The sequence below is a fragment of the Clostridium bornimense genome (assembly GCF_000577895.1).
In the GTDB taxonomy this organism is placed as follows: Bacteria; Bacillota; Clostridia; order Clostridiales; family Clostridiaceae; genus Clostridium_AN; species Clostridium_AN bornimense.
The window spans coordinates 1-57,671 of the sequence record NZ_HG917869.1 but is presented as its reverse complement, the minus strand read 5'-3'; the positions used below and the strand labels follow the sequence as shown (position 1 = coordinate 57,671).

Here is a 57,671-nt window from a genome sequence, read left to right as displayed (position 1 = left end):
ACTAACGGTATATTTACTATTGATAAGTAATATCCTAATGTAGCTATTTTCACATCACTATCAATTACAACTAAATTTTTAACTGCAAGTGTATCTATAATATTAGATAAATTTTGTATCGCTGCTATTAATACAAATGGTATCGTAGTTACCAATAACTTTTTTAAAATCTCATTATTATATGATTTCTTATATTTCTTTTTATATTCTGGATATCTTCTATTTAATGCATATTTAAGATATACTATTGCTCCAACTGCTCCTACCGTTGTACCAATAGTACCTCCTGCACTTCCAAAGGAAATAGATATTTTTATTAATATAGAAGCACAAATCAAACTAAAAATCACATTCAACACTTGTTCAATAATATTTGATATGCTAAGTTCATTTATATCATTATCTCCTTGAAAAAAGCCTCTATATGTAGTTAATATAGCTGCAAATAAAATTGCCGGCGCTAAAAAAATAATAACAATCATAACTTCTTTGCTTTTTGCAATGATAGAAAGTGGCTTCGAAAGTAAAACAAATAATATACTAACTATACCACCTAATATCATCAAAAACCTCTTTGACTCATTCAGCACTTCAAAAGTTCTACCTGATTTATTTGCCTTCTCCTCCACAACAAGCTTCGTGATTACAGGCTGAAACCCTAAACTAGTTATTGCAAATAAAAAAACAAAATAATTGTATCCAATATTGTATACTGCCACCCCTTTATCTTTTAGAATTAACGACAATATTGGCATATATATTGATGATAATAATTTCAATATAATACTTGATATAGAAAGAACTATTATTCCTCGTCCTATAGACTTTTCATTCATGGGATCCTCCATTTATCTTCATACTTTTTTATAATACATGATTATTTCCCGAGAAATAATTGCAGATATTTATATTTTTTACCTTCAATCTACATATCCCTGCGGAAAATAGACCTTTTTATCATAGAACCATCATCTATTTTATCTTCTCGATTTCTTTTAACAATTGAATTAGCAATGATATATATCATAATAAAGTAGAACAAAAATTTTATCGCTATAAATATAAAAACTTTCTTGTATAGATATGGCTTACCTTCTTCTGAATATTTATGAAACAGCTGATTTATTTCTTCTGTTACAGAAACTGATATCATTCTATTGAAATCTCTTTTATCATAAATAGTAGCACCTAAGTAGTATTTATCTACATAAGAACTTATAAACTTGTCTCCTGCTTGCGTAAAATCTCTATCTATATCTACACAATCTAATGCAATCATTGTCTCAACTGGTAATAGTGAATAATGTATATACCTATCACCTGCTTCTTCCTGTTGGTGCTCTTCTTTATATTTAAAATAATCTTTATAATCCCTGTATATCGAATCACGAATAGCATTAGGATTATCTTTGAAGTTAATATCAGATACAACACAATAAGAAACAGGTATCATAATTATTAATGTTATAATTAGAACTATCATGTTTTTTATATTAATAACTCTCCTCATAAATCTCTCCTTATATTCATAATATTAATATACTACCATTCGATACATATATTTACAACAAGTTAGTGAAATTGTTACTGCTTATAAGCTATATATCAAATTTTATCTGAACATTTCTCTTAGTATCTTCCAAGGTTCTCATATATTTAAAAACTTCATTTACACCACATATTATTTTATTTTTATAACAAGTTTCTCTTATAATCTTCATCAAATAATCACTATTTTTGCTTATTATCTCATATCTGTTACCATATTCTCTTATGTACCTTTCCTTTAATCCTTTGAAATGCAAATCCAACATTTTATAAAAATATTGGCGATTGCCATCCCTTAAGGTAAGACCAATATTAAAGACAATAATTCCCTTTACTTTAGCTTCTATACAATAGTCTAATATTCCCCTTATATTTTCTTCTGTATCATTAATATATGGTAAAATAGGTGCTAACCAAACTACTGTCGGTATCCCATTATCCCTCATTACTTTTAATACTTCAAATCGTTCCTTTGTAGTTGAAACATTAGGTTCAATAACCTTGCACAATCCTTCATCATATGTGGTTAATGTCATTTGCACAACACATTTACTTTTTTCATTAATTCTTTTTAGCAAATCTAAATCTCTTAGTATTCTATTGGACTTAGTGTGGATAGCTACTCCAAAACCGTACCTTTCAATGATCTCTAAACATCTTCGTGTATTTTTAATTCTTTCTTCTAAATGAATATATGGATCAGTCATTGCTCCAGTACCAATGATACATTTATTTCTCTTTCTTTTTAAACTAGCTTCTAATAACTCTGGCGCATTTACTTTCACTTCAATATCTTCAAATTTATGATTCATGCCATAACAATGACTTCTCGAGTCACAATATATACATCCGTGACTACACCCCCTATATACATTCATTCCATTATTACTAGAGAGAATCCCCTTTGCTATAACCTCATGCATATACTATAATTCCTTTCTAATCACATATTTATAAGGTTATTATATTAGAGTGAATATGACCGGTGTATGTCATGTTTACTAAAAAAATCTTTTTTAGTTCATATCTTATATAGATATTCTCTTACAAATTTTAAAAGGTATTGGAATATTTCCTTCCAATACCTTTCTAGATATTTTTCTAACTACCATCGATAATAGTAACTTTTATTCTTATCTCACCTAATTCATCTTCCAGTTCCCAGATTCAGCCTGTAACATAACCATATTTCTATATATTCCATCCTCATTTATAAGCTTATCTGGTGTTCCTTGTTGTGCTACCACACCATCTTTAAGTACTACTATTTTATCTGCTGCTGCTACTGTACGCATACGATGTGCAATAATCATCACAGTTTTATCCTTGATCAACTTTGAAATTGATTCCTGAATCAATGTTTCATTGTCCACATCAAGAGACGCTGTAGCTTCATCCAAAAGAATAATAGGCGCATTTTTAAGAAATGCTCTAGCAATAGAAATCCTTTGACGCTCTCCCCCTGAAAGTTCTGAACCATTTTCACCAATCATCGTATTATATCTTTGTGGTAATTTCTCTACAAACTCATCACAATGAGCATATCTTGCAGCTTCCAACACTTCCTTATCTGTAGCATCCTTACGTCCAATACGAATATTTTCCATAACTGTATTGTTAAAAAGTGTAACATCCTGAAAAACAATTGAATAAAGAGATAACAATGTTTCCGGATCAATCTTGGAAATATCCATCCCTCCAACAGTAATTTTTCCTTTAGTAATATCCCAAAATCTCGTTGCAAGTCGAGATACAGTTGTTTTACCACCTCCAGATGGACCAATCAGTGCAGTTACTTCACCTTGCTTTGCAGTAAATGAAACATCAGAAAGTACTGTTTCCCTATCATCATAAGAAAAACCTACATTTTTAAATGTAATATCACATCCATTATTACAAAGTGACATAGCTCCTGATTGAACTGGATGCTCCAAAATCTCATTCATACGTTCACACTGAACCTTCGTTGAAATGATAGCTGCTAAATTTTGTAGAGACATTTGCATTGGATCATAAATCCTTGATACTACTAACAGAAACATAAAGAAAGTCAGTATATTAAGTGTTCCATTTTGCAGCAAAATTCCGCCTACAAGAGTAGTTGTAACAATTCCTAGCTTTAAAATCATCTGTGCAGAAGCTACAAAAACAGCGGTACCTAGTTCATTTACTATTGAATGTTTTTCCACTGCCTTGATTTTTCTATCAAGTCCATCAAGATATTCCTTTTCTGCATTGTTGGATTTTAAATCTCTTATCGTTTCAAGACATTCCTGAATACCATCAGCACAATCCATTTTTAATTTCATATGTCTTTTTCCAAGATTATATTGTACTTTTGATGATAATAACACGATAGCAACAGAAATTGGAAGTACCCAAAGAGAAGCAAGTGCCATTCTCCAGTCAAAAAAGAATAAACTAATGGCTATAATCACTGTTGAAATCAGAGATCCTATAAGTTCTGGAATCCAGTGTGATGAAGCTGTCTCCATAGTTGAACAATCTGCCATAATAGTACTAGTCAAATCAGAAAGATCCTTCTTACCAAAGAAAGACAATGGAAGTTTACGTAACTTTTCTGCAAGACTTATTCTTCGTACACCACTTTCTACATAAGTTGCAAGAAATGTTGCATTATATTGAAGATAAGTTGTGACTGCTATTAATAATAAACAAAGAATAGAACCAATAATATAAAAAGTAAATCGTCCTGATAAAGTTCCTTCATTCATAATGTCAGAAACAAGATTATATAACAAACCTACCGGAAACATCAGTGCAAGATTCGATATAACACAGCAACAAAATGCCTTTACCATATCCTTGGCACCTTTTTCCGAAAGTGCATATCTATGTTGTAATTTTTTAAGCATTTTTTTCACCTACTTTCCACTGTGCTACATGGTTATACTCATGCCACATATGCGCATACAAGCCTTTTCTTGAGACCAATTCATTATGCGTACCACTTTCAAATATACATCCATCCTTTAGTACATAAATACAATCTGCCGATGTGACTGTGGACAATCTATGTGCAATCATAATAACTGTCTTTCCCTTAGAAAGTTCTGCAAATGCCGCCTGAACTTTTACCTCATTGTCTGGATCCGCAAATGCCGTAGCTTCATCAAGAATCAAAATCGGTGCATTTTTCAGCATTGCTCTAGCAATGGAGATTCTCTGACACTCACCGCCAGAAAGGTAGGTTCCCCCTGTACCAATTACAGTATCTACACCATTTGGAAGTTTACTTAGGATATCATCACACTGTGCCTTATGAAGTGCTTCTAATACTTCTAGCCGTGAAGCATCCTTTTTTGCCATTCTTACATTTTCCAAAATAGAGTCCTTGATAAGTCTGCTATCCTGAAAAACAAAAGATACCGTATCCATCAGTTCTTCTTTCATAATTTCTCTTACATCGACACCACCAATACTGATACTTCCACTGTTAATATCAAAAAAACGTGTAATAACACTAGCTATAGTGGACTTTCCACTTCCTGATGGTCCTACCAATGCAATATGTTGGCCAGACTTAATTTTCATAGAAATATGATCTAGTGCATTTTTATCTGAATTAGGATAGCGGAATGTTACATCTTTCAAAGATACTGAATTATCAGTAGGATGCTTTATATAATCAGACTGCGCTAATGGTTTCATTTCCATCACACTATCAATACGTTTTAAAGCATCAGATACAATCATCTTATTTTCACTTGAATACATAATTTTATTCAATGTTATAGTAATGATTGGTGTAATAATAATATAAAAAAGTAGATTTAATAGAAATTCATCTGTAATTCCTCCCCTTGTAGTAATAACAAGTGAAACGGCAATTAATACTGTAAATACTGCATTTATTGCTGTCGTATAAAGTACCATTGGTATCCTAAGATTCTTTGTGTAGGCAATTGTCCATGTTTCATAGTTATCAATACTAGCCTTAAAGCGTTTAAAGGAAAATACAGATTGTCCAAATGTCTTTACTACAGGGATACCACGCACATATTCAACTGCCTCACTAGACATTTGAGCCAATGCATTCTGATACTCAGTCATTTTCTGCTGCATTTCTTTTCCTGTCATCATCGACATAATTACAAATGCAATAACTACTGGTATTAACGATAGTAATCCCAGGTGCCAATCGAATATCATAAGCAATGCAAGAAGTCCTATCGGTGTTACAATGGCACCTGCCTTGTCTGGCAACTGATGTGCGAGATAGGTTTCCGTATTGGCACTGCACTCATTAATGATTTTTCTTAACTCCCCACTTCCAATATCATCCATAAACCCAAGTGGCAATGTTACAATATGATGCATTGCACGAGAACGGATTTGTGCCTGTACATGAAATGCCGCAATATGTGAACACATTAATGCACCAATATAAATCGACATGGATACAATAGCAAATAATACTGCCATCCACCCATTATGAGACAGGCTCTGTGCCTTATTAAAGTCAGGATCAACCTGCAGAACCTCCCTAATAATCTTCCAAATATATATAAATGGAGCAAGTGCTAAAAGAGCACTAATTCCGGATAAAATCCAGGAAGTAATAGTAAGATATTTATATCTTCCTGCATATCCCAATAACTTTGACATATTTGATTGTCTTTTCAAGATTAATTCCTCCTCTGCCATAAATTAAGATAAATAATATATTATTTCCTTCTGTAACTATACTGTAATATATTATTTTCTTAGCTTCTACTCCACTAAATCAAACTTAGGCTCCATTTGGACACTGATATATCTGATTCTATCAACAAATACTTTTCCACTAGATTTACGTTCTAATCCACACAGACATTTTGAAAAAATAGTTTTACCGACTCCATAACTGCATTCTCACCCTTCATTTCGATACTGCTTCGGTGATACACCCATTACATCTCGAAATGCCTTAGCAAATTTACTGGCATTATGATATCCATATTGAGATGCAATATCCAAAATCGTTCTTTCTGTCGTTTTCAACAAAATAGCTGCCGTCTGCATTTTTTGTGTTCTTATATATGCATAGATAGATACTCCATAGACTCCCTTGAAGCAATTTTTAAGCTGTGTTTTAGAAACATGGAAAATATCAGATAAATATTCAATTGTAATGTGCTTTTCCATGTGAGTGGACAAAAATTCACATACCTGCTTTGCCAATGTTACTTGCGCCTGCGAATACATTTCCCTCCTTACTCCCATTTGCTTAAATTCAGTTCCTCCAAGAAATAAGAGAATCTCTAATACCTTTATCTTAAAATATCCTTTTCTAATTTTCTGTGGAAGACCATATAGTTCATGGAAAATATGCTCTAAATGTTTATTATTTCTTATAATAAAAGACTCAGACTCTCCACAAAACTTTTGAATAATCGAAGCAGGTTGTACATTAACATCATCAAGAATGCATGAAAGGCAATGTGGCGCTAAATCCGGATCTACAAGAACTGATACCCCATGATAATGACTAGTAGGAAAATACGAATCATTTCCTGTGTTTTTCTTTCGGTTAATAGACATATCTCCTGGAGTCAGATAAAAAAATTCGCCACCGACCTCACATTCAATTCTACCTTCACGACAATGATTGATTTCAAAAATATTACCCCCTATATGTTCTGACTCCATTCTGACAGAACATTTCTTTATATGCACATCATTATATATGATCTGAATCCCCGGAAAAACTTGATAACTTGTCATAATTACTTCCCCAGTTTCATTTGAAATCTGGTATACAACACAATCATCCTCCCGTGATAAAACTTGAATAACATCTATTTCAAGACATTCTTCTACTTTTGTCGAATTCATTTCAACCCTCTCTTTCTTAAATCATATAAATACCAAATAACAATTTTTTATCTTTTAAGAACTTTAATTTTTTATATTAGCTTATTAGTTAGTTATATAAAATTTAAATTAGTTTTAACTAACCTATATGGTAACATATTTTATTATTTTTTTAAATATTTTACTTTTACCTATATTATGGAAAAACTTAAAGATTTTAAAGAAATGTTTTTTCATTGGATTAATTACTTCTTTATCAATAGAAGTATTGCAACTTATAGAAAATATATTATTTTTAGGATTCAGATCAGTAGATATAGACGATGTGATTTTCAATGTCATCGGAATTATAATAGGATATTGTCTATTTGAAATTATTTGCAAATCTAAATTTAATTTTTTAATTAATAAATTTCAAATTAACAAAAAATGATTAAAGATAAAGGCATGGGATTTTTACGCCACTGCCTTTTCTTTTAAAACTAATTACATTAAATTTATATAATCACATTATAATAATCTTCATTTAGTACTTCTATAGCCTTTTTTATATTTTCATCTTTTATAAGAATATAGTCTGTCTCATATGTAGAAATAGCGAATATACTTATATCATTCTTAGCCATTAATCCACTTATCTTGGATAAAATCCCTACAAGGGAAAAATCTAATGGTCCTTCTACCTTTAATATTCTCCAGTTCCTTTCACATTTTATTTTCTCAGAAATATTTTCCTCTAAACATACAATAGATAACTCATCTTCTGTCTTCGTTATAGAAAAAAATTCTCCTTTAAATGCCCAGGATGGCACTGCTTCATCAGTGCTTAATCTACAAACTCCATATTTACCATCTAATAACTTCATGTTAAGTTTTTTGTTTTTCATTTTATCCCTCTTTTCCACCGCTTTGAAATTTGCTTTTATAAAAAATTATGTCATGTACATCTCAACTTCTTATATATTGAAAAATATCCTTTGCCCTTTTTACCTCTATAACTTTATTTTTATATGGTTCTAGAAAATCAATTATTTTAGGCAGTGTATTCTTTTTATAACTATCAGTCCATTTTATTAACTCAATTAAAGATTTTATTGTTTCTTTTTTACCTTTTTCAATACCCACCTTCCTTTTTAAAAATCTTAAGATAATTCTATACTTATATACAAATGATGAGACATTTAAAATAAATATATAATCTGCATCTCTAAAACTTTCCTTAAGCCAACTATAATATACACCCTCAATAATCCAATCTTCTTCTTCAAGAATATTTTCAAGTAGCTTTGTTCTTTTATCAATAGGCATCTTTACCCCATAATAATCTGAATTATTATCCCAAAAGATATTATCCAAATCAAAATGAAGAATATTGAACTCATTTGATAACATATCTGAAATATATGACTTTCCTGTACCACTTCCTCCAATAATATGTATCTTCATAAATTAACAACTCCTATAAGCATCGTATATCAATTATATTACATTTTTGTTGTATTATTAAATATAATGTGTTTTTTATAAAACCTTTTTATTGTTTCTTACGTTATATAAGTGAAAGGAGTTGAATCGATGGGACAATCAGATAATGAACTTATTAAAGAAATTATCTATGGAAACCAAGCTGCCATGGAACTATTAGTAAAAAGGCATTACTCTATGGTACATAGCTTTGTATATAGGCTTACTGGAGATTACAACCTATCCTATGATCTTACACAAGAAATATTTATTAAAATGATGAAAAGCCTAAATAGATATGATTGTAAAAAAGGTAATTTTAAATCATGGATATTAAAAATCTCCAGTAATCATTGCAGGGATTATTTTAGGACATCAATTTATAAACAAAGAAATGAATTTTCTGATATCAATGAAGTGGAAATAAAATCTGATGAAAATATTATTGATCTATTAGAAATAAAAGAAGATCGTATTCTTGTCAAATCTGCCATTGATAACTTACCTACATTGCAGAGAGAAGCAATTATACTTAAGTATTACCATGATCTTAAGATAAAAGAAATTAGTAATATTACTGGTGATATGGAAAACACCATCAAATCTAGACTATTTAGTGGAATAAAAAATTTAAAAAAGTATCTTGGAGGTGGAATTCATGAAAAAAATAGACATGCTAGATGATGATTATTTTGACAATGAAATATCAGAATTTTTAAATTCATATACTACTGAAAAAGTTCCCGAAGAAATGATTGATAGTACTATAGATTCACTAAGAAAATATATGCCTCCTAAGAAAACAAAAAGTGTAATGATAACCTTAATAAAAAATGAAGTAACCTATATTAATAAATCTTACTTTATTGCAGCTACAATATTTGTTGCTATATCATTAGCATTTTCCATGCAATACAATCTAAATCTATATAATACTTTAATGATTATATCCCCAGTACCAATGATTTTGGGAATGTTTCAAATAGTGAAAAGCACCCAGAATAATATGTGGGAGTTAGAAAAAAGTTTTAAATTCTCTTACAGCAATATCATTTTAGCACGACTTACTATAATTACATCTTTTTCAGCAATAATTAATATAGCATTATTTATTATATGCGGATATGGTACATCGGGATATATACTATGTAAAATGTTATTTTCAATAATAGTACCTATTTCTATAGTATCTTCTATAAATCTGTTACTATTAACAAAGCTAAATAATAATAGTTCAATTATAACTTCATTAATAGTATGGATTACTATAATTGGCTCTAGTAAAACTTTTATTATTCCTTACTTAGAAGCAGCAAAAGTTGTTTCATTGACAATTACAATAATAATATCACTGATGATATTTTCTTATTCACTTTACAAATTTTATTGTACAACTATTACTTTTGAAGGAGAGGAAATGTTATGGAATTAAGAATTGATTCAATTACAAAAGAATTTAAAGATAAAACTGCTGTAAATAACTTTACTACTACATTAGAAAATGGAATATATGGATTACTGGGTCCTAATGGTTCTGGAAAAACTACATTAATGAGAATGTTAGCTGATGTAGTAAAACCTACAAAAGGTGCTATCTATGTAGATGGTAAAGATAAAAATATATTAGATGATGACTATAGAGATTTAGTTGGATATCTCCCACAAGATATCGGTTTTTATAAAAACTTTACTGCTAAAAAATATTTAGATTATATCGCTGCATTAAAAGGTATTGATAAAAGAATTGCTAAAGAGAAAATTAATGAATTATTATCTTTCGTAAATTTGGAATCTGATAAAAATAGGAAAGTAGGGGGCTTCTCTGGTGGAATGTTACAAAGGCTTGGAATTGCTCAAGCATTACTAAATGATCCTAAAATTTTAATATTAGATGAGCCCACAGCAGGCTTAGACCCCAATGAAAGAATAAGATTTAAAAACCTTATAGCTAATATTTCTAAGGATAAAATTATAATTCTTTCCACTCATATCGTTTCAGATATTGAATTTATAGCTAATGAGATATTAATAATGAAAAATGGACAACTTATTGATAAAGAAAAGCCTTCTGATTTATTAGCAAAAATTAAAGGAAAAGTGTGGACAGCAAAAATCAATGATGAATTACTTTATGAAATAAACAACAAATATAAAATAGCTAGTATGATAAGAGAAGGTTCAGATATATTAGTAAGAATAGTTGGAGATGACAAGCCTTCTATCAATTGTAATATTGAAGAACCAAATCTAGAAGATGTATTCTTATACTACTTTAAGGAAGGAGCAAGTGATTATGATAGAATTAATTAAATTTGAACTTAGTAAAATTTTTCACAAAAAAATATTATATCTACTTGCTATACTTGTAGCAGTGTTTATAGTTTTGCCACAAATGATAACATATAATCAAATAAGAAAAGACTTTGGTGGAAAAGAAAATATGAAAACCTTAGCTTCTCAATTTGAAGGCGATAAATATACCGTATCACAATTTCAAAATGAAGTTAAAACTATAGAAAAAAAGAAAAAAAATAATGAGGAATTAACCAAAAGAGAAAATTTTATTGACTACTATATGCAATATAATTACCCAACAGAAAATGAACCTACTTATTTAGTAATGAATAAATACTATACCCATTCTGAAATCAAAGAAGAACTTTCAAAATTAGATAAAAATTCATATGAATACAATGCATTTGAAAAAGCCGATGAAATGATAAGTAAATTACCTAAATCTCAATATAAATATACAGGGGTTTGGTATCTTCTTCTCGATTTCAATGTTGCTGGTACTATGAAACTAATGCTATTAGTGCTTGGTCTTGCTGGAATTTTTTCTTCTGAATATTCTAGTAATATAGCTCCATTATTACTAAGTACTAAGAACGGCAAAAGAAAATTAACTATGTCAAAAATCTTAGCTGGAGTTATATATGCTACTGTAGTATTTATTTTTGTATCTTTACTCTACTTTATTCCATCGTTAACAATAGGATTAAAAAATGGTAACTTACCTTTAAATACTTTAGAAAAATTTTCAAGCACTCCATATGATATTACAATAATAGAATATTACTTATCTACTCTTGCAATAAGTTTTGTTGCTACAATTATATTTGCTCTTGCAATTATGCTCGTTTCTTTATTAATAAAAAGTAATATGATAAGTTTTGCAGTAAGCCTTGGACTTTATTTTGTACCTGCTCTTTTAGCAGGATTACCATTGCCAGAAATGATATTAAACATTATATGTGGATTAAGTTTTGCAGAACTAATAAGAGCTGCCTCTATTTTCGGAAAATTTATTACTTTCAACATATTTGGTAATGCAATGATTTATCCTTATATAGCTATAGTTGCCATGACTGTTTTACTTATAATATTGCCAATAGTAATATATAAATTGGGAAAGAGGCAAAGGTTATGTTAGATTTAATCAAATTTGAATTATACAAAATAATATCAAAACCGATAATAAAAGTTACAACAATAATTTTAATATTATATCTAATACTATTGCCAACAACAACTTATATCTCTAATAAAATTCACTACGGTAGCAACAATAACTTAAAGAAAATAGCTTTAAAATATGAAAACCCTAACTATACTGAAAAAGATTTATCAATTGATCTTGAAAGAATAGAATATAAAGAAAGTACTGACCTTACAAAAGAAGAGTATTTTCTAAATAATATTCTAAGAATTGATTATCCAGTACAAAGTAATATATATTACTCTATATCTAATGAAAGATATAGCTATGATGAAATTGTATCTAAAATTAAGTCACTAGAATCTGCTGGTGATACAAACACTTACAAATATAAAGATCTAAAAAAGGCTGAAAATATGCTAAGTAAATTAGATACACCCTCTTATAAATATATGGGGTCATGGAACTCTATTTGCTCAAATCTTCTAATGGGTGTAACGACATTAATAATGTTAATTTTAGGGCTATCCACAATTTTCAGTGAAGACTTTGAAAAAGATTGTGCACCAGTTCTATTAAGTACAAAGCTAAGCCGCTCAAAGTTTCCTAAAGCTAAAATAATAGCAGGGCTTATTTATAGTTTAATTGTATATATTGCAACAGTATTTCTCCTATTATTAAATGGAATAATTAATGGATTTGAAGGTGGTACACTAGCATTAAATCACTTATATAAATACTCACCATATGATATGACAGTAATAGAGATGTACTTAATTTCATTAGTATTACTTTTATTAGGTGTGATTATATTTAGTATAGTTATTATGATGTTATCGTTAATTACTAAAAATAGTATGATAACTCTTGCATTAAGTGTGCTGATCTACTCCATCCCAAAGCTATTAATATTAATAAATAGTTCCAATGAAATACTACGATTTATACGTTATATCAATGTTACAAATTTATTAGAATCACCTAACCTTTTCAAATTCTATGATACTATTAATTTCTTTGGCGAACCAATATTGGTTCCTATAATACTAGTACCTATAGCTATTATTATAGGAATTGGATGTACATTAATAATAAATTGGACAAGTAAAAAACAACATATTTAAGAATACGAAAGGTACTTCTTCATATTAATACCTATGAAGAAATACCTTTTACATTTTTCTAAGGAAATTTTCAAGCCTCACTCCATAATTTCTTCTACCATTCTTCTAAAACAGATAGTGGCAATAAACTTCTTTGCCTATTATTGAAGATGTCCCCAATATAATTTATTCGCTTTCTAGCCCTGCTTCCTTTGCAATCTTTATTGCTGTAGGTGTTACAGCTAATCCTCCAAGAGCTGTTTCTTTTAATGATGCATCCATTTTATCTCCAACTTCTCCCATGGCATCAATAACTTCATCTGGTGGTATCTTACTTTCAACTCCCGCTATTGCCATATCTGTACATGAAACAGCGTTGACTGTTCCAATAACATTTCTTTTTACACATGGAATTTCTACTAAACCAGCAACGGGATCACATACAAGACCTAATAATCCTTTAAGTGCTAATGCTGCAGCATTACAAATTTGTTTTGCATCTCCACCTTGAAGAAAAGTTAATGCTCCTGCAGCCATAGCTGATGCTGAGCCTATTTCAGCTTGACATCCGCCCTGAGCCCCACTAATAGAAGCTCTATCTGCTATAACTTGCCCAATAGCACCAGATACAAAAAGTGCCTTTACTATATCCTCTTTAGATGCTAACTTAGCTTCATAATATGGTATTAATACCGCTGGAATTACTCCACAAGATCCAGCTGTAGGTGCTGCTACAATTCTTCTCATGCAAGCATTAGATTCAGCCATTTTTAATGCTATTACCATAGCATCAGCCATAAAACTTCCACATAATGCTGGCTTTTTACCTTGCTTATTTAAATTTTCTTCTGATTCATTTTGATACTTTTCTAAAATACCTCCATCTGATCCTACTAATCCACTAGCTGACATACGCTCAATCTTGTAAGTATTAATAGTATGACACATAGCATCAAAAGTGTCTTCCATCTTATGGAAAGATTCCTCCATTGTTATTCCACGTTCTCTCATATCATCATAAAGCATATATTGCCAAAATTCTTTTCCTTCTTCTTCACACCAAATTAATATGTCGTTTAAAGATAGTGCCATATTATTACCTCCTCTTGTCTAATCCTATATATGAAAATATTTTTATCTTTACATACCATTAAAATAAGTTACTTTAATAATCCCATCGACATTTTCTAAAAATTCAACCACCTTATCTGGAATAGGTTGATCTGTTTCTAAAACCATAACAGCGTTTGCACCACGACGTTCACGATAAAGTTGCATAGTTGCTATATTTACAGAATACCGTGATAATGTAGAAGCCACCACCGCTACATGACCTGGTTCATCTAAATTATGAACAATTAATGTGTGAGTTTCCCCATTAAAATTTACATCAATACCATCTATCTTATTAACCATAATGCTACCACCGCCAACAGAAGATGATTGCACCTCTATCTCACGACCATTAGCACCCCTCAACTTAATCAATACTGTATTGGGATGAGCATTCTTTATTGTAGTTGTACCTATTGAAAATGAAAAACCTTGCTCTTTAGCTATTTCATAACTATCAGGTATACGTACATCATCTGGTTTCATACCAAGAAGACCCGCTACTATAGCTTTATTGGTTCCATGCCCTTCACCAGTCTTTGCAAATGAACCATGAAGAAGAATTTCTCCACAAACAGGTTCTTCTTTTAATAATGTCCTCGCCATTAAACCAATTCTCACTGCACCGGCAGTATGAGAACTACTTGGTCCTACCATAATTGGACCAATAATATTATATAAAGCCATTTTAAATACCTCCTACCACTTCAATATTATGTCTTTATTTTCTTTATTTCTCCAATTAATGATAATATTCCTTCTTGATTTATCAATTTTTATTATTTTACCCAATAAAAATGGTTTTTTGATAAATAAAACGATTACTTTTTGTTATTATCATCACCTTATAACTTATATATTAATAAATCGTTAATTTTAATGTTCCCCGCTTAAACACACCATATATTCATCATAATCATGAATATGTTCTTTAGAAATTCTATCAGTAAAACATGTCCAAAATGCCATTTGACTTCCATCCTTTGCAGTATAATAATACCCTTCAATATCTTCAGTGTTCTGCTGATTTTCTAAGACCTTATTAATATTTTTTCTATAATAAAGAAAGAAACTATATGCTATAAATTTGAATTTAAGATATAAAAATTGAGCTATCGCATACAAATTTCTATTCGTTAATGCGACAGCCCTTTTGAATACTATGTATCTCTTATCTTCTAGGATTTTCAAAAGAAGGTGGTGTTGGATTAGGAGCTTCATGAGATGGACCTGGAGTTGATAAATCGAAATATAGCTTAGAATCTTCAGTGACTCCAAAATCCTTATTTGATCCACTCTTTTGCACTTTATTTAGTGCTTCCCTAAATAAAGCATTATGAGCTTCTTCTCTATTAAGTAAAAAGTCAATAGTTGCTCTTACTTCTTTATCATCTATTTGTCTATAAAGATATTCATAAACAACCTTTGCCCTTTGTTCTGATGCAATATTAGATAATAAATCAGCAACTAAGTCTCCTGTAACAGTTACATAATCTGCTGTCCATGGTGCACCAGATGAATTTATTAAAACAGGAGATAGCCCACATTGAACATGTGTTTGAATTTCTCCATTATCTACCTTTTCATTATTTACATCATGACCATTTAATAAATTAATAGTTTGAGCCACCATTTCCATATGGCTTAATTCTTCTGCTCCAATATCTAAAAATAAGTCTTTTATTTCTGGATCTTTTATTCTAAAACTTTGAGAAATATACTGCATAGCAGCTTTAAGTTCACCATTTCCTCCCCCTAATTGCTCTTGCATTAATACAGCATATTGAGGATTTGGTCTTTCAACTTTAACCTCATGTAACAATTGTTTCTTGTGTTCAAACATCTCTATTTCCTCCTAATAATATATTTTCATCCAATATATTATTAGTATTTTATAAGTCTACTATTCATTAGTATATTACTTAAGCAATTCTATAGCAGATTATATCATTGACCTACACACGCATTTCATCTACATAATCTAGCAATATATAATTTAAGAAATAATACAACTTTATTTAAATATCGCATATATTAAATTAAAGATTTTTTTTGGGGGAGTCATTTGTCTGATACTACAGATTATATTGACCAATTCATAAAAAACATAGGTTTAAATTTAGCTGGCTTCGAGAAACTAGGTGCCGCACTATTATCACTAGGGTACCTTTATTACGTCAATTCTGCCCAAGTCGATACCTTAGAAGTATTAGGTATATCTAACGGAAACGAAACTCCTGAACAAATTATTGTTAATGGTCAAAGGCTTGTATTATTGGGGTATATAACACTCTACATTGTTTCAGTAAAAAGACTTGAAGAAAAGGAATTTCTAAATTCAGTAAGAGAATCAAATATTAATATAACCCCTTATGAAGCGGTTTCAATTTCATATTTGATAAGTGTTTTTGCAAATCTTCTTAGACTTGATGCCTTTATCCAAATTCAAAATGCAGAAAATGAGGAACAATAAAAAAATAATCTTAATCATTTTAATTATTGATTAAGATTATTTTTATAGTTCACTTTATACCTTTAATAACTTTATTTATAAAAGTTTATCTCAACTTTTTTATTACATCTATACTTAATCCTGTTTTAGTTGCAATTGTTTCATCATCTAGTATATCTAAAAGATTCTTTGCGATTTCTATGCTTTTTTGTTGAATTCCTTGCTGAATTCCTTTTTCTACCCCTTTTCTTTCAGCTTCATTTAGTGCACTTACCTTATCTTTTAGTATCTTAGCTCTCATTTCATATATTTCTCGCTGTTTTTCATCATTGCTCATGCGAACAAGTTCATCCTTTGCTTCTCTTATCTCTTCTATACTCATCTCAAGACTTCTAACTTTTTCACTTTCAGGATCTCTTAAAAATTCTGTCCATGCCATGAGCATGTCTTTTTCATCAGATTCATTTGAAAGCTTTGGAATCTCAATAAAGTGCATTTCTATTATATCTGTAAGTTCTTCATTAGTTTCTATTTCTTTAAGTCTATATCCTGTATGAAATTTTTCAGTCTTTAGATATTTAAAGTTAAGAATATTAATACATATTGTCCTATTCAATTTTGAATACTCTTCCCCTTCACCAAGCTGTTCCTCATACATCTTACTTAAATAATAAAGACTTCTTTGAATCATATTATATTCATTCTTTAACTGTATCTCTATATTAATTATTTCATTATTATTAGTTGTTGCTTTAACATCTAATCTTGAATATTTATCATCAATAAATTGCTTTTCTAAATCTGTACCTTTTATTTCAACACCTGTTATTTTATTTACTGGGTTTAATGTTGCATTTAAAAAAGATATTAATATTCTAGGATGCTTAGGTGATCCAAAGATATTTTTAAATACAAAATCTACTTTTGGGTCAAGTAATCCTCTCATTTTATCCACCTCATACTTTTTATTATCTAGATTATATCCTATTATTCTATTTCTATAAATATTTTTTCTATAATAAAAAGCTAGTACAAGTGTACTAACTTCTAAATTAATTTTTGGAATTCTATTTCATGCTTTATAGGTATACCATAATTACCAATCAGTGGAATTATAGGCTTCAACTTTCGTGATTCTTCAATAGCATTATGGTATATTTTAATCATATCAAAACCACGTTTTTGATAAAATTTTATTGCATTTATGTTATCATTATAATACATAATTTATAAATACCCCCATATTTCATATGCATTATAAGTATGACTATAATGATATCCTAGTTTTTCTGCTAACGCTAATGACCATTTATTTTGAGCATCCCAACTAGGGTATAAATTTCTCTTTAAACATTCCAATATTAATTTTGCTCCACAAATATAAGCAAGTCCTTTTCTTCTATATTTCTCATTTGTATCAATTTCTATTTCAATTCCACCTTCATATCTTGAGTATGACGATGCTCCCGAAACTAATTCTCCATCCTTTAGTATAGCAACACCTAATCCATAATTATAATAAAAATTATAATCTTCATATTGAGATACTAAATCTTTGCACCAGTTTTGCTCTCTACATTTATAATAAATATCTTCATCTATTAATTTCATTTCATAATCCTGCGGTAATGTATCTACTATTTGCTCTAACTTCTTTTTATCAAATATATTAGGTTCTTTTTTAGTAGCATAGCGACATACTTTTTTAGCTTTATCTTTATAACATTGCTCAATGCATTCTCCCCAACTATCATTTGTAGGAACCATGATTATAAAATCCTGTTTACATCTCTCAGGTTTATATAAAACTATTTCTTCTTTTGGTTCTCCAGCAAAGAAAATAAAATCTCCAAGTATAGCCATTGATGAAGTTGGATTTTTATCATTCTCCACATAAATTTCTCCCATAACTCCCTGTAAGCATGACCAAACAATAGTATCTTCACAATCATTAAAAATATGTTCAACATACTTTGTATTCTCAACTTTTTTTACCACTATTTATCACCCCTTTATATCTCATGTACTTACTTGTAAACAGAATTATTTTCATTTCTACCTATTATAATACTTAAAATTTCAATACTATAACAATAATTTACATGTTAATTTTAAATCATTTTTACTATTACATAAAATATAATAACAAATTTTGTTTATTAATTCATCTGATGTTTGTAAGTAGACTTTATCTATAAAATTTAATAAAAATAACAGCTAGTACAAGTGTAGTAACTTTTTCATTATGTAAGCAACTTACCTTCAAGATAACTATATTTTAAGTACTGAGGATTACTATAATATACAGATGAATTAAAATCTGAAATTTCATCACTTATAAATGATGTAAACACATTATATAGTACACATATAATATCTTCTTCATCTTCTCTTACATCATTAATCAATCTTTGATACTCTTTCCCTATTGCTAAAAAACTAGGAACTGTGTACTTACATGATTCAACAGAATCAAATTCTCCATCTTTTATATTAAAATACTCTATCAATTCATCCGATACCTGTTCAAATGAAAGACAATGATTAACTTCTGCTAAAGACATTTGCCTTTTAAGTTCTTTAATTCCTAATATCTTAACAATATCACTTCTATGATTTTTTGTCTTTCTCCCTAAAAATTCTATTAATGAACATACATAAAATAAATCATTTTTCTCCTTTTCATTCATCTAATACTTCACTCCTTTCAAACTTTAAGCAATCTAACGCTTTTAATGTATGAAAACTAATTTGATGTGTTGGATGCTTAAATTTTGCAAGTTCCCAAAATACATTTCTTGATATATCACCTGCTAGAAAATCATTAACATAATTCCAAACAGTATCATCAGCCATAGGACCTTCTACAATATCATAATCATGCACTAATCCATTACGACATTCTGCTATGAAATCAAGCCATTCATCTGTCATTTCATTAAATTTTAATATTTTTAAATTTTCTTTTTCTTCAAACTCATAATAATTAATTGTTGGGAAATCTCTATTTCTTTTAGCCCATTTTTTTGCTTGTTCAAAATTATTAGTACAATAAAATCCCCATGAAAAATCTTTTGTATATCTACTTTTCCTTATTTCAGGAAATTCAACAACTTCTCCGCTTGCATGATATAATATCATATATATTCTCCTTAATTGAAATCCATATCTGTTTTAATAATTTTTATTACTATACTAAAATTATATCCTATTACACAATTTCTATAAATACTTTGTAATAGAAAAGGAGCTAGCTATTTTCACTGTAGCTACCCTTTTTCTACATAATAAAAAAGAATGATCCTCAAAGACCATTCTTTAAATAAAAAGGAAAATGATTTGAAAAAAATTAACTATTATTAACTACAATTATAATATAACAATATATTGTGGCAGTTATATGTCCAATATAAAAATTTAATATGAATTTCAAAAGTTACGTCACGTATATTTTAAAACTTACCTTTAAACTACCTTACAAATTACTTAAGTTTTTTCTCCATAAGATAAAATTTCCCCTTTCTCCAATGGGCAAGTCCTACTTTTGAATACTCTAACTTTTCATATAACTTTATAGCATATGGATTTAAAGTAAATGTATCTAATCTAATTGTATCTATTCCAATTTTTCGAACCTCATCTTCTATATGCATCATTGTTAATGTTCCAATTTTTTTATTTTGAAACATTGGATTGACACATAATCTATGAATCACATAATATGTAGAATCAGGATACTTCCATGCGCCATTAGCATACTGTTCATCACATTCTTGATTTAACACATAGGCAGATACAATATTTTTCCCAGATAAACCTATATATAATTGTTTTTTTATTATGTCATCTTCAAGTATATTCCTATCTGGGTATATGTTATCCCATTGATCAATACCATTTCTATTCATTTCATTAATAGCATCTGTAACCATAGCTAGCACATTATCTAAATCTTCTTTTTGCGCTAACACAAACTTCAATTTTATCATTTAATATTCCTCTCTCTAGTTTGTGCACTTTCAATTGCTTTTTCTGACAAGTCTATTCCTTTATCTAAAGCTTTATTCCCATAGCTTTGATTTGTTGGCACTTTAGGAACTTCTTTTGAAAAAATATTATTCCATTGATTAAGGCTATTATCATATTTCTCATTCACTTTTATCTTCCTATAATTATTCTACAAATTCTAAATTTATACCCCTAAAATAGTAAACACATTATCAGATTTAAGAGTACTTTTAGTCCAGCTATCTATTTCATCTATAACAACCTTTATTTCTCCACCAATTTCTGATGCTCTAAAACATATTTCACTCCATTGATTTAAAGTTATCTCCGTTTCTACTGACTCATCATATGAAGGAACAACACTATAAAATAAATCTGCCAAATATTCACAATCCAATGACATGTATTTTCTAATAAACAATATTATTTCCCTCTACAGATTCTAATTTACATTTTAGGCATAGGCGCAGTATAAAATCCTAATTTGTGAAAATTATACCACTCCACTATCTTTTCTTCACTTGCAACATTTAAGGCGAGCAAAATCTCTTTTGCAAATTCCATAGTTGCTGTACCATTAGCTGTTATTACATTTTTATCCCTAACTGCCTGTTTTGCAATATACTTTGTTTCCCCTGTATAAATGGAACCAGCCCATTGTTTTAGGTCATTCAAATCATTACTTGTATGAGTTACGTCATTCAAAACACCGACTGTACCTAAAAAAGCAGAAGCATCACAAATACCGCCCAATACTTTTCCGTTTTGATAGCAGTCCTCTACAAGTGTTTTGACCTGTTGTGCATTTTCATTTCTCCATGTCATTCCACCAATTAAAACTACGGCTTCATAATCGTTTGGAATAGATGCAATATCATAATCTGGTAATACTCTAAAGCCACCTATTGACTGAACAGCATCTTTCGATAACGATACAGTTTTTATCTCATACTGTCCCTGTCCTAACATCGTTATTGCGGATGTGATATATGCTGCTTCCCAATCTGCATATTGTTGCAAAATTACAAATAAAATTGTTTTTCTCATACTATTTTCTCCTTTACAAATTCCTATTTATCTACTAGATCTTAAACGTTGATTTATAATAATATACCTATTTAGCACTTAATCCATCAGGTATTATTCTGCATAAATTTCCTTTAATTACATCACCAGTAATATGTGCCATCTCATGTATCATAAATAGTTTTATTCCTCCAAAAGTTGTTCTGCTATTTTCACAGCAGAAACTACCATGTGCGGGCAAAAATCAGTAAACAAATTATGTTCTTTAGCGTATTCTTTACCCTCTGGAGTTGCTAAGTCACATCCCAATAATTCTTTACATATATATGAACCATTTTCCTCACGAAATAATTCTAGAAACTTTACTGTAACATCATTAGTTTTTAATCTGCTATCTAAATCTTCAATTTCACATTGACCATGTTTCAATCCTAATGCCATTAATGCACCTGTACAAGCACCACACACTTCGCCTTTACACATTCCACCTCCAAAACAACCACCTAATTTGAGTGCTTGTTTTTCAGTCAATCCTAATTCTTCTGCAAAAGCAGCAAGTACAGCTTGTGAACAATGATACTTTTGTTCAAACAGTTCTTTAGCTTTATCAATATGTGTCATATGTCTTCCCCTCCCATGAATTCTTGATTATTTACTGAATTTCAAACGTTAATTTGTAATAATATACCTATATTATACATCAACAACTTTTTCGATTCCAATATCTTCTATTTATAACCACACCGGTTTTTCTACGTTCACCCTGCTACTGTTCTATATAATTCCTATACTTATAAGCTTCCCTGAGCTTTATATATCTAATAATATTTTATAAAAACTTAATTATATATAATCTTATTTATAACTATAAAAATATATGTGTTCTCTAAAGTTTTTATCAATACACCAAAGTTTCCTTTCTCTACATAACAAAAAAGAATGATCATTAAAGACCACTCTTCTATACAAAAAGGAAAATGATTAAAAAACTAACTATCATTAACTACAATTATAATATAACAATATATTGTGGCAGTTATATGTCCAATATAAAAATTTAATATGAATTTCAAAAGTTACGTCACGTATTTTTTAAAACAAACCTTTTAAGTACCTTTCAAATTAGAATTTATCTTGTAGGTGTCATTTATTCAGTAATTAACAACTCTAACATCTTTAATACTAATTTAGCTGAAATATTAGCTGATATTTTCTCAAACTCTTCATAACTTATTGTGGCATTTTCATCAGCATTATCTGATATGCTTCTTATTATTACAAAAGGGACATCATTAATTTCAGCTACATGTCCTATAGCTGCACCTTCCATCTCTACACAATATGGATTATAAGATTCTATAATAGCTTGCTTTAAATTTTTGTCAGATATAAATGATTCACCTGATACAATTCTTCCTATATGATAGTTATTTTCTTTAGGGCATATATTTTGATATGCTCTAATTGCTAAATTAATCAGTTCTTTATTAGCACAAAAAAATTCCTTGTAAGGATAGCAACTTATCATTTGGATTTGCCTTACATCATGATATGTAACGTTATCTGATATAACTATATCACATAATTTCACATCATCATTTAAGCTTCCAGCAATACCTGTATTAATAATTTTGGAAACATTGAATCTATCAATTAGTATTTGTGTGCAACTTGAAGCATTTACTTTACCAATTCCACATATAGTTAATACAATATCTAAGTTTTTATATTTACCTAAATAGAAGTTAAATCCTGCATATCTTTTTTCATCTATAAATGTCATTTTACTCTTAATGAAATCTACTTCAATGCTCATTGCTCCAATTATTCCTATTCTATTCATACTAAGCCCCCATTTAACAAATTGGAATTTATAAGATTAATACTTTTATTAATAAATTTCACTAGCATCCTTTGATAATTGTCTGACATGTTTCAAAAACTCCCTAGCTTTTCTTCCCTCTAAAGAATTATACTCATATCCTAATTCTTTACCTACAAAAATAGCTGTGTTTTCAAATAAATCACACATTCTCATTACATTTTCCCAAATCTCCTCAATATTGCTACTTAAATAAGTTGCAAGATATGATTCCCAATCGGTTTTATCTAACCACTTGTACATATATTTTGCTGATTTTCCAACACTCACCGAGAACTCTGTAATTATACCAACTTTCCAAGAAAGCATTTTTTCCAATTGTTTTCTTACAATAAAATTAGCCATATCTTGTATATATGGAATCTCTTTTCTCCATAATCCCTTGGCAATATTATTTGAGCACCACCAAAATTCATTACATGTAGCAACATATTCCTCTTTATTAGGTCTTTTTATCCAATAATCTTTATCAGTAGCTTCAGGAATTTGTGGCAAAATATCACTCTTATCCAATAATATCTTACATAATTTATCACTAAAAATATTTTCCTTAGCACTTTCAATAGTCTCTACATGCAAATCAATTCTATTTCCATCTGCAAACTGCATAAGCCATCCATAAGATTTTTCTTTATTACTATGACAATATGGAGATTCATCAGGATATTGCATATAAAGTATTTCCCCAAAATTTTCAATCCATTTTTTATCTTCAATAAAGCTATTAGTTTCATTTACAACATATACAATGTCATAATCTTGAAAAATATCACTTTTTATATTTTTATTTACTCTAGATCCGTTCATATATACTGCATGTATTCTCTTATCATTATTAGCAATACTTAATATTAATTCATACATCTCTTTTTCACTTCTCATATACACTTTTCTCCTATAAATTATCCCATTCTTTCAGATTTACGTTACCAGTTGCCCATACATCTAATTGCTCATTTGTATAATCTTTAGCGTTTACCATATGAACCGTTTGATAGAATGACTCCGCCAAATGTTTACAATTCAATAGCATGTATTTTCTAATAAACAATATTATTCCCTCTACAGATTCTAGTTTGTAAGAATGTTATATATTTTTTTATTTCAAATAACAAACATATAATGCTAAATTATAATCTTTGCTCCCTAAAACACTTTCTACATATTTAAACCCTTGCGCTTCATACAATTTACATAACTTTCTTTCATTTGCATTACAATCAAGTCTTATCTCATTAATTTTTTCTGCATATGCTTTTTCTTTTATAAAATCAATCATCTCTTTAGAAATCCCCTTTCCTCTAAATTCCTTTTTCACTGCTAACTTATGCAAATATAAAGATGAATTTTCTTCTACATTAGGCCAATACTTTGAATCTTTATTTGTTATCGCCATACATGCAACAGGTTTATTTTTATAAAAATAAATATAGAAATCATCAATTTTATACTCTCTCGATAAGGCAACCCATTTTACACTTTCTAGACTCCAAAGATTTGAAATACCATTAGATTTCATCCATATAACTGCATCAAACAATATCTCTTCAATAGTGCTAATATCTGTATTTTTTGCCCTTCTAATCATTTTTACACCTTTTTCTCAAATTCCTATTTTTCTACTAGATCTTAAATACTAATTTGTAATAATATACCTATATTATACACCAAAGTTTCCTTTCTCTACATAACAAAAAAGAATGATCATTAAAGACCACTCTTCTATATAAAAAGGAAAATGATTAAAAAACTAACTATTATTAACTACAATTATAATATATCAATCCTTTGTGATAAATTTATGACCAGATTAAGAATTAATATGAATTTCAAAAGTTACGTCACGTATATTTTAAAATTCACTCAAAATATACCTCGAACTTCCTTATTAAAGTTAATTTATTCTAACTTACAAATTGGAATTTACATAACTGAAATTTCCTTGACGATAGTTCCCGCACTTTTGTTTGATGTATCAATTTTTATGGTCTTCAATCCTTGATATAGTGAAATTCTTTCAACGCATCTTTCAATGACTCTATCTGTACGGATACCTTCATTAATATCTCTCTCAATTCTCTTTTTGAGAACATCTTCATCGCAAACAAGGGATATAACTTTTACAATACAGTTTTCTGTATCAATTCTGTTGAGAATGCTATCGATTATGCTCTGTTCGTGCATAACCCAACAAAATATAATATTTTCATACGCTGAACAATGAATATAATTATTCAGTAAATAACATATATTATCTAATACCATTGTTTTAGTTTCTTCTGTAACTTGAAACGGATTAGCATCCCAACACCAATCCCCATCAAGAAAAATACTATTATGCAATTCTTTTTTCAAGAGTTGACATGTCGTAGTTTTTCCCACTCCCATTGTGCCACCAATAAGATATATCTTCTTCATTTCCTCACCTACAAATTTCCATTTATCTACTAGATTTTAAACGCTACTTTGTAATAATATACCTATATTATACGCCAACAACCTTTAATACCAATACCTTCTATTTATAACTTCATAACTGCACAAGTTCTCTCCATTCACCACTGTTACCACTTTACTCTCCTATTATTGTTTATATATACAATGTACTATACCCAATTTAATCTATTCTCAAATACTATCTTCGCATCGCCTTTTTCTATTTTACCAATTTCATAACAATTATAATATTTCTTAATATGATTTATTACTGTATCTTTATGCTTTTGCGATACTACCACATTGAATCCAACGCCACAATTAAATGTATGTAACATTTCCTCGTCACTTATATTTCCATTGTTACGAATATATTTAAATATATTTAATACTTGTAGCTTTGACAAATCTATTTTAGCACTTAATCCATCTGGCATTATTCTGCATAAATTTCCTTCAATTCCACCACCAGTAATATGTGCCATTCCATGTATCACATCTTCTGAAAACAATTCTTTTATTGCTTTATAATATGGAGTATGAGGTTTCATAATCTGCTCTATAAATGTTAATCCGTCTATTTTATCTAGCTTAATTTGTGGCATCTTATCCATTAATAATCTTACTAGCGAATATCCATTGGTATGCAACCCATTAGAAGCAATAGCTAAAACCACATCACCATCTTCAATCTTAGATCCATCAATGACCTTTGATTTTTCTACAATACCGACGATACTTGAAGTTAAAACATATACTCCAGAATCCACAACTAATGGTTGAATCGATGTTTCCCCGCCTACTAAAAAGCATTCATTTTCTCTACAGGCATCCGCTACACCTTTTACCAAGGTTTTTATCGTATCTCTTTCAGCTTTTCCACAAACAATTGTATCTAATACTGCTAATGGTTTTGCTCCCATCACCACAATGTCATTTACCAAATGATTAATCATATCATGACAAATTGATTCTGTGTATCCGAACTCCATTGCTAACTTTTGCTTTGAACCAGGTTCTTCTGATTTCAAAACAAGTACTGGTTCATTTATCCTAGGAAAATTAATATCATACAAAGATGCAAATGGTCCAAGCCCATTCAAAACTCTAACATCACTTGTTTCTAAATGCTTTGCCATTTCTCTCTTAATTGTATCAGTATATGTTATATCAATACCTGCCTTACTATATGACAACCCTTCGGTTTCTTTTTCACTACCTACTAATATTTCATCTACAGTTACATTTAGTGTAATTGCTAACTCATATAAAATTTCTATATTAGGATAAGTTATACCATTTTCCCACTTTGATACTGCTTGAAAAGAAACCTTCAATTTATCTGCCAATTGTTGCTGTGTCATTCCTAATTCTTTACGCTTATTCATTATAAAATTGCCAACTTTAATACTATTAAGCATATAAAATACCTCCGTTTCTATTTTATAATAACCCACTACCACTGATTGCAACAATAACCAAATAAGGGAAGTTGCGAAAATAATTCAACTTACAGTTGAATCATTTAAATACTCTGTATTATTATATTTCCTTTTTCTACATAACAAAAAAGAATGATCATTAAAGACCATTCTTTAAATAAAAAGGAAAATGATTTGAAAAAAATTAACTATTATCATTAACTACAATTATAATATAACAATATATTGTGACAGTTATATGTCCAATATAAGAATTTAATATGAATTTCAAAAGTTACGTCACGTATATTTCAAACCATATCTAAAATCACTTTATAAAATGGTAATTTATATACTTTGCCTGTAAATACAGACTTCACTTCCGGTATACTCATATCCTTTGTCAAATGGTATCCAACCACTTTTTTCATAATATCCATCTAACTCTGTATATAAAAATATTTCTTTATATCCACTCATCTTACAATATTCCAACACATGCTTTTGCAAACTTTGTCCAATACCTTTATTTCGATAATTTGGATTGACAACCAACGCAGAAAGCCATGGATATAATTCCTGACGTGAAAGTAAATCCCCTCGCCAAATTCCAACAGTTCCCAATAGCACACCATTTTCTACTGCTATAAATGTAATTGGTAATTGATTTTCTACCAAACTATGCTCGATAATTCCCTGATAAAATTTTAAACTATTTCTATTTCCGAATTCATTGTTCAGCCACTCTACTACTTCTTCAACAAACTCTGGATAATCTTTTAACATTTCTATCTTCATATTAGCACCTTTAAACTTCCTTACACTTTTTTTAAGTTGATTTAGCCTATCTTACAAATTTAGAATTTGTTTTGATATGAATAATCTATTACTTTTTAGTCAACCAGAACATTCTATTAGTTTGTTCAAATTCAGGATAATAAATCTCATTATATTTACATATATTAAACTTTATACTAAAAAAATTCTTCCACTTCTCTGTTGTATTATTTAATAAAATTAATCCATCATCAAGTAAATTGTCTTTTATTACTTTTAAATCCCATTCTATTATTTGATCTAGTGTTATATAAGGATTTAACTTTACTAAAAGCTTACCATTGCTACATAAAATTCTTTCAACTTCCTTAATTAATACTTCCGCGTCCTCTGGATATAAGTTATCAATAATATTAAATAAAATAATAGCATCAAAAGATGAATCAGATATACTTTCTAATGCATCTATACTTCCTTGTATAAAACGATATTCCCCTTTACTCATTTGTTTAGCTCTTATTTGCGCATTTTCAATTGCTTTTTCAGACAAGTCTACTCCTATGTTATATTTTGTGCCATTTAATGCACATAAAAATAACATAGTACCATTTCCACACCCAAAATCAAGAATGCTTTTTGTTCCGTTACAAATCCACTCTATTCCTTTATCTAAAGCTCTATTCCCAGATCTTTGATTTGTTGGCACTTTAGGGATTTCTTTTGAAAAGATATTATTCCATTGATTAATGTATTTATCATATTTGCTATTCACTTTTACCCTCCTATAATTACTCTATAAATTCTAAATTTATACCCCTATAATAGTAAATACATCATAGGTTTCAAAAATAGTTTTAATCCAACTACCTACTTCTTTTATAGCTGCCTTTACTTCTCCACCAATTTCTGATGCTCTAAGGCATATTTCCCTCCATTGACTTAAAGTTATCTCTGTTTCTCATGACTCATCATATGAAGGAACAACACTATAAAATAAATCTGCCAGATTTAAAACATAAAAAGTATCATCGTGTATTAAAAGTGAATCTTTCTCCCAAAACGAATCATTGAACTTTCCTTTCTGGAATTCATGATAACAGGTGCTTTTTCTATCTAATTCAGTACAACAATATTTCATTAAACATTCTCCATATAAATTTTCTACTTAACTATTAAACAAATGTGTAACTAAAAATTGAACCATTTACACTCTCTATACTTCTCAGGAATATCTGCTTTTGAGTTAATCCATCCAATTGTTTCAATCAATACGGATGGCTCATCTGGAAAAATCCATGTGTTAACATATTCAATAAAGTCCTTTTCGTTATAGCAAACACTGCCACCTATATGATATTTTTTTGCATATGAGCTTTGATACAACCATTTGTTACAGAAATCTATACAGTATTTTTTTAAGTTATTAGCCATTTCATCTGGAACTAAATAAACAGATGTATCACTATCAGCACTTAATAATACGTATTTCAATTCAATTCACATCCTTATAGATTTATTAATAATTTTTATTTTAAATTCCTTTTTTTTTATTTGTTCTTAAGCTCTTATTTGTAATAATATACCTAAATTATATACTAATACATTTTTATCTCCAACTTTTTCTATCAATTACCTCACCATTTCCCTACGTTCACCTCTGCAAATGCTCTATATAATCCTTATAATTATATAGTCTTATTTATATCTATAAAAATCTATGTGTTCACTAAAGTTTGGTCCATACCCCAAACTTTCCTTTTTATACATAACAAAAAAGAATGATCATTAAAGACCATTCTTTTTATAAAAAGGAAAATGATTTGAAAAAAATTAAATTATTATCATTAACTACAGTTATAACATAACAATGTATTGTGACAGTTATATGTCCAATATAAGAATTTAATATGAATTTCAAAAGTTACGTCACGTATATTTTAAAACTTACCTTTTAAGTACCTTACAAATTGGAGTTTATTTGTATATAGAATAAAGATAATGTAACATATCTCCATTATAAAATTGAGTAATAAACTCATCTTCTTTTTTCATCCCGATACTCTCGGCAACTTTCATAGACGCCCAGTTATCTGATTTAATAATAGAATGGACCTTTTCTTTATTGAGCTGTTCAAAAGTATATTTTTTACAACCTCTTGCAGCCTCTCTTGCGTATCCACAATGCCAATAGTCCTGTTTTAGCAAATAGCCTATTTCTAGCACTTCGCTACCTCTATATTTTTGCATTGTTAAACCTGCTTGTCCTATCATGCACCCTGTTGATTTTAATATCATAGCCCACAGTCCAAATCCATATTTTTTATATCGATTTCTTTGACGATCAAGCCATACCTGCACATCTTCATCTGAAAAATCATGCTCATAAGCATACATAACTTTTGGATTCTGCAACATTTCTGCTAAATCCTTGAAATCAGCTTGTTCCATTTCTCTTAAAAATAAACGTTCTGTTTCTAAAATCAATTATATCTCCTCACTATCAAATTCCTATTTAGCTACTAGCTTTCAATCGCTAATTTGTTATAATATTCCTTTATTGTATTGTCTATTAATGATATATATTATCCTAGTTTCATATCACAAACATTTAAAAATCATTTAATACGTTTACCACCAAAAGCGTGTATTGTTCTTGTTCCTGCCTTGCATCTTCCACCTTGCAAAGTTCCTTTTGGTATAAAAAGCATATCCTTCTATATCCGGAGTATTCTACTGCTCAGATCGTACCTTATTAATAATATTTTTCATAAACTCAGGAAAATCCTTCATCTTAAATCATCTCCATACATAACTTTACTCATATAGTTTTATTATATATATTCAAAACAAAGAGAAAAAGCACCCATCCGGTCAAGAATAGTGCTCATCTCTTAATTAATCTAAATTTAATTATCCAATAGCCCTAAAACTAAAAAATGTTCTAGGAAGTCTAGTGTTAGCGCACTAGACTTTTCTTATATACTTATTATATCAACTTTTCATTAAAAATAAACTGTCTTTCATTAATTCTTTTCCTATTCACTCTTTAACTTCTCAATCCTATATCCTATTTCTTTATTTGCAAGTTTATATCCTTCTTCTATCATTTCTCTCTCATCAATACCTTTTCCTATTAGTGAATCCATAGTTATTTGCGCCCTATCACTAAAATATTTATCTAGTAATTCTGACTCTAGATTTTCCTGAGATGCAATAGAATAATCATCTAAAATGTGCTTAACATTAAATCCATTTTTTATCAAGTAACGTCCCAATAAAATTCCTCTCTGACAACGAATTGGATCTTGAACTGCTCCTAATAATACTATTCTATACCCTTTACTGCATCCTATCTTCAATCTCTCAACGCCTTTAATAAAAGATTCTTCATGAACTGCTTTTTCAAAATCGCAATAGCCCTCATTATTATAAGAAACTCTACTTTCTCTTTTTGCCGCTAACTCTCTTCCCATATAAATATATACATAGCCTTTTTTATTTAATGCTTCCTTTAAAGATTCCTTATCATATTGAATATTATATTTTGAATAAGGTATAGCTCTAGTATCAACAACGCAATTTATATTATATTTTTCTAGCATATTTAAAAATCGATCCATAGAATAATTTGAATGTCCTATTGTGTAAATATCCATAGTTTCACCTTTACCTTTATATTAATATTAGTATTTTATCAATTAAAATATTTATTCAATACTGATCCCTTCTTGATAAATAATTATATATATCAACACGATTCTTTTTTAGCAAAGATTTGATGTCTAAACTTGAATGTTTAATGTTAAGTATTAAACGAGATTCATTATTTGATTAATTTATTATTAAGTGTCCCCCGAGGACACTTTTTGTAGTTATCACAGCTAAAAAATATAATAAAAAGGATAGCAAACATGGGGTTCTTGCTATCCTCAATACTGATTTTTTAAAAAAGGGTTTATGAAAAAAACATTAAAAGTATTAACTACTTTATACTTCTAATATATATTTTTGTCATGGCATAATTGTGTCATCTTTGAGAACTTTATATGAATTTATTTTGTTTTAACTCCTAAATATTGTTGAATTTCAAAAGCTAAATCCCATATATGCAAATCTTTCATCATTTTCCGGGCTCAAAATTCGGTTCTCTATATATAAAATCACGAAGAAAATCACCTAGTTCTCTAACAGAATAATTAGGCTTATATTTCCATATATCTTCATAAGATTCCCCTGCTTCTTCATCAGCATCATCACCTATACCTGATGTATGAGTTAATAAATGATATATTGTAACATCTTTAGATATCTTTGTATCTTTTAAATCTAAAATATCTAATACATTATCATCTAAACTTATAAGTTTTTTATCTATTAATTGAAATACACTTACCGCCGTAAATAACTTTGTTATTGATGCAGTATCAAATCTCGTTGAAAGCGAATTCTCAATCATAAATCCTCTATGAGCATAACCGCATTTATGTGAAAATACTTAGTTTTCCCCCTTTTTTACTAAAACTACACCTGAAAAATTATCTTTTTCTGAAGCCTTTTTAAACAACTCTCTAATTTTTCAATATTCATATTGTCGCCCCCGCAATTCTTATACTATTACCTAAATTAGTTATTTTTTAACTAAGAATAATTTCCTTATTGCATATTGTTTCAATTTCATTATTATGAGAAACAGCAATTAAAGTAATACCATTTTCTTTTAAATATATATCAATATTTCTTATCAAACTTTTCTCTGTTGTCTTATCTAAAGCACTTGTCGCTTCGTCTAACACTAATACACTTGGTTTTCTAAGTAAAATTCTCGCTAGGGCGATTCTTTGCTTTTGTCCACCAGACAAATTAGAGCCTCCTTCTAATATTTCATAATCTATACCTTTTTCCTCAATAAGATTATCAATACAAGCTACCTTTGCAACTTTTGCAATTTCATCATCAGTAAAATTATCTCCTAAAAGCAAATTTTCTTTTAATGTTCCCTCAAAAATAAATGGCTCTTGAGTCATCATTAAAATATTATCGTATAAGCTACTTTCCTTAACCTTCGATATATCCTTATCATTAATAGTAATTTCTCCATTACTAATATCATAAAAATTCATAATCAACTTTAATAATGTACTTTTACCTTTTCCACTCTCGCCTTTAATAAAGATTCTATCTTCCTTTTCTATTTTATACTTAAAATTCTCTAAAATAGTTTTGTCACTCCACGAAAACTTCTCAATATTAATATCAATTTTTTCTACATCGCAATTAAATTCTTCTTTTTTATCATTATCTTCAGCATCAAATATAAAGTCATAAACTCTATCTGCTGCACCAAGAGCTTGCTTAGATCCTTGATAATAATCAGTAAGATTTGCTATAGGCTCTACTAAACTTGCTAAATAAGTATAAAAAGCTATCAATGTTCCTATTGTAATTTCCTTATTGTAAGCAAAATATGCTCCTAAAATTAAAATCATTACTGGCAAAAAAATAGTCATAATTTCATTTATCGCTGCTACAGTTACTTGAAGATTTATTACTGTTTTTATCTTAGAATAATATCTTTTATTTACAGCATTATCAAATTTTTTAGAAAAATATTCTTCTTTTTGTAATGTTTTTATATTTACAATACCATTGACATTTTCTATCAATAATTGTTGCATATCTGCAAATGCTTTTCTTTCATCTCTATATGCATCTCTCATATTCTTATTTACTTTAACAAGTAATAAATAATATATTGGCAATATAATAAGAACTATCAATGCTAATTTAATATTAAATGAAAATAATACAATCATAACAATAGCAATTTTAAATAAGTTAAGTATAAACATTAGTACCTCAATCCCTGCACTTTCTGCTATAGAACTTCCATCATTTAATACTCTTGATGCAATGTCCCCTGTTGTATTACTATCAAAAAACTTTATCGGTTTTCTTATCATACTTTTATACATCTTATATCTCATATTATTAATTAATTTACTACCAAAATAATGCCATCTTTTTACTTGATATAATTCAGATATAAAGGTGAAAATACCCCAAAATAGTATCTTATAAAATACTTTAACTAAATCTTTAAAAGGGATACTATTATTAATTCCATCTACTAATCCTTGTACTTGGTAAACTAGAAATGTATTTGCTATTACTGATATTGAGCATATAAAAAATAAAAATACCTGCTCTTTTCTAAGATCTTTAAATATTTTTAGAAGCTCACTATATTTTACATTATTTTTCTTCATTAAACCTTTCCCTCCAAATAACTAACTTTTTCTATAAATTATACTATTTTTTATATTATCTTACAAAATATTTATATATATTTTTTTATTGCAAAACTTCATGTATGCCTTACCTTCACTATATTTCATATTCTTATTAGTTTTATTAAGTATAAAGATATTAATGTGAATATTAGTAATATTCCAAAATTGTTAGCACTCTCATTGAGTGAGTGCTAAAAACGAAGATATTCAAAGTATTTTTAAGATTTGTTGCATTATTTTTTCAACCCATTCTCTCATGAATCAATTTTATTTTTAATAAATCATAATGGATTTTGATTATATTTTCCCATAATTCTATAATATAGACATAAAGAAAAAACAAAACAATAAATAAACAAAATAAATTAAATCCAACAAAGATTTTAGAAGGAGGTCTTTTATATGTTCGGATTAATACCTTTTAACACAAAATCTATCGATAACAAAGGAGATGAATTCGGAAATTTAATATCAGACTTCTTTAATGATGACTTCTTTACACCATTTTATAAAGAAGCTAACACCTTTAAAGCTGATATTAAAGAAACAGAAAATGAATACCTAGTAGAGGCTGAATTACCCGGAGTAAAGAAAGAAGATATTTCTCTAGAGTACAAGGATAACAATCTAATTATCTCTGCAAAAAGAAATGAGACTATTAATGAAGAAAAAGATAACTATGTAAGAAAAGAACGTCATTATGGTGACTTCTCAAGAGCTTTCTATGTTGAGGATATTAAAGAAGATTCTATCTCAGCTAAGTTTGAAAATGGTGAACTTATTGTTACATTACCAAAGCTTCCAAAGCCAGAGGAAAAAATAACAAAAATTAATATTCAATAATTTTATAAAAAAATAAGGAGGTCTTTTATATGTTTGGATTAATACCTTTTAGAAGTAATAAAAATTTAAGTAGGGGAGACACATTTGAAAATTTCATATCAGATTTCTTCAATGATGATTTCTTTGCACCATTTGGTGCAAGTTCTGGTGGCTTTAATGCTGATATTAAGGAAACAGACAATGAATACTTAGTCATTGCTGAATTACCTGGTGTAAAAAAGGAAGATATCTCTCTAGAATATAATAATAATCAACTAGTTATCTCTGCAAAGAGAGATGAATTTATAAATGAAGAAAAAGATAACTATATAAGAAGAGAACGCCATTATGGCAACTTCTCAAGAGCTTTCTATGTAGATAATGTAAATAAAGACGATATCTTAGCTAAATTCGAAAATGGAGAATTAAAAATAGTATTACCTAAACTTCAAAAAACTTCTCCATCTTCAAATAGGATAGAAATACAATAACTCCCTTATAAAAAAGGGGAGGGGCACTTATTTTCAAATAAAATGCCCCTCTCTTTTCTATTTATAACTTTCTACCACTACTTAAGTAGAACAGATACTAATATAACTTTATACTACAACATAACAACACTTAAGTAGAATAGATTCATATATATGCTTAAGCCTTACTTTCAACATCATAATTATGAAAATATTTTGTGTTCCCCGAGGACACCTAATTCTCTTCATTTTTCTCCATAAAAACTATAATAGTATTATTACTATTAAAAATACTTTTCTTTTCAGTAATTTTAATATCTTTAATTCTCCATCCATCTTCTGCAAATTTATTTAATTCATCTTCAAATTTATCTTGTGATACATATGGATATGATCCAATATTCCATTGCAAAATTTTATACTTAACCATAATTTCCTCCAAACACCCTTTGTACCTTTTATTTTACATATATATTATTTTTTTGTCAAATAGCTTCATTTCTCTCTTTTCTCTATGTATTGTATTAATTTAGAATCTCTATACATAATATTCTACAAATTTCTTCTACTACTTCATTTATAGTTATTAGTACTATTACAATCACCTTAATCATACTTAATCTATGTGATATTACAAAATTTATAATTGTTCCTCTAAATCACTTAAATAAATAGAATTTCATAATATCGCAAATTTACACTTGTATTTTTATTGATTTTATTGAAAATATAGTTAATAATAAAGTATATAATTAACTTAAAAGAAAGGATTTTTATATGCAAAACAATACAAAATCACTTTTAAAGTCTTTTTCATCTAAGCTTATTTTTGTTATATTATACTTTTTTACATTACACTTTTTATATAAATTAATACATGCAAATATGCTTACAGTAATTATTTATTTCATCCTCTTTTTAACTTGCTTTGTATCCATATTATCTTATATATCAATTTACTTTTTCATACAATATAAAAACAATACATTTTTGAAAAGAAAAAAATCACAAAATAGCACATCATTTAAAATATTAAGATACTCTTATTTATCTATAATAATAGTAATAACATTAATCTTTGGATATAAAACCTTTATATTTGATAGTAAGTTTGAACCACATATTTTAAGAAAATTATTTCATCCAGAAAAAAATATAACAATTACCCTAAGTAGTGATAATATTTATACTGATGAATTTCAAAATATAATTCATGATATTTCTGACGAAGTTACCTTACCTAAAGAATTATATGTCTCTGGTGATTTTAAAGTTTTTTTTAATCACGATGGAACTATTACCTCAATTAATGCTTTACTATACGGAAAAAATAAAAATGGTACTACTGATAGTTTTTTTATTGACTATAACTATAATGAAGGAAAGAAACTTTCTTTAACACTAAATAAAGATGTAAAACCACAATATGATGAAAAATTTAGTATAGATCCTCTAATTAATTATCTTAGTTTATTACCACTAAAATACGCAACTAGTAATTGTGATGCAAATACATTTGCAATATCTTATTCTGGAGAGAAAACATTAGCTGCTAACGCAAAAGGAATTGTATACATAGATTCAAATGGAACTACAAAAGAACCTACTAATTCATATACATCATCAGTAACTGGTTACACTATTTCATTATTTGTTCCAAATCAACAAACAGTTACTAATTCCCTTAAGTACATTATTACTGATAATTTAGATGCAGTTGATGGTGAAATAACCACATCTATATATCGTTCTGACTTATCCAATATTGGAAAACAAATTGCTAAAACATTAGATGATGGTAGCGTTGAATTTAAATTAGATGATACAATTACATACACATTAAAATGTACTAAAGATTCTATAAATCCATCTTCTTTTGATACTGAAAAAACTTATACTCTGTATAAATATAATAAAAATACTAATGAATCTATCGTTTTAAATGATGCTATTTCATCTAATGTAAAAAATATTAATTTAACTTTTATAAATGAAAATATTGGATTCTTATCACCATCCTGTGAAGTAGCTAATCCAACATGGATATTACTAAGAACAGAAGACGGTGGAAAAACATTTGAAAAAGTTACTTTCGAAAATCAACTTATAGAATCAATAACTCAGAATTCTCAAGGTGTAAGCCATATACAGATAAGTACGCCTTATGAGCAAAACGGAATCCTATATTTAAGACTTCAATCTTGTGGAAATGCATATAAAGATGGACATTACTCTTTATGCAAATCAGAAGACAATGGTAAAACATGGTCATTTGTAAAAACTGTTCGTTACTTTTCTAGCAACGAAGATAATAACTTTAATGGCGTAGGCTGATTTATAAAACTTACTTTTAGTAATGCCATTTAATCATCTTCTCCTTATATTTTAATCTATACTACATATTTTATTGTTTGCATATACTCAATAGAAATTGGATGGTAACTTACTTTTTAGTGTACCTCCTTTTCTATTTATAACTTTCTACCACTACTTAAGTAGAACAGATACTAATATGACTTTATACTACAACATAACAAAACTTAAGTAGAACAGCATTATATATATGCTTAAACCTTACTTTCAACCTACATATACATCATAATTAAGAAAATTTTTTGTGTTCCCCGGGGACACCTAATCCTCTTCATTTTTCTCCATAAAAACTATAATAGTACTATTTGTATTAAAAATGCTTCTTCTTTCAGCAGTTTTAATATTTTTAATTTCCCATCCATCTTTTGCAAATTTATTTAATTCATCTTCAAAATTATCTTGTGATACATATGGATATGATCCAATATTCCATTGCAAAATTTTATACTTAACCATAATTCCTTCCACACCCCTAATAACTTTTATTTATTGTCAATTTTTTATTTATTTCTTAACCTAATCTATTGTATTACTAAAAGATCCTTATTCCCCTTTTATATAGCAACACTTAAGTAGAACAGATTCATATATATACCTAAGACTAAATTTTCATAATCATAATTAAACAAGGATTTGATTCATCCCACAATGTAGGAAAACATTCCAACTCTCTAAATCCTAAACTTTTATAAAATTTTCTTGTTTTTTTATAATATATATCTGGATTTGATTCGTCTAATGTCTTTACTTGCAAAAATTCATATCCATTTATTTTACACCATTTATAACATTCCTTGAATAGAGCAGTACCAATACCTTTTCTATGATATTCTACATCTACTCCTATAACATAAATCTCTGCTGTATACTTACTTGTAATTTTTACTGCGATAAATCCAATATAATTATCTTCATCATATACAGTCCAAAATGGCATACTGCTACTTTCTTCGATATATTCCTTAGTAGATTCTGGAATTCCGAACCACTGAGGTAGGCTTTCTAATATCTTTTTTGATATTTTCCTTTTTAAACTTTTATCTTCTACTAATTTAATATTCATATTTTATCTTCTTCCTATCAAATTGTATTTTGTGTTCCCCCGGGACACTTATTCACACTTTAAAATTTTATCTTTCATCCAACTATCTTATCTTTCTTAATAAAACATGATTGAAAAAAGATATATTAATAAACTCTTCAATATCTGAAACTTTCATTTCAATTTCAAACATCTTGTCTTGCCATGATTTTTCATTTTTTATTTCATTATTCTGTTGTAACGCCCAAAACGTTCTAACACCACGAATTTTCTCTATAATAATATTCTTATTACCTATCCACTCTTTAATATCATCTATGTCATAATAATTTATTTCTCCAAAAGAATATACATTAATTTTCCCACCATTAAGAAGAGATATTGCTTCATCTACATTATTTTCAAAAACAACTTTTTGCATAATTCTACCTGCATGATTATGCTTCACTATTGACAATACACCGTTGGGCTTAAGTATCCTATAAAATTCATCAAATATCTCTTTTCTTTCTTTTGCGTATTCTAAAACATTATGACACAATATAACATCAAACGAATTATCTTCTTGTTCTTTTAATGCTTTTATATCACCATAAATTTGTTTGTAATTATTTTCACATATTCTTTCTTCTATCATTTCTAAATTAGGTTCTATTGCAGTAACATTGTTTTTGGCTGCTAAATAATTTGATGTAAATCCAAATCCACTTCCAAAATCAAGAACCTTACAATTACTTATACTTGAAAGTTGCTCCCATATTACTTTATAAAACAATATTCCCCATGGTTTTTTTATATTTTCTAAATAATTCTTAAGATTACTATCCATAGCCCCCCCTAATATTATAATATATCCCTATTTGGTAAATTATTTAAAACCATATATATTATAACATAATTACATATTTTGTAAAACTAATTGGCAATACATTGAATACTTCATTTAGTAATTTTATAATTATATATGAGGTGATTTTTATGGGTAAAATTGTAGCTATCGGTGGTGGAGAGATTCTTAATAATGAAACTTTTATAATAGATAAATTTATTGTACAATTTTCGGAAAAGAAAAATCCTAAACTTCTTTTTATTCCTACTGCTAGTGGAGATTCTCAGGGCTATATTAAAACAATCCAATCTATATATGGAGATAAATTAGGTTGCATAATTGATACATTACTTTTAATAAATAACGATATTACTGAAAATGAAATAAAAGAAAAAATTCTATCATCTGATATTATCTATGTTGGTGGGGGAGACACAGTAAAGATGATGGAAATATGGAAAGATAGAAAAGTTGATATATTCTTAAAAGAAGCTTTTCATAAAAACATAGTTCTTTCTGGTATAAGTGCCGGTGCAATTTGTTGGTTTGATAAAGGTCATAGTTCTTTATTGAATCCTGGCTTATGGGATTATGAACCTGCCATTGGACTTGGTCTAATTCATGGAATTAATTGTCCTCATTATAATGAGATAGGTCATGAAAGTTTTGATATTGCTATGAAAACAGAAAAACTTCCTGGTATAGCATTAGAAAATAACTGTGCTTTTGTAATACACAATGACAATTATAAAATAATTAAATCAAATTCTAATAAAAACTGCTACTATTTCAAAAATAATAACGGAACAATTGAAAAAAATCTTTTAAATAACTCAGATTTTCTCCCATGGGTATAATAAAAAAGTGTCCCCTGGGAACACTTTTTAAAACTGTAAGCTGCAATTATCATGCATATTGACTATTATATAATTCGTAGTAGAATCCTTTTTTCTCTAATAATTCTTTATGATTTCCTTGCTCTACTATATTTCCTTTATTCATAACAAGAATCTTATCTGCACTTACAATAGTAGAAAGTCTATGTGCTATTACAAAGCTAGTTCTTCCTTCCATAAGCTTTAAGAAAGCTTTTTGAATTCTTATTTCAGTAAGAGTATCAATAGAACTTGTAGCCTCATCTAATATAAGCATCTTTGGATCAGCTAACATTACTCTAGCTATTGTTAATAACTGTCTTTGTCCTTGTGATAAATCTTCATCAGAAATAATTGTATCATAGCCATTTTTTATTCTTTTAATAAAAGAGTGGGCATGGGCGGACTTTGCTGCTGCAATTATTTCTTCATCTGTAGCCCATGGCTTTCCATAAGCTATATTTTCTTTTACTGTTCCCTTAAATAACCATGGATCTTGAAGTACCATACCAAATGTTTTTCTTAAACTATCTCTAGTTATATCCTGCACATTTATGCCATCAATTAATATCTCACCTTTATCAATATCATAAAATCTCATAAGTAAATTAACTAATGTAGTTTTTCCACAACCAGTTGGTCCTACTATCGCTATAGTTTCACCAGCCTTAGCATTAAAATTAAAGTTTTCTATAAGTGGTTTCTTTTTATCGTAAGAAAAATCAACATTTCTTATCTCAATATTCCCCTTACAGTTTTCTAATTCTATGGCATTATCTTTATCTCTACTTTCAGGTTCTTCATCAATAATCTCAAAAATACGAGTCAAAGATGCAAAAGCAGTTTGTATTTGTGCAGTTATTCCTGATATCTCATTAAAAGGCTTTGCAAACTGATTAGCATAAATTAAAAAACTCGATACAATACCAACAGAAACACCTTTTGTTACAGCAAGAATACCTCCAACTAAGCCAACTGATATATAAGCTATATTATTTACAAATCTTGTACTTGGATTTATCATAGCAGATGCAAACATTGCCCTCGTTGCAGTTTCTGCTAAATTATCAGATATTTTATCAAAATCTTCTACTGATTGACTTTCACGATTAAAAGCCTTTACCACCTTTTGATTTCCTACTATTTCAGCTACAAATGATGATAACTCTCCAACAGATTCTTGTTGTTTTAGAAAAAATCTTTGGTTAAACTTACTGATAGTAGAAGCTACTATAAAACATATTGGTGTAACTACTAATATAGCTATTGTAATCCCTACGTTTAAATAAAACATTGCTATAAGTGATGCTACTACTGTTACTAATCCTGAAAATAAATTTGTTATCGATACTGCTAACGCATCACTAACATTATCTAAATCATTAGTAAAACGACTTATTATATCTCCATGAGGATTATGATCATAATATGCTAATGGTTGATTATTTAAACTTTCAAAAGTATCTCTTCTCATATCTCTTACAATAATATAAGCTATCTTATTAGCATATCTAGATATAAACCATTGGAATACTGAAGATACTATATATATAACCGCTAAGGTAATTAATATTGTACTTAATCCCTTAAAATTAACATTATTAGTACCAACTATATTATCTATAGCTTTACCATTTAAATAAGTTGCAACTATAACAGCAATATTACTTACAAAAGCACAGAAAAGTGCTAACAGAATTAAAAACTTATATGGTTTTATGTATTTTAATAATCTCTTAAAATTCTCCATCACTTTTCCTCCTTTATTTACTTTGTGACATATAAATTTCTTTATATGTTTCACAATTATTAAGTAATTCTTCATGTGTCCCTAGTCCCATTACTTTTCCATCATCTAAAACTAAGATTTTATCTGAAGAAACGATAGAACTTATCCTTTGAGAAATAATAATAATTGTACTATCTTTTAAAGTTTCTTTTAATGAATTACGAAGCTTTTTATCTGTAGCATAATCTAATGCACTTAAACTATCATCCATAATAATCACTGGTGGCTTTTTAACTAATGCTCTAGCAATAGTTAAACGTTGCTTCTGTCCACCGGAGAAATTCTTACCACCTTCATAGATCATAGAATTTATACCATTTTCCATATTAGAAACAAAGTCATAAGCCTCAGCTGCCTTAAGTGCCTCTATAACTTCCTCATCAGTGGCATCTTCTTTTCCCCATCTTATATTGTCAGCGATAGTTCCAGAAAACAAAACTGATTTTTGCGGCACTATACCAATCTCTTTATGTAAATAACCCTGTGACAATTTCTTTACATTTGTACCTCTAAAAAGTATATTACCAGTTGTAGTATCATAAAATCTACAAATTAAGTTTGCTATAGTAGACTTACCACTTCCTGTAGTACCAACTATACCAAATACCTCACCTTTTTTAATAGTAAAAGATATATCACTTAATGTATCTTCCTCGTTATACTTAAATGACACATTATCAAAAACTATACTATCATCTGTATTATCTTCTGTAGTATTTATTGCACCATCAATAATACTTGGTTCACATTCCAATATTTCATTTATTCTTGAAGCCGATGCTGCTGCCTTTGTAAATAGTACTACAAGATTTGCAACAATTATTAATGCCAATAATACTTGTGTAATATAATTAATTAATACTACTATATCACCTTGAGATAGCGTCCCCTTATTAACATTTATTGCACCTAAATAAAATATTATTATAATTCCCATATTCATAACTAAAGAAGTAATAGGATTCATTAAAGCAGATAAACTTGTAACCCTAATATATGCTTTTGATAATTCTTCTGTAGCCTCATCCATTCTTTTCTTTTCATTTTTATGTCTAGCAAAAGCTCTTATAACTCTAACACCAGATAAATTTTCTCTAAGTACACTACCAAGTTTATCTAGTTTTCCTTGCGTATCTTTATATAACGGTATTGTCCTTGTCATAATAATTACTACTATTAAAATAAAAATAGGAATTAATACCGCAAAAATTAACGATAACTTTGGATTAATATATATAGACATAACTAAAGCACCAATACACAAGAAAGGGGCTCTACTTACAAGTCTTATAAGCATAGCTACTGCTTGCACCACTTGATTTACATCATTAGTAACTCTATTTATTAAAGTAGCATTACCAAACTTATCTATATCGGCATATGATAATGTTGATATTTTTCTCATCAATTCTTTTCTTAAATCATTACCTAAGTTCTGACATGTATAGGAAGCATAATACTGACACAATGATGCTGATGCCAAGCCTACTGATATAATTCCTAGCATTATTATTGCAGTTTTCCATACATAAGGTATATCACCATTCTTTATACCAATGTCTATAATTTTCCCCATAAAAAGTGGCAGTAATAATTCTAAGATTGCCTCAAATAACTTTGCCCCTGACCCAACAATGGTTTCCTTCATATAAGGTCTTAGAAATCTCTTAAGTTTAAACAAACTTTTATCCTCCTCATTTTAATCATGATATTCTATTATTATATCACTTAAATATCATATTTACATTTTCGATACAATTTAATTTGTGTTCCCCGAGAGCACATACTATAGATGATAATACATCTTCCTATTTGTATCCCCAGGGGATACTAAAAAAAGATCCCGCTTAAACCGGAATCTTTCCTATTTTTGAACTATCTAATTACCAACTTGATCCACCACCACCGCCAGATCCTCCTCCTGAAAATCCACCATTAGAATATGAATTTATAATTGAATTTGTAGTACTTGTTACTGGTGGTGTAGTAACATCATGACATATTGAAGCCATTGATTTTGTCATAGCTGTAATCATAAGATAATCATAATAACTACTACCTGTAGTATTACTATAATACCATGTTGATGGCTCCATAGTTATATCTTTAAACTTATCACACCAAGTACTAGTAACACCTAATACTTGCGCATAAGGTAATATATCATAAAAATACTTGGCATTTTCATCTACCAATGTTTCTAATCTTTCTTTCTCAGCAATAGTAACAAATTTTTTAAATCCTAATATATTTTCTATTGTCTCTATAGCATATTGGCTTTTACTTGGCATAAGTCCACTTATTAATATATTTATATAAGATAATATTATTGTTACAACTATATACTGAAATGGTATAGCAATGGAGTACAATGAAATTATTGAAATTGATGATATTAATAAAGTTCCTATAAATACAATTAATCTAATCCTTAGTTTTGATAGATCACCATCATAGATCTTTTTTGATATATAAATACCAACGAAGTATAAAACAATGGATAATGCAATATTTATTCCTATAATCGGTAATATATAATTAAAATTTTCATTGTAGACAATAGTTTTTGCTATAGCAACTATTATAATAGGAATTTGTGATAAGATTAAGGATACTACACTTAATACAATAGTAACTCTATCTCTTAATGCTTTTTCTCCTCTAAACTCTTTTGAAATTTTAGATTTTACTCTATTTATATCTAAATAAAAACTTTTCTTTAACTTCTTTGTAGTTACTTCATTTCCATCTCCCTTAGAAAACATCGACTCGAACATATCCTTTTCATATTCTTTATGTTTTTCATCAAGTTCTCTTAACTTTATGAATTTTAACTTATTTTTCTTCTTCTCTCCGATCTTTATTTTTATACAATTTTCACTGGCCCAATAAAATATTAATGATACTACATCTTCTGGAATTACTTTTCCCTTTATTATATAAGCCATCTCAGTACTATTTATATTATTAGGATAATATATATCTAACTTAGGTGTAAGCTTTTTCTTTTTACAATATTTTTTATAGATATATATACTTATAATAAATACTACAGCAGACCATACTACAGCTAGTATTATTGCAAATGGTATCTTTCTACTAAATAAGCTTGTATTAATATTTACCTTTAAGTCTATATCATTTCCTCTTTTAATCTCATCTCTATTTTCAAACTTTATATTATTTTTATTAATAGTTATATCATACTTACTGCTAGACAGTTTATTATTTATACCTTCAATATCATAATATGATTTTATATTACAAGTAAGTTTTTCTACTTTAATATTATTATAAGATGGATTAAGATTAATATTAACATCAGAATGTAATACAGGTATCACCTTATAATGTATATTAAATTTGTATTCACCTTGCACCTTAGGCAATGTAATTTTTCTATTCTTCTCATCTACAAAGATATCTTTATCACTTACATTAATACCTTCTATTTTACTTTTATATAAAAGATTATAATCATCCCATAAATCGATTACACATTGTTCATCGCTATTAACTACATTAATAACAAAAGACTTATCTACTATATATTCTTGATTCTTAGTTATCTCAATATTTTCTGTTTCATTTTTAATTATAAAAGGATATTGATACTGCCTGGCATTTTTAAAAGCTCCTTCACTTAATCTTGCCTTAATAGTAATAGCATTATTGGAAGGAATTTCATTCTTAGATGTCAGTATAATATTATTCTTGTTCTTTGACAGATTCACAAATTCATTATCTGTATCTCCATATTCTCCACTATATAGCCAATACTTTTCTAATACAGCTTCTTCAGGATATGTTATAGTTGCAGTAAAATTTTTAATAGTAGTATCCCATTGCGCTCCAAGCACATTCAAATATATATAATCTCCATCATCTTCTTCATCTGCATAATTATCTAACGTATATTTTATAACATATCTTTTCTTTCCCTTAACTTCTTTTTTTGAATCACCAATCTTTATTATTATTTCATTTTGATTTGATTGTATTGTATACTTATCATCAGTAACAGCAATATCTTTAATATCATAATTCTCATCTACACTACTTGTTGGAATATTTCTCGTAATTCCATGACGACTTTCATTAAAATACACATCTATAGTTTCTGTAATCATATACTGTCTAGCATCATTTACTTCAACATCAACTTTCATATTTTCTATATAATATCCATCGTCATCGGCTAATGCCATGATACTATTAAAAAATACTGTAGCTATAGTAATCATAATTAATATAACACTTTTAAACTTCTTCAATATATCACCCCTAATAATTTCCCATATATTTGTATTATACACCACATAAATGTTTTTGTATTCCCCGGGGACACTTTATAAAAAAAGATTTCGCTAAAAGCGAAATCTTCTATACTACTAACTATTGGTATATCTCTTTTTATTCCATGACGCTTCTCATTAAAATATACATCAATTGTTTCTGTGACTATACACTGTCTCTTATCATTTACTACTACATCAACATTGTAATTTTTGATATAATATCCTGTATCATCAGCCATTACAAAAAAAGTATTTGAGAATACCATTATTAATAATACTGTAAAAATACATATACTTTTTATCTTTTTCAAACTTTTCCCTCCTTTATGTTATGCATGTATAATTATAACATAAAGTTACATATATTGTATATTTATGGGATATAAATAGTTTTTTTGTGTATTTTTTTGATATTAAGCAAAAAAACTATAGATATTTACAATATATTGTAAATATCTATTAATACAAATTTTATTTAAATATAATTTAATTCAATGGGAAAATGGTCATTTGAACTTTTTTTATTTAAATATTTTTTCGAGATTTCATTGTTACTTTTTTACTTTTTTGTCGCACTTATCTGAATTTTCATTCAATTTTAACTTACTAAATCTTTTCTCAAATATTTAAAAAATCCTATAGAAACAGAAATTATTATTATTGCAATTCCTGGAATTAATAATTTGCCATCAATTTCTAAGGAAGTTATTATCTTAGAAGCATCACAATAAGAAAATGGAGATATATACTTAAGAAATTCTACTTTATCATTAAGCTTTGACATCATATCAAAAAAATACAAAATCAATGCTGTAGCAATTCCAATACCGAAATTAGATTTTTTCTGAAAAGCAGAAATACCAAAAGTAATAGATCCAATTTCAATATTCATAATAATTAAAGAAAGTTGATGTAATATAAATTCTTTTATTTGTATTTCTTCATTAATGATAAGGAAACTACTAACTATTAAAATAATACAAATAACATTGAAGATTAAAATACAAAATATCATTGCTAAATATTTTTCTATCAAAATTGTTTTTCTACTTATTGGTAAAGTAAAAATAAACTCTGAAGTATGTCCACCTTCTTCTTTAGACAAAATCCCTATTCCTAAAACAGCTGCAAATAAACTTCCTCCTAAAGATAATACTGCTCCTATTTCAATACCATAGAACCCCATTATTTCTGATATATTTAATCTATCCATGCCAAACACTGTTGACATACCAGCCATATTACTATATGAATCTGACATATCTACCAAAGAAGATTTCATAGTTGGAAATATCAATATAAATGCAAAAGACATTAATCCTACACTAAGAGACCATATTAATATTGATTTAAAACTCATTTTAATTTCATGTTTTAAAATACTCATATTATTTTTCCTCCTTTTCATAATAATTTATAAATATTTCTTCCAACGATGGCTCTTCTATTGTAATATCCTCAAAATGAATTTTCCCTAGTTCCTTTACTAATCTTTCAACTTCACCATTATATAAAAAACTTTGTTCTTCTTCTGATATTGTAATAGCTGACATTCCTTCTAATTTTATAATTTCTTTAGCACCTACTAATTTTACCTTTTTAGATTTAGAAGCTGAAAGCTCCTCTATGGAATCTACGGTAACAATATTACCTTCTCTAATTATTGCTACCCTGTTACAATATCTTTGTACCTCAGTTAAAATATGAGAAGATAATAGTATTGTTGCACCTTCATTATTTCTTTCAATTAATAAATTGAAAAATTCTTTTTGCATAAGCGGATCTAAACCACTAGTGGGCTCATCTAAAATATAAAGTTCTGGCTTATGTTGCATAGCACATACAATACTAACTTTTTTTCTATTTCCTAATGACAACTGATCTATTTTCTTTTTTCTATCAACTTGCAACCTTTCACATAATTCATCTGCATAAGCAGAGCAATCCTTCTTATGAATATCTTGTGATAACTTTATAATTTCATCTACCTTCATATTAGGATAAAACATAGCTTCTGATGGCATGTATCCAACATTTCTTAACACTTCTACATTACCTTTATATATTTCTTTTCCAAAAACTTTTGAAAACCCGTTATCAGGCTTTATTAATCCTAGTGTAGTACGAATTGTAGTAGATTTTCCTGCACCATTAGGCCCAACAAAACCAAATATATCGCCCTTGCCAACAGAAAAATTGATATTATTTATTCCTCTCGCTGTTCCATAATTCTTAGTAAGACTCTTTATTTCTATTACCTTATCCATATCTATCCCTCCTTATGATTTTCTTGATATTGCAGTAATGCTTCATTAAGATTTTTACTATCTATTTTACTTGCAAAATGTAATCCCACATGAACCACTATAAGTGCTAAAAACATGAAAATAGCATACATTATAAGATTTAATTTACTAAACCACTGAAATACTACAGCTGGTACAATTGATATTATCATTGATAATATGTACCACAAAATCATTCTTATTGTACTATCATCTTTATAAATTAATTTCTGAACAATGGTGATAATATATGAAGTACAAAACATCTCCAGCATAACTATTATTTCAACAGTTTTTATGCCTAATAATAAATTAAATATACTGTATAACGATACTATAGCTATACAATACCCTGATGCAATAAATTCGGTATTAAGCTCCCATGTAAAGTATTTTAATAACTTATTCATCATTGTTCACCTCCTAGTATTCTTCGAAACTCTTTCGCATATCTCCTAGAGATAACGATATGCTCGCCATTTTTCAAAGTTGCATCTATTCTATTTCCTGCTTGGCTCTTTAACGATAGAATAGTATTAATATTTATAACCATAGATTTACTACATCTAAAAAAACCACACTGGCTTAATTTTTCTGTTAATTCACTTAATGTATACTTACTTTGGTAAATTTGATCTTTTAAATATACAAAAACTATATTATCTACACTTTCAAAATAGTAAACCTCTTTAGGATCTATCAAAACTATCTTTCCATCATCGATTACAGACATTTTTTTGTGATATCCATTTATATATTTAATTAATCCATCAATATAATTTGTTTTTTTCTTACAACGAATAACTATCTCTTCTTTACCTTCAATAAATTCTTCTACCCTAACCTCCATAGCCCACCTCCAAATAAATTTAATAATAATATATATTGTTATTAATTAAAAAACAATACTATATATGGTAAGTTGTATTTTATACCATCTAAGATGCACAAAATAATTATTAAAATATAATGGGACTCTCGCCTACAAATTTTCATTTGCTATTGCGACAGCCCCTTTATAATATCTCTATTCAAAATCTTTATATAGAAGACTATTGTGATTCATCTATTATATTCTATGCGAATTGAAAATTAAAATTATTACTTACTTCCTCTATATTATTAATATTATCTTTTATATTCTCATATGCTTCCTTAACTGCTGTTCTTGAATCTTCAATAGTATCTCCTATGATCTTTCCTATATTTCTAGCATAGTCTTTTGCTGTGTTAATAACATCAGTAGAACCATTCTTAACTGTATTTGCTACAAAAGTAACTGTATCTATCACTTCTTCACTGGTAGTTATTATAGAATCTTTTATCTCATTAATAGGTGATAGTGATTTCTCAATGTCACTAACAATATTATCATAATCACCTTTCATCCTTGCATATCCATCAGTAACAGAAGCTGAAATATTTCTTACAGATTTATCAATAGAATCATATGCACCTTTAACTATTCCTGCAGTGTTTACTACTTTTCCAATTAAACCTATAGTAGGACTATCTATAGTGCCCTTTATACTTGCAGCTGAAATAGTAACCACAGATGCAATATTTCCTACTTCTTTTCCAACTGTAACAGCAGTATTTATTCCTGTACTTACAAAACTAGTAGCAGAATTAACTATATCCTCTGCCGTATCTTTTAAAGAGGCGGCAGTGGTTGTAACTTGTTTTACTGTGCTTGCTACCTTCTTTGCTGTATCAGTAATATTATTTGTTACAGATTCTGAAACATCTTCTATAGTCTTTGTAATACTATTAGATGCATCTATAACACTCTTAGAAACCTTTGTTACTGAGTCTCCAACATTTTTACCTATTGTAACAACAGTTTTACCTACATTATCAGCAATTGATGTTAATGAATTACTTATAGCCTTTACCGCTGAAAAAATAGATTCTAATTTATTATCTGAACTTTTTGTGGCATCGACCTTCTTATTAGCTGAAAATTTTATATCAGTCTCTACATATTGATTATTATTTTGTATTTCGTTGTTTTCTACAACCCTATTATTTGTTTTAGTAATGTAATTATTTGTTAATATCTCTTTAGAAATAGTAATCATATCTCTTTCCTCCCATCAAAAATTAATTTTCCCCATTGAAGAATATGTATTTAGATTTAATATTTTAATTTCATCTTCTAAAATAAATTGTCCATCAATAAACATTTTTATCTTCCATTTTCCTAACTTTAATCTATGTTTATTATCATCTAGATCAAGCCAAAACCACATAAAACCTTCATGCTCCCTATTTGGAGCAAATAAATTATTTTCACTATATTGAAATAACTCATCATCTGGAGTAAACCATGCTACTACCACTGTATGTATCCCTGTAACATTATTAAACTTAAATCTAGTTACTATCTTTTTATCAGACACTATACTAAATACTTTTTTGTTAATTACCTTTTCTTCCTCACTGATATAATTAGTTATCATATATGAATCTATATGAACTGAATATTCTTCATTATTGTACATTCTTTCATCATTATCATTAATAACTATAACTGACCATAGTTCTTCATTTTCATCAGGAAAATACATATTAGCTTCTGGATCATTGATGATTAATTCATCATTTATTATGAACTTATAATAATGCTTCCCTGGTCCTAAATTAATTTTATAGTACCATATACCATTTTCCTTTTTCATATAGCCTTTACTCTTATCATAATTATTAAAAGAACCTATCACTGAAATCGTTTGTAGTTTAATGTATTCTGATTCCTTATATCTTATCAATACTTCCATAAATCATTCCCCCTAAATCTTAAGTAATAATGATTATACTAAATTTTCGTTAATTATTTCGATATATTTACATATAATTTTACATTTATGCATAAAAATAAAAAGTCGATACATCTTAAATAACTTAATGATGCATCGACCTTTACTTTATATAATTTGCTCATATTAACAGCTGTTATAAATAAGTAGTTGTAAATCTTGAGCCTTGTCCCATATACTCTATGACTTGAAATCTCTATCCTCTAAAAATAACTTCTTCTTTAGAAAGAAGATATTTTGTTCCTACTACAGCTAAAATAGCATATACAAGGGTACTTATTGTTACTATTACTATTTGATTTGTTGAAACTATTTCTAATAAAATCATCTTCATTAATAATCCGACATTATATAAAGGAATTATAAAATCTATAGTTCCTACAGTTCTTACATTAGCAAACATTAATATCATAGCTGGTATAACAGTAGCTATCATACCAAAAGACGCAAAAGTTTGTGCTTCCTTAAAAGTTTTTGCAACAAAGGATAATGATAAAAATATTGCTGAATATAATATTGCAAGAAATACTGTTAATAATCCTACAGAAAGTATTTGAGTTACTGTCACATTAATAGGTAATGACATTCCCATCATTTCCGGTAATAATAATAGTCCCCCTAGTAATGCCACTATTATTGATAATGAGTTTATTAACCCTACTACAGTACAAGCAAGTAATTTTCCTGTCACTATAGCCCCTCTACCAGCCTTTGTAGTTAATAAAGGTTCTAGGGTACCTCTTTCCTTTTCACCGGCTCCTAAATCCGTTGCTATGCTCATTACACCTGATGCACCAAAAAGTAATATTATATATGGTAACATCATTCCTATCATCATAGAAATAGAATTTGAGGTATCATCACCTTTCTTTATTCCTACCATTTCTACTCCAATTGGTTCTAATGCAGAATCTGGTACATTTAATTTTGATAAATTGTCCTTTACTATAGTATCTTTATAACCATCTATTATTTCATTTGCTCTAGAAATAGCTGTAGTTCCTGAATCTGTAGCATTATCATAATAAACCTTAACTGATGGAACAGTTCCTTCCTCTACAGCTTTATCAAATCCTTCAGGAATCTCTATTGCTACCTTAATACTTCCATCTTCAATAGCTGCAGTTATATCAGTTTTATCAACGATTTTGACACCTTTTTGCTCTTTTATGTATTCACTAATGGCACTATTACCATTATCTTTTAAAATCATTGTAAAGTTTTCTTCTACTTCTTTCATTTGTTTGTTTCCTAATGTAAAAGATAGTCCAAACATTCCCACCATCATAATTATTGGCATAAATATAGTGGTAAATACTGTTTTTTTATCTCTAAAGAAATCTTTTATTTCCTTTTTAAATACTATGCTCCACATCTTATTCATCGTTTCCACCTCCGATAAGACTTACAAATACTTCTTCTAAATCTGAATTATTATACTTTTCTCTAATGTCATCTAGAGTACCTGATTCTATCACTTTACCCTTATGCATCATTATTACCCTATCACATAATTTTTCTATCTCATACATAGAATGAGATGATAATAATATTGCTTTACCTTCTTTTTTACATTGTCTTATAAAATCATGAATTGATCTAGCAGCAGAAATATCAAGGCCAGTAGTTGGTTCATCAAATAACATAACTTTAGGATCATGAACTATAGAACGCGCTATAGATACCTTTTGTCTCATACCCCTTGAAAATCCTTTTGCCTTCTTGTCCATAAAATCTGTAATTTGACAAGCTTTTGCGAGATACCTTATTCTTTCTTCAGTCTCTACTTTTGATAGTCCGTTAAGCTCAGCAAAATAGGCTATATTTTCTCTTGCTGTAAGTCTATCATATAAGCCTACATCTCCACCAAAAAGTACTCCTAAGTTTTTTCTTACTTTATCTGGATCCTTTGTTATAGTAAAATTATTTACCTTAACATCTCCATTTGATGGTGTCATCATTGTTGCTATAACTCTCATTGTTGTTGTCTTTCCAGCTCCATTTTCACCTAAAAGACCTACAATCTCACCTGGATTAACTTCAAAGCTTATATCATCTACAGCTGTAAATGCTTTGAATTTTTTCGAAAGATTTTTAACTTCTAACATAATACCCTCCTAATATCTATATAAAACTATTAATGATATTATAATATCATATAATATCATAAAACTCAATAAATGGTTTCAAATAACTTATAATGATCTATTAATTATTACTTTTATAAATATATATTTTTATTATTTCAAATTATCTGTTTTGAAAATTTACAAATGGGAATAGTTAATCTATATACTTACTCTTAATATTTAAACATACAATTACTTTTATATACATACAATTTATCTATATGATTAATTGTATCTTAAACCAGAAGTATCAAGGGTTTATTGAAAATTTAATTTTTATAGTATTACAGAAAAATTAAACAACTATATTAACAAATTAAACAACTTTATTAATTTATTTAATAACTTTTCTTTGTATTGCCTTAATATTAAATAACTTTTCAAATAATTATTTACTCTTAAATAACTTTACATTAATTTCAGTAAAAAATAAATGACTTTTCATAAATTTAATTGTTTTTATATAACTTTACAATTTATTATATAAAAATTAAATAACTTTTCTAAGAAAGTCAAAAAAAATAAATAACTTTACAAAGTTATTGAAAATTGATACTAAAAATAAAGAATATAAACAAAAAAATAAGATGTAAGCTATAACTTACATCTTATTTTTTAATTAAAAGGTAAACACTAATAGCCTTACTAAAAAAGTGAATTTTTTAAGTAAGGCACTAAATTATATTTAAAATTGATAATATATCATTATCTACAGTAGATTCATAATCATTTTCTGAATTGTATAAAAAGGTCTCACCAACGCCGTAGCCGCTAAGATGTTTATGACTATTCTTAAAATCTGAAAATTCATTGAATACTGCCTTTACAACAGCTGTTACATAAGCTGGAAGAGAATTAATAGGCTCTCTGCTCTTATGAACTTGTATAGCTCTATATTTATTAATAATTATTTGAACAACTCTTTCTTTTAAGAACCATTGCTTTAATGTAGATATTGCTCTAACTAAGTGTACAATTTGCTTTTTATTAAGAGTAACTTCAGCAAAACTAGCTTTTTCTTTTATCAGAGCTAATTCTTTACTATTATACAGTTCAATTAACTCGTATTGATCATCGGTATTATTAGCCTCTCTTAAGGCATTACATTTAAAAGAAAACTTAAATCTACTTACTTTTTTAGGGGCTAAATCTTTATTTCTAAGTTCCTCTGAATTATCTTTAAATATATCATTATATTTATTTAACATATGTTCTACTGTATTTTTAGCATAATATTTACATTTAGTTTTAAGAATATCCATCCAACGACTTTTAGGATTAAATAAATTCATTTTGAATTCAGAATATGATCTAGAAGCCTTTGAATCACAAAGTTGAGCTAAAAATATAACTAAGCGTTTTTCTCTTGCTTTCATATTTTGAAATTGTGGTTTAAAGAAAAAATCACGTATTCTAGTAAAACCCTTTAAGTTTATTTTGTCTTCATCAGTAGAAGTTTTAGGTTTAATCATATTTTCCATACCTACTAAAGTCCAACTTGATAAATCATTGTTATATTTTAAAATACCCAATGATATAAGCTCATCTATATTATTATAAATTGTTTTATAAGAAACATTAATATATTTTTTTACTTCATTTACTATATCAGCTTTATTATCACTAAATGTTTGGATATAATATTTTTTATTAACTTCTCTTGATATATGAGCTAAAGCTATATATGTATCAAATATGTTATAACTTTTAGACTTATTCATAATTATTTCTATATGTTCATTATTAAGTTTAGTAGCCAATTAATTCACCTCCTTTACCGTTTATACCTATATAAGCTTATAATAAAAGAATATTACCAGGATTGCAAAAGGGTAAAAAAACTTAAAAATTAACCTCTCTAGCGGTGTTTTTTTTGGACACTTTTAACGAAACAATGCATGTTCCCGGGATTTTCACCTCCTTAGCGGAATAATTATGGACAGTTTTATAAAAGCCTTGATTTATAAGGTTTTGAGAGCAAATTATACTTTATTTCTTTCTTAGAAAATATAAAAATTCATGAGATTTTATGAGTTTTTTCACCTCTTTAGCGGTATCATTTTGGACAGTTTTATAAAAAGGGACATTTGAAATACAATAACTGGAAAAATAACTTCATTTTCACCTCCTTAGCGGTGTCATTTTGGACAGTTTTATAAAATTACGCAATTTTGCATAAAAAAATAATGAAAAAAAAAAATTTTTTTTTTTGATTTCAGGCAATGAAAACGATTGCTTAATATAAAAAATCCTATTTTTAAAGGGTTAAGTAGTTTAATTCGCCTTCCTAGCGGTATTTTTGCGACACTTTTACTTCTCTAGCGGTATCTTTTGGACAGGTTTACCTCCTTAGCGGCATTTTTTAGACAGTTTGACTTCTCTAGCGGTATTTTTTAGACAGTTTCACCTCTCTAGCGGTACTTTTTAGACAGTTTTTAAATAAGTGCCCTTTTTGATAGCAGAATATATAAGTTATAATCACCGCTATAGAGGAGAAAATAAGAAATTCACCTTCTTAGCGGTAGAAGAATAAAAGGTTAAAGTCACCGCTATAGAGGAGGAAAAATAAATTCACCTCCTTAGCGGCAGGATAATAAAAGACTATAGTCACCGCTAGAGAGGAGGAAAAAAGAAATTCACCTTCTTAGCGGTAGAAGAATAAAAGGTTAAAGTCACCGCTAGAGAGGGGGAAAAAAGAAATTCACCTCCTTAGCGGCAGGATAATAAAAGACTATAGTCACCGCTAGAGAGGAGGAAAAAGAAATTCACCTCCTTAGCGGCAGGATAATAAAAGACTATAGTCACCGCTAGAGAGGGGGAAAAAATAAATTCACCTTCTTAGCGGCAGGATAATAAAAGACTATAGTCACCGCTAGGGAGGAGGAAAAAGAAATTCACCTCCTTAGCGGCAGGATAATAAAAGGCTATGATCATCGCTAGAGAGGAAGAAAAAGAAATTCACCTTCTTAGCGGTAGAAGAATAAAAGGTTAAAGTCACCGCTAGAGAGGAGGAAAAAATGAATTCACCTCCTTAGCGGCAGGATAATAAAAGACTATAGTCACCGCTAGAGAGGAGGAAAAAAGAAATTCACCTTCTTAGCGGCAGGATAATAAAAGACTATAGTCACCGCTAGGGAGGAGGAAAAAAGAAATTCACCTCCTTA

General features: G+C 28.3%; 60 protein-coding genes and 2 pseudogenes (1 of these 62 running past the window's edge). 11 read left to right on the top strand and 51 right to left on the bottom strand.

The features are described from left to right. The 6 genes from CM240_RS13630 to CM240_RS13605 form a co-directional block, all read right to left on the bottom strand. On the bottom strand, window positions 1-836 hold the 5' portion of the coding sequence (locus CM240_RS13630) for an oligosaccharide flippase family protein (protein ID WP_044040070.1). The gene continues 751 nt to the left of window position 1, outside the view; only the first 836 of its 1,587 coding nucleotides appear in the window; it begins with the start codon at window positions 834-836; its stop codon lies beyond the left edge, outside the window. An 89-nt stretch (window positions 837-925) separates the two neighbouring features. Then, window positions 926-1,510, bottom strand: a complete 585-nt coding sequence (locus CM240_RS13625) for a hypothetical protein (protein WP_044040069.1) — start codon at window positions 1,508-1,510, stop codon at window positions 926-928. An 88-nt stretch (window positions 1,511-1,598) separates the two neighbouring features. After that, window positions 1,599-2,471: an SPL family radical SAM protein gene (locus CM240_RS13620; protein WP_044040068.1), complete on the bottom strand. Its 873-nt coding sequence runs from the start codon at window positions 2,469-2,471 to the stop codon at window positions 1,599-1,601. Between the two features lie 219 nt (window positions 2,472-2,690). Beyond that, entirely contained in the window at window positions 2,691-4,424 is a 1,734-nt protein-coding gene (locus CM240_RS13615; protein ID WP_044040067.1) for an ABC transporter ATP-binding protein, read from the bottom strand. After that, window positions 4,417-6,195: an ABC transporter ATP-binding protein gene (locus CM240_RS13610; RefSeq protein WP_044040066.1), complete on the bottom strand. Its 1,779-nt coding sequence runs from the start codon at window positions 6,193-6,195 to the stop codon at window positions 4,417-4,419. Before CM240_RS13610 ends, CM240_RS13615 begins: the two co-directional genes overlap by 8 nt. Before the next feature lie 228 nt (window positions 6,196-6,423). Beyond that, window positions 6,424-7,386: a helix-turn-helix domain-containing protein gene (locus tag CM240_RS13605; RefSeq protein WP_044040063.1), complete on the bottom strand. Its 963-nt coding sequence runs from the start codon at window positions 7,384-7,386 to the stop codon at window positions 6,424-6,426. 127 nt (window positions 7,387-7,513) lie between these two features. On the opposite strand from CM240_RS13605, the gene CM240_RS18225 reads away from it, so the two are divergent. Further along, window positions 7,514-7,798, top strand: coding sequence for a VanZ family protein (locus CM240_RS18225; RefSeq protein ID WP_084485518.1), 285 nt, complete (start codon window positions 7,514-7,516; stop codon window positions 7,796-7,798). Between the two features lie 64 nt (window positions 7,799-7,862). Here CM240_RS18225 and CM240_RS13600 read toward each other — a convergent pair whose 3' ends face one another. Both CM240_RS13600 and CM240_RS13595 read right to left on the bottom strand, forming a co-directional pair. Continuing rightward, window positions 7,863-8,252: an ACT domain-containing protein gene (locus CM240_RS13600; protein WP_044040061.1), complete on the bottom strand. Its 390-nt coding sequence runs from the start codon at window positions 8,250-8,252 to the stop codon at window positions 7,863-7,865. Window positions 8,253-8,313: 61 nt separating this feature from the next. Next, window positions 8,314-8,811: a P-loop NTPase family protein gene (locus tag CM240_RS13595; RefSeq protein ID WP_044040059.1), complete on the bottom strand. Its 498-nt coding sequence runs from the start codon at window positions 8,809-8,811 to the stop codon at window positions 8,314-8,316. A gap of 129 nt (window positions 8,812-8,940) precedes the next feature. Here CM240_RS13595 and CM240_RS13590 point away from each other — a divergent pair, with 129 nt between their 5' ends. The 5 genes from CM240_RS13590 to CM240_RS13570 are packed head-to-tail and all read left to right on the top strand — an operon-like array spanning window position 8,941 to window position 13,392. Further along, a complete protein-coding gene (locus CM240_RS13590; protein ID WP_044040057.1) occupies window positions 8,941-9,513 on the top strand; it encodes an RNA polymerase sigma factor in 573 nt (190 codons plus the stop codon). Further along, the gene (locus CM240_RS13585; protein ID WP_044040056.1) at window positions 9,488-10,261 is read left to right on the top strand and encodes a hypothetical protein; all 774 of its coding nucleotides are present in this window, start codon (window positions 9,488-9,490) and stop codon (window positions 10,259-10,261) included. The genes CM240_RS13590 and CM240_RS13585 overlap by 26 nt, the downstream gene beginning before the upstream one ends. Next, complete coding sequence (locus CM240_RS13580; protein ID WP_044040054.1) at window positions 10,252-11,139, top strand: ABC transporter ATP-binding protein; 888 nt, start codon at window positions 10,252-10,254, stop codon at window positions 11,137-11,139. Before CM240_RS13585 ends, CM240_RS13580 begins: the two co-directional genes overlap by 10 nt. Continuing rightward, entirely contained in the window at window positions 11,123-12,262 is a 1,140-nt protein-coding gene (locus CM240_RS13575) for an ABC transporter permease (protein ID WP_044040052.1), read from the top strand. The genes CM240_RS13580 and CM240_RS13575 overlap by 17 nt, the downstream gene beginning before the upstream one ends. Continuing rightward, entirely contained in the window at window positions 12,256-13,392 is a 1,137-nt protein-coding gene (locus CM240_RS13570; protein WP_044040051.1) for an ABC-2 transporter permease, read from the top strand. Before CM240_RS13575 ends, CM240_RS13570 begins: the two co-directional genes overlap by 7 nt. A gap of 165 nt (window positions 13,393-13,557) precedes the next feature. Here the strand turns inward: CM240_RS13570 and sdaAA are convergent, their stop codons facing one another. From sdaAA to CM240_RS13550, 3 genes are all read right to left on the bottom strand, one after another. Continuing rightward, complete coding sequence (gene sdaAA, locus CM240_RS13565) at window positions 13,558-14,463, bottom strand: L-serine ammonia-lyase, iron-sulfur-dependent, subunit alpha (protein ID WP_044040049.1); 906 nt, start codon at window positions 14,461-14,463, stop codon at window positions 13,558-13,560. Window positions 14,464-14,511: 48 nt separating this feature from the next. Beyond that, a complete protein-coding gene (gene sdaAB / locus CM240_RS13560; RefSeq protein ID WP_044040048.1) occupies window positions 14,512-15,171 on the bottom strand; it encodes an L-serine ammonia-lyase, iron-sulfur-dependent subunit beta in 660 nt (219 codons plus the stop codon). A gap of 484 nt (window positions 15,172-15,655) precedes the next feature. Then, the gene (locus tag CM240_RS13550) at window positions 15,656-16,327 is read right to left on the bottom strand and encodes a manganese catalase family protein (RefSeq protein WP_044040046.1); all 672 of its coding nucleotides are present in this window, start codon (window positions 16,325-16,327) and stop codon (window positions 15,656-15,658) included. A 222-nt stretch (window positions 16,328-16,549) separates the two neighbouring features. On the opposite strand from CM240_RS13550, the gene CM240_RS13545 reads away from it, so the two are divergent. Next, complete coding sequence (locus CM240_RS13545) at window positions 16,550-16,957, top strand: hypothetical protein (protein ID WP_044040045.1); 408 nt, start codon at window positions 16,550-16,552, stop codon at window positions 16,955-16,957. Window positions 16,958-17,042: 85 nt separating this feature from the next. Here the strand turns inward: CM240_RS13545 and CM240_RS13540 are convergent, their stop codons facing one another. From CM240_RS13540 to CM240_RS13435, 23 genes and pseudogenes are all read right to left on the bottom strand, one after another. Further along, window positions 17,043-17,882, bottom strand: a complete 840-nt coding sequence (locus CM240_RS13540) for an Rpn family recombination-promoting nuclease/putative transposase (protein WP_044040044.1) — start codon at window positions 17,880-17,882, stop codon at window positions 17,043-17,045. A 101-nt stretch (window positions 17,883-17,983) separates the two neighbouring features. Then, the gene (locus tag CM240_RS17585; protein WP_197537949.1) at window positions 17,984-18,160 is read right to left on the bottom strand and encodes a hypothetical protein; all 177 of its coding nucleotides are present in this window, start codon (window positions 18,158-18,160) and stop codon (window positions 17,984-17,986) included. A 3-nt stretch (window positions 18,161-18,163) separates the two neighbouring features. Then, a complete protein-coding gene (locus CM240_RS13530) occupies window positions 18,164-18,934 on the bottom strand; it encodes a GNAT family N-acetyltransferase (protein ID WP_084485515.1) in 771 nt (256 codons plus the stop codon). A gap of 245 nt (window positions 18,935-19,179) precedes the next feature. Further along, the gene (locus tag CM240_RS13525) at window positions 19,180-19,626 is read right to left on the bottom strand and encodes a hypothetical protein (protein ID WP_044040041.1); all 447 of its coding nucleotides are present in this window, start codon (window positions 19,624-19,626) and stop codon (window positions 19,180-19,182) included. Next, window positions 19,619-20,074 (bottom strand): DUF3990 domain-containing protein, encoded by a 456-nt coding sequence (locus CM240_RS13520; RefSeq protein WP_044040674.1) that lies wholly within the window; start codon window positions 20,072-20,074, stop codon window positions 19,619-19,621. The genes CM240_RS13525 and CM240_RS13520 overlap by 8 nt, the downstream gene beginning before the upstream one ends. A gap of 344 nt (window positions 20,075-20,418) precedes the next feature. Continuing rightward, complete coding sequence (locus CM240_RS13515; protein ID WP_044040040.1) at window positions 20,419-20,925, bottom strand: GNAT family N-acetyltransferase; 507 nt, start codon at window positions 20,923-20,925, stop codon at window positions 20,419-20,421. Further along, entirely contained in the window at window positions 20,922-21,092 is a 171-nt protein-coding gene (locus tag CM240_RS17580; protein ID WP_156930597.1) for a hypothetical protein, read from the bottom strand. Before CM240_RS17580 ends, CM240_RS13515 begins: the two co-directional genes overlap by 4 nt. 36 nt (window positions 21,093-21,128) lie before the next feature. Next, window positions 21,129-21,365: a hypothetical protein gene (locus tag CM240_RS13510; protein WP_051483859.1), complete on the bottom strand. Its 237-nt coding sequence runs from the start codon at window positions 21,363-21,365 to the stop codon at window positions 21,129-21,131. Window positions 21,366-21,391: 26 nt separating this feature from the next. Then, complete coding sequence (locus tag CM240_RS13505; protein ID WP_044040039.1) at window positions 21,392-21,991, bottom strand: DJ-1/PfpI family protein; 600 nt, start codon at window positions 21,989-21,991, stop codon at window positions 21,392-21,394. Between the two features lie 162 nt (window positions 21,992-22,153). After that, window positions 22,154-22,591: a C-GCAxxG-C-C family protein gene (locus tag CM240_RS13500; RefSeq protein ID WP_044040037.1), complete on the bottom strand. Its 438-nt coding sequence runs from the start codon at window positions 22,589-22,591 to the stop codon at window positions 22,154-22,156. Window positions 22,592-23,117: 526 nt separating this feature from the next. Then, on the bottom strand, window positions 23,118-23,813 hold the full coding sequence (locus tag CM240_RS13495) for a 5'-methylthioadenosine/adenosylhomocysteine nucleosidase (protein ID WP_044040035.1): 696 nt from the start codon (window positions 23,811-23,813) through the stop codon (window positions 23,118-23,120). A 48-nt stretch (window positions 23,814-23,861) separates the two neighbouring features. Further along, a complete protein-coding gene (locus CM240_RS13490; protein WP_044040032.1) occupies window positions 23,862-24,734 on the bottom strand; it encodes an aminoglycoside 6-adenylyltransferase in 873 nt (290 codons plus the stop codon). Window positions 24,735-24,951: 217 nt separating this feature from the next. Further along, the gene (locus CM240_RS13485) at window positions 24,952-25,440 is read right to left on the bottom strand and encodes a GNAT family N-acetyltransferase (RefSeq protein WP_044040030.1); all 489 of its coding nucleotides are present in this window, start codon (window positions 25,438-25,440) and stop codon (window positions 24,952-24,954) included. A 335-nt stretch (window positions 25,441-25,775) separates the two neighbouring features. Next, complete coding sequence (locus CM240_RS13480; protein WP_044040028.1) at window positions 25,776-26,270, bottom strand: AAA family ATPase; 495 nt, start codon at window positions 26,268-26,270, stop codon at window positions 25,776-25,778. Between the two features lie 188 nt (window positions 26,271-26,458). Then, the gene (gene purM, locus CM240_RS13475; RefSeq protein ID WP_044040024.1) at window positions 26,459-27,709 is read right to left on the bottom strand and encodes a phosphoribosylformylglycinamidine cyclo-ligase; all 1,251 of its coding nucleotides are present in this window, start codon (window positions 27,707-27,709) and stop codon (window positions 26,459-26,461) included. A 348-nt stretch (window positions 27,710-28,057) separates the two neighbouring features. After that, window positions 28,058-28,507 (bottom strand): GNAT family N-acetyltransferase, encoded by a 450-nt coding sequence (locus tag CM240_RS13470; RefSeq protein ID WP_044040023.1) that lies wholly within the window; start codon window positions 28,505-28,507, stop codon window positions 28,058-28,060. Between the two features lie 88 nt (window positions 28,508-28,595). Further along, a complete protein-coding gene (locus CM240_RS13465) occupies window positions 28,596-29,258 on the bottom strand; it encodes a class I SAM-dependent methyltransferase (protein ID WP_051483858.1) in 663 nt (220 codons plus the stop codon). Window positions 29,259-29,674: 416 nt separating this feature from the next. Continuing rightward, the gene (locus CM240_RS13455; protein WP_044040022.1) at window positions 29,675-29,977 is read right to left on the bottom strand and encodes a hypothetical protein; all 303 of its coding nucleotides are present in this window, start codon (window positions 29,975-29,977) and stop codon (window positions 29,675-29,677) included. 483 nt (window positions 29,978-30,460) lie between these two features. Continuing rightward, complete coding sequence (locus CM240_RS13450) at window positions 30,461-30,970, bottom strand: GNAT family N-acetyltransferase (RefSeq protein ID WP_044040021.1); 510 nt, start codon at window positions 30,968-30,970, stop codon at window positions 30,461-30,463. A gap of 131 nt (window positions 30,971-31,101) precedes the next feature. After that, window positions 31,102-31,197 (bottom strand): annotated as a pseudogene (locus CM240_RS18220) (cupin domain-containing protein); the annotation flags it as partial. A gap of 324 nt (window positions 31,198-31,521) precedes the next feature. After that, window positions 31,522-32,142, bottom strand: coding sequence for a DUF488 domain-containing protein (locus CM240_RS13445; protein ID WP_044040020.1), 621 nt, complete (start codon window positions 32,140-32,142; stop codon window positions 31,522-31,524). Between the two features lie 464 nt (window positions 32,143-32,606). Further along, a pseudogene (locus CM240_RS13440) lies at window positions 32,607-32,963 on the bottom strand (serine hydrolase domain-containing protein); the annotation flags it as partial. A 157-nt stretch (window positions 32,964-33,120) separates the two neighbouring features. Further along, window positions 33,121-34,752, bottom strand: a complete 1,632-nt coding sequence (locus CM240_RS13435; RefSeq protein ID WP_044040019.1) for an ABC transporter ATP-binding protein — start codon at window positions 34,750-34,752, stop codon at window positions 33,121-33,123. 426 nt (window positions 34,753-35,178) lie between these two features. Between CM240_RS13435 and CM240_RS13430 the strand changes: the two genes are divergently transcribed. Both CM240_RS13430 and hsp18 read left to right on the top strand, forming a co-directional pair. After that, complete coding sequence (locus tag CM240_RS13430) at window positions 35,179-35,619, top strand: Hsp20/alpha crystallin family protein (RefSeq protein ID WP_044040018.1); 441 nt, start codon at window positions 35,179-35,181, stop codon at window positions 35,617-35,619. Window positions 35,620-35,648: 29 nt separating this feature from the next. Next, entirely contained in the window at window positions 35,649-36,089 is a 441-nt protein-coding gene (gene hsp18 / locus CM240_RS13425) for a heat shock protein Hsp18 (protein ID WP_044040017.1), read from the top strand. 214 nt (window positions 36,090-36,303) lie between these two features. Here hsp18 and CM240_RS13420 read toward each other — a convergent pair whose 3' ends face one another. Beyond that, the gene (locus CM240_RS13420) at window positions 36,304-36,498 is read right to left on the bottom strand and encodes a DUF4177 domain-containing protein (protein ID WP_044040016.1); all 195 of its coding nucleotides are present in this window, start codon (window positions 36,496-36,498) and stop codon (window positions 36,304-36,306) included. A 560-nt stretch (window positions 36,499-37,058) separates the two neighbouring features. Between CM240_RS13420 and CM240_RS13415 the strand changes: the two genes are divergently transcribed. Further along, window positions 37,059-38,402 (top strand): sialidase family protein, encoded by a 1,344-nt coding sequence (locus tag CM240_RS13415; RefSeq protein WP_156930595.1) that lies wholly within the window; start codon window positions 37,059-37,061, stop codon window positions 38,400-38,402. 300 nt (window positions 38,403-38,702) lie between these two features. Here the strand turns inward: CM240_RS13415 and CM240_RS13410 are convergent, their stop codons facing one another. The 3 genes from CM240_RS13410 to CM240_RS13400 all read right to left on the bottom strand — a co-directional run bounded on the left by CM240_RS13410 (window position 38,703) and on the right by CM240_RS13400 (window position 40,312). Continuing rightward, window positions 38,703-38,897 carry a DUF4177 domain-containing protein gene (locus CM240_RS13410; RefSeq protein ID WP_044040014.1) on the bottom strand — a complete coding sequence of 65 codons (195 nt, stop codon included), beginning with the start codon at window positions 38,895-38,897 and terminating at the stop codon, window positions 38,703-38,705. A 145-nt stretch (window positions 38,898-39,042) separates the two neighbouring features. Further along, window positions 39,043-39,504 (bottom strand): GNAT family N-acetyltransferase, encoded by a 462-nt coding sequence (locus CM240_RS13405; protein ID WP_044040013.1) that lies wholly within the window; start codon window positions 39,502-39,504, stop codon window positions 39,043-39,045. An 82-nt stretch (window positions 39,505-39,586) separates the two neighbouring features. After that, window positions 39,587-40,312, bottom strand: a complete 726-nt coding sequence (locus tag CM240_RS13400) for a class I SAM-dependent methyltransferase (RefSeq protein WP_044040012.1) — start codon at window positions 40,310-40,312, stop codon at window positions 39,587-39,589. 149 nt (window positions 40,313-40,461) lie between these two features. Between CM240_RS13400 and CM240_RS13395 the strand changes: the two genes are divergently transcribed. Then, window positions 40,462-41,169, top strand: coding sequence for a Type 1 glutamine amidotransferase-like domain-containing protein (locus tag CM240_RS13395; protein ID WP_044040010.1), 708 nt, complete (start codon window positions 40,462-40,464; stop codon window positions 41,167-41,169). Between the two features lie 49 nt (window positions 41,170-41,218). Here the strand turns inward: CM240_RS13395 and CM240_RS13390 are convergent, their stop codons facing one another. The 13 genes from CM240_RS13390 to CM240_RS13330 form a co-directional block, all read right to left on the bottom strand. Then, window positions 41,219-42,937, bottom strand: a complete 1,719-nt coding sequence (locus CM240_RS13390) for an ABC transporter ATP-binding protein (RefSeq protein WP_044040669.1) — start codon at window positions 42,935-42,937, stop codon at window positions 41,219-41,221. Window positions 42,938-42,950: 13 nt separating this feature from the next. Next, window positions 42,951-44,657, bottom strand: coding sequence for an ABC transporter ATP-binding protein (locus tag CM240_RS13385; protein ID WP_044040009.1), 1,707 nt, complete (start codon window positions 44,655-44,657; stop codon window positions 42,951-42,953). Between the two features lie 202 nt (window positions 44,658-44,859). Next, window positions 44,860-47,250, bottom strand: coding sequence for a DUF2207 domain-containing protein (locus CM240_RS13380; protein ID WP_044040008.1), 2,391 nt, complete (start codon window positions 47,248-47,250; stop codon window positions 44,860-44,862). Then, window positions 47,247-47,585, bottom strand: a complete 339-nt coding sequence (locus tag CM240_RS13375) for a DUF2207 domain-containing protein (RefSeq protein WP_044040007.1) — start codon at window positions 47,583-47,585, stop codon at window positions 47,247-47,249. Before CM240_RS13375 ends, CM240_RS13380 begins: the two co-directional genes overlap by 4 nt. A gap of 287 nt (window positions 47,586-47,872) precedes the next feature. Further along, window positions 47,873-48,661: an ABC transporter permease subunit gene (locus tag CM240_RS13370; protein WP_044040006.1), complete on the bottom strand. Its 789-nt coding sequence runs from the start codon at window positions 48,659-48,661 to the stop codon at window positions 47,873-47,875. Between the two features lies 1 nt (window position 48,662). Continuing rightward, window positions 48,663-49,541: an ABC transporter ATP-binding protein gene (locus CM240_RS13365; RefSeq protein ID WP_044040004.1), complete on the bottom strand. Its 879-nt coding sequence runs from the start codon at window positions 49,539-49,541 to the stop codon at window positions 48,663-48,665. Window positions 49,542-49,543: 2 nt separating this feature from the next. Further along, window positions 49,544-49,972 (bottom strand): hypothetical protein, encoded by a 429-nt coding sequence (locus CM240_RS13360; protein ID WP_044040001.1) that lies wholly within the window; start codon window positions 49,970-49,972, stop codon window positions 49,544-49,546. Further along, window positions 49,969-50,409 (bottom strand): LytTR family DNA-binding domain-containing protein, encoded by a 441-nt coding sequence (locus CM240_RS13355; RefSeq protein ID WP_044039999.1) that lies wholly within the window; start codon window positions 50,407-50,409, stop codon window positions 49,969-49,971. The genes CM240_RS13360 and CM240_RS13355 overlap by 4 nt, the downstream gene beginning before the upstream one ends. A 226-nt stretch (window positions 50,410-50,635) precedes the next feature. After that, a complete protein-coding gene (locus tag CM240_RS13350) occupies window positions 50,636-51,640 on the bottom strand; it encodes a hypothetical protein (RefSeq protein ID WP_051483856.1) in 1,005 nt (334 codons plus the stop codon). Window positions 51,641-51,655: 15 nt separating this feature from the next. Further along, window positions 51,656-52,339 carry an early set domain-containing protein gene (locus CM240_RS13345; RefSeq protein ID WP_044039995.1) on the bottom strand — a complete coding sequence of 228 codons (684 nt, stop codon included), beginning with the start codon at window positions 52,337-52,339 and terminating at the stop codon, window positions 51,656-51,658. A 235-nt stretch (window positions 52,340-52,574) separates the two neighbouring features. Next, complete coding sequence (locus tag CM240_RS13340) at window positions 52,575-53,762, bottom strand: ABC transporter permease (protein WP_044039993.1); 1,188 nt, start codon at window positions 53,760-53,762, stop codon at window positions 52,575-52,577. After that, entirely contained in the window at window positions 53,755-54,486 is a 732-nt protein-coding gene (locus CM240_RS13335; RefSeq protein ID WP_044039990.1) for an ABC transporter ATP-binding protein, read from the bottom strand. The genes CM240_RS13340 and CM240_RS13335 overlap by 8 nt, the downstream gene beginning before the upstream one ends. 695 nt (window positions 54,487-55,181) lie before the next feature. After that, the gene (locus CM240_RS13330) at window positions 55,182-56,267 is read right to left on the bottom strand and encodes a hypothetical protein (RefSeq protein WP_044039988.1); all 1,086 of its coding nucleotides are present in this window, start codon (window positions 56,265-56,267) and stop codon (window positions 55,182-55,184) included. Window positions 56,268-57,671: the final 1,404 nt, after the last annotated feature.

What these genes read in the sequence shown, in the direction of transcription:
- CM240_RS13495 (WP_044040035.1), bottom strand. Translation starts at nt 23,813, where the DNA reads ATGAATAGAATAGGAATAATTGGAGCAATGAGCATTGAAGTAGATTTC.
- CM240_RS13525 (WP_044040041.1), bottom strand. Translation starts at nt 19,626, where the DNA reads ATGAATGAAAAGGAGAAAAATGATTTATTTTATGTATGTTCATTAATA.
- CM240_RS13345 (WP_044039995.1), bottom strand. Translation starts at nt 52,339, where the DNA reads ATGGAAGTATTGATAAGATATAAGGAATCAGAATACATTAAACTACAA.
- CM240_RS13605 (WP_044040063.1), bottom strand. Translation starts at nt 7,386, where the DNA reads ATGAATTCGACAAAAGTAGAAGAATGTCTTGAAATAGATGTTATTCAA.
- CM240_RS13390 (WP_044040669.1), bottom strand. Translation starts at nt 42,937, where the DNA reads ATGGAGAATTTTAAGAGATTATTAAAATACATAAAACCATATAAGTTT.
- CM240_RS13335 (WP_044039990.1), bottom strand. Translation starts at nt 54,486, where the DNA reads ATGTTAGAAGTTAAAAATCTTTCGAAAAAATTCAAAGCATTTACAGCT.
- CM240_RS13540 (WP_044040044.1), bottom strand. Translation starts at nt 17,882, where the DNA reads ATGAGAGGATTACTTGACCCAAAAGTAGATTTTGTATTTAAAAATATC.
- CM240_RS13600 (WP_044040061.1), bottom strand. Translation starts at nt 8,252, where the DNA reads ATGAAAAACAAAAAACTTAACATGAAGTTATTAGATGGTAAATATGGA.
- CM240_RS13615 (WP_044040067.1), bottom strand. Translation starts at nt 4,424, where the DNA reads ATGCTTAAAAAATTACAACATAGATATGCACTTTCGGAAAAAGGTGCC.
- CM240_RS13355 (WP_044039999.1), bottom strand. Translation starts at nt 50,409, where the DNA reads ATGGAGGTTAGGGTAGAAGAATTTATTGAAGGTAAAGAAGAGATAGTT.
- CM240_RS13445 (WP_044040020.1), bottom strand. Translation starts at nt 32,142, where the DNA reads ATGGATATTTACACAATAGGACATTCAAATTATTCTATGGATCGATTT.
- CM240_RS13485 (WP_044040030.1), bottom strand. Translation starts at nt 25,440, where the DNA reads ATGATTAGAAGGGCAAAAAATACAGATATTAGCACTATTGAAGAGATA.
- CM240_RS13410 (WP_044040014.1), bottom strand. Translation starts at nt 38,897, where the DNA reads ATGGTTAAGTATAAAATTTTGCAATGGAATATTGGATCATATCCATAT.
- CM240_RS13500 (WP_044040037.1), bottom strand. Translation starts at nt 22,591, where the DNA reads ATGACACATATTGATAAAGCTAAAGAACTGTTTGAACAAAAGTATCAT.
- CM240_RS13515 (WP_044040040.1), bottom strand. Translation starts at nt 20,925, where the DNA reads ATGATAAAATTGAAGTTTGTGTTAGCGCAAAAAGAAGATTTAGATAAT.
- CM240_RS17585 (WP_197537949.1), bottom strand. Translation starts at nt 18,160, where the DNA reads ATGTATTATAATGATAACATAAATGCAATAAAATTTTATCAAAAACGT.
- CM240_RS13575 (WP_044040052.1), top strand. Translation starts at nt 11,123, where the DNA reads ATGATAGAATTAATTAAATTTGAACTTAGTAAAATTTTTCACAAAAAA.
- CM240_RS13505 (WP_044040039.1), bottom strand. Translation starts at nt 21,991, where the DNA reads ATGAGAAAAACAATTTTATTTGTAATTTTGCAACAATATGCAGATTGG.
- CM240_RS13490 (WP_044040032.1), bottom strand. Translation starts at nt 24,734, where the DNA reads ATGAGAAGTGAAAAAGAGATGTATGAATTAATATTAAGTATTGCTAAT.
- CM240_RS13580 (WP_044040054.1), top strand. Translation starts at nt 10,252, where the DNA reads ATGGAATTAAGAATTGATTCAATTACAAAAGAATTTAAAGATAAAACT.
- CM240_RS13550 (WP_044040046.1), bottom strand. Translation starts at nt 16,327, where the DNA reads ATGTTTGAACACAAGAAACAATTGTTACATGAGGTTAAAGTTGAAAGA.
- CM240_RS13570 (WP_044040051.1), top strand. Translation starts at nt 12,256, where the DNA reads ATGTTAGATTTAATCAAATTTGAATTATACAAAATAATATCAAAACCG.
- CM240_RS13430 (WP_044040018.1), top strand. Translation starts at nt 35,179, where the DNA reads ATGTTCGGATTAATACCTTTTAACACAAAATCTATCGATAACAAAGGA.
- sdaAB (WP_044040048.1), bottom strand. Translation starts at nt 15,171, where the DNA reads ATGGCTTTATATAATATTATTGGTCCAATTATGGTAGGACCAAGTAGT.
- CM240_RS13625 (WP_044040069.1), bottom strand. Translation starts at nt 1,510, where the DNA reads ATGAGGAGAGTTATTAATATAAAAAACATGATAGTTCTAATTATAACA.
- CM240_RS13585 (WP_044040056.1), top strand. Translation starts at nt 9,488, where the DNA reads ATGAAAAAAATAGACATGCTAGATGATGATTATTTTGACAATGAAATA.
- CM240_RS13470 (WP_044040023.1), bottom strand. Translation starts at nt 28,507, where the DNA reads ATGAAGATAGAAATGTTAAAAGATTATCCAGAGTTTGTTGAAGAAGTA.
- CM240_RS13620 (WP_044040068.1), bottom strand. Translation starts at nt 2,471, where the DNA reads ATGCATGAGGTTATAGCAAAGGGGATTCTCTCTAGTAATAATGGAATG.
- CM240_RS13400 (WP_044040012.1), bottom strand. Translation starts at nt 40,312, where the DNA reads ATGGATAGTAATCTTAAGAATTATTTAGAAAATATAAAAAAACCATGG.
- CM240_RS13480 (WP_044040028.1), bottom strand. Translation starts at nt 26,270, where the DNA reads ATGAAGAAGATATATCTTATTGGTGGCACAATGGGAGTGGGAAAAACT.
- sdaAA (WP_044040049.1), bottom strand. Translation starts at nt 14,463, where the DNA reads ATGGCACTATCTTTAAACGACATATTAATTTGGTGTGAAGAAGAAGGA.
- CM240_RS13365 (WP_044040004.1), bottom strand. Translation starts at nt 49,541, where the DNA reads ATGGATAAGGTAATAGAAATAAAGAGTCTTACTAAGAATTATGGAACA.
- CM240_RS13590 (WP_044040057.1), top strand. Translation starts at nt 8,941, where the DNA reads ATGGGACAATCAGATAATGAACTTATTAAAGAAATTATCTATGGAAAC.
- CM240_RS13340 (WP_044039993.1), bottom strand. Translation starts at nt 53,762, where the DNA reads ATGAATAAGATGTGGAGCATAGTATTTAAAAAGGAAATAAAAGATTTC.
- CM240_RS13360 (WP_044040001.1), bottom strand. Translation starts at nt 49,972, where the DNA reads ATGATGAATAAGTTATTAAAATACTTTACATGGGAGCTTAATACCGAA.
- CM240_RS13435 (WP_044040019.1), bottom strand. Translation starts at nt 34,752, where the DNA reads ATGAAGAAAAATAATGTAAAATATAGTGAGCTTCTAAAAATATTTAAA.
- hsp18 (WP_044040017.1), top strand. Translation starts at nt 35,649, where the DNA reads ATGTTTGGATTAATACCTTTTAGAAGTAATAAAAATTTAAGTAGGGGA.
- CM240_RS13420 (WP_044040016.1), bottom strand. Translation starts at nt 36,498, where the DNA reads ATGGTTAAGTATAAAATTTTGCAATGGAATATTGGATCATATCCATAT.
- CM240_RS18225 (WP_084485518.1), top strand. Translation starts at nt 7,514, where the DNA reads ATGGTAACATATTTTATTATTTTTTTAAATATTTTACTTTTACCTATA.
- CM240_RS13395 (WP_044040010.1), top strand. Translation starts at nt 40,462, where the DNA reads ATGGGTAAAATTGTAGCTATCGGTGGTGGAGAGATTCTTAATAATGAA.
- CM240_RS13405 (WP_044040013.1), bottom strand. Translation starts at nt 39,504, where the DNA reads ATGAATATTAAATTAGTAGAAGATAAAAGTTTAAAAAGGAAAATATCA.
- CM240_RS13595 (WP_044040059.1), bottom strand. Translation starts at nt 8,811, where the DNA reads ATGAAGATACATATTATTGGAGGAAGTGGTACAGGAAAGTCATATATT.
- purM (WP_044040024.1), bottom strand. Translation starts at nt 27,709, where the DNA reads ATGCTTAATAGTATTAAAGTTGGCAATTTTATAATGAATAAGCGTAAA.
- CM240_RS13350 (WP_051483856.1), bottom strand. Translation starts at nt 51,640, where the DNA reads ATGATTACTATTTCTAAAGAGATATTAACAAATAATTACATTACTAAA.
- CM240_RS13370 (WP_044040006.1), bottom strand. Translation starts at nt 48,661, where the DNA reads ATGAGTATTTTAAAACATGAAATTAAAATGAGTTTTAAATCAATATTA.